Consider the following 57,671-nt stretch of genomic DNA (forward strand, 5'->3'; position numbering starts at 1 on the left):
CGGCGGCTGGACCGAGTTCCAGTTTGCCGAGCGCCGGATGCCGACGCTGGATGAGATCAACGAAGCGGCCCCTGACACACCGGTCTTCGTGCTGCACCTTTATGACCGCGCCCTGCTCAACCGCGCCGCACTGAAAGTGGTTGGCTACACCAGAGAGACGCCGAACCCGCCGGGTGGTGAAATCCAGCGCGACAGTAACGGTAATCCCACCGGCCTGTTGATCGCCCGTCCCAATGCGATGATCCTCTACGCCACCCTGGCGAAAGGCCCGAAGCTGCCGCTGGAACAGCAGATCAACTCCACTCGTCAGTTTATGCGCGAGCTGAACCGTCTGGGCCTGACCAGCGCGATTGATGCCGGCGGCGGCTTCCAGAACTATCCCGAAGATTACGAGGTGATTGCTGAGCTGCATCAGAAAAAACAGATGACGCTGCGCATCGCCTATAACCTCTTCACACAACGTCCGGGTCATGAACTGGAAGATTTTGAGAAGTGGACGGACATGCTGACGCCGGGTCAGGGCAGCGACTATTTCCGTCACAACGGCGCAGGCGAAATGCTGGTCTTCTCAGCTGCTGACTTCGAAGATTTCCTGGAGCCGCGTCCTGACCTGGCACCCGGTATGGAAGATGAACTGGAGCGCGTGGTGCGTCATCTGGTGGAGCATCGCTGGCCATTCCGTCTGCATGCGACCTATGACGAGTCGATCAGCCGGATGCTGGATGTGTTCGAGAAGGTCAACCGCGATATTCCGTTCAATGGTCTGCACTGGTTCTTTGACCACGCGGAAACGATCACCCAGCGCAATATCGATCGTATTAAAGAGCTGGGCGGTGGTATTGCGGTGCAGCATCGCATGGCGTTCCAGGGTGAATACTTTGCTGAGCGCTACGGCATTGAAGCGACCCGCCACACCCCGCCGGTACAGAAAATGCTGGAGACCGGCGTTCCGGTCGGACTTGGCACCGATGCAACCCGCGTCGCCAGCTACAACCCCTGGACTGCGCTCTACTGGCTGGTTTCCGGCCGCACCGTGGGCGGCATGCAGATGTATGACGTCAGTGCCCGCCTTGACCGTGAAACGGCGCTGATGCTCTGGACCCAGGGCAGCGCCTGGTTCTCCAGTGAACAGGGTAAAAAAGGCCAGATCAAAATCGGGCAACTGGCAGATCTTGCCGTGCTGAGCAAGGACTTCTTCAGCGTGCCGGAAGAAGAAATCAAAGACATTGAGTCAGTGCTGACCGTGGTGGATGGCAATATTGTCTATGCCGCCGGTTCGTTCAGCGCGGATGCACCGCCCGCGATTCCGGTCCTGCCTGAGTGGTCGCCAGTGGTCAACGTGCCGGGTCACTATCGTAGCGCCCCGCCGGTTGCGCAGAATCGTGCAGGCCTGATGCCCGCCGTCCACCACTGCAGCGGTCCGTGCGGGGTTCATCAGCACTCGCATGAGATCGCCCGGCGTTCCAGTGTGCCAGTCGCCGAAGATAACGCCTTCTGGGGCGCGCTCGGCTGCAGCTGCTTTGCGTTTTAATCATGAATAACGCTATGGCTCTGTCGCCCCGTATCAATGCGGGGCTGTTCTTCCTGCGCCTGACCGGCAGCCTGCTGCTGTTGCAGGTGCATGGGCTGCCGAAAATGCTGCATTTCAGCGAAGAACTGACGCGTATCGAAGATCCGTTCGGGCTGGGACCGATGATGAGCCTGCTGCCGGCAATCGCCGCGGAAGTCATCTGCCCGATTTTTATTATCATCGGCTGGGGAACCCGGATTGCCTGTCTGCCAGTCATCGCGGTGCTGCTGGTGGCGATGCTGGTGGTTCACCCTGGCTGGTCTCTGGCTGAAGGCCAGTTCGGCTGGCTGCTGCTGATTATCTTTACCACACTGGCGCTGACCGGGCCTGGTGACTGGCGAATCGGCGCGGCAAAACATCATAAGGTGCGACATGGCGCAGGTTAATGATATCCACCAGCTCGATCAGGAACCGCCTGAGACAACTTCAGGTGAGGTTTCACCGCTACAGCCGCTGCGCCAGCCGGTGTTCCGCATGCTCTGGATCGCCACCGTGGTCTCCAATATCGGATCCTGGATGAACGACGTGGGCGTGAACTGGAGCATGCTGACGCTGAGTGCCGACCCGCTGGCCGTGGCGCTGGTGCAGGCGGCCAGCAGCCTGCCGATGTTTCTGTTCGCGCTGCCCTCAGGCGTGATGGCGGATATCGTTGACCGCCGCAAATATCTGCTGTTTTCCCAGCTCTGGACCTTTATCGCCGCGGCCGGGCTGACGGTGCTGGCCTGGACCGGCAATGTGACACCTGAAGTGCTGCTGGGCGCTGCCTTTTTGCTGAGCGCAGGTGCCGCCATGAGTTCGCCGCCCTTTCAGGCGATCGTGCCGGATCTGGTGACTAAACAGGAACTTGGTCCAGCCATTGCTCTTAACTCGCTCGGCATTAATATCAGTCGCGCCATCGGTCCGGCGCTGGGCGGCCTGATCCTTTCATTCACCGGACCCTGGATGGTTTTCCTGCTCAATGCGTTGTCCGTGCTGGGCGTTGCCTGGGTGCTCTGGCGCTGGAAAGCGGAGCCGAGCGTGCAGCGCCTCCCGCCGGAGCACTTCTTCCCGGCGGTGCGTGCCGGTCTGCGCTATGTGCATGCGGCACCGGTGTTGCGTAACGTGCTGGTGAGGACCTTCGCGTTCTTTCTATTTGGCAGCGCAGGCTGGGCGTTGCTGCCACTGGTGGCGCGTCGTGAACTCGGCCTCGGACCTGGCGGCTACGGCATTATGCTGGCCTGCATCGGTGTCGGCGCGATAACCGGTGCCGTCCTGCTGCCGCATCTGCGTCGTCGCATGAGTGCCGATCGTCTGATGGTGCTCGCCAGTCTGATCTTTGCCCTGACTATGCTGGCGCTGGCCTTTGTGCGGCACTTCTGGCTGCTGAATGCGTTTGAGTTCTTCACCGGCTTTGCCTGGATCGCGGTGCTCTCGACGCTGAATCTCGGCGCACAGCGTAGCGCTGCGAAATGGGTAAAAGCGCGTGCGCTGGCGGTTTATCTGACGGTGTTCTTTGGTTCGATGACCGCAGGCAGCGCCCTCTGGGGACAGCTCGCGTCTCACTTCAGCATTCCGTTGTCACTCTGTATCGCTGCACTAGGTATGGTGCTGGCCAGCAGTACCGTCTGGCGCTGGCGGCTCGATCAGGATCCCGATCTCAATCTCGATATGATTGGTGACGGCGTCAATGCGCCTGCGCTGGATATTCGTCACGAACGCGGGCCGGTTATGGTGAATTACGAATACCGGATTACTATTGATGATGCACACGCTTTTATCCTCTGCATGCAGGATATGCGGCGGGTCAGACGCCGGGGTGGCGCCATCAACTGGTCACTGTATGAAGATATTCTGCAGCCCGGCATTTTCGTTGAAACGTTCGTGGTCGGTTCCTGGGTCGAACATCTGCGTCAGAAAGAGCGCTACACCATCAACGACAAAAAAATAGAGCGGCGGGTTTTTGCTTTTCATCAAGGCGAGAACTCACCCGAGGTTCGCTATCTGGTGGCACCAGTATAACTGGCGCACTACCAACATCTCATCCATCATGTCATACAGAGGGCAATACTATGAGCACCTTTAAAACGACCGACGGCACACAGATTTACTTCAAAGACTGGGGAACCGGTAAGCCTGTATTATTCAGCCACGGCTGGCCGCTGGATGCCGACATGTGGGACAGCCAGATGAATTTCCTGGCCGGTAACGGCTATCGGGTGATTGCGTTTGACCGTCGTGGCTTTGGTCGTTCCGATCAGCCCTGGACCGGTAACGACTACGATACCTTCGCCTCGGATATTAATGACCTGGTCACCCATCTTGACCTGCAAAACGTCACGCTGGTGGGCTTCTCCATGGGTGGCGGCGACGTTACGCGCTACATCGGCAGTTACGGCACCGATCGTGTCGCGGCGCTGGTGCTGCTCGGTGCCGTTACGCCTATCTTTGGCAAAACGGCAGACTACCCGCAAGGTGTCGATATGTCGGTGTTCGAGGGGATTCGTGATGGCCTGCTCAAAGATCGCGCGCAGTTTATCAAAGAGTTTGCCACGCCGTTCTACGGCACCAACGCCGGACAGACCGTTTCAGATGGCGTGATGACGCAGACGCTGAATATCGCACTGCTGGCCTCGCTAAAAAGTACCGTGGACTGCGTTACCGCGTTTGCGGAAACCGATTTCCGTGCCGACGTAGCGAAAGTTAATGTGCCAACGCTGGTGATTCATGGCAGCAACGACCAGATTGTGCCGTTTGAATCCACCGGTAAAGTAGCGGCGGAGATGATTGAGGGTGCTGAACTCAAGGTCTATGACAATGCGCCGCATGGTTTCGCGGTGACGCATCAGGATCAGCTGAATCAGGATCTGCTGGCGTTTCTTAACGCGCAGTGATGAAAAAAAACTGCGCGGTGAAAGCCGCGCAGTTTTCGTTCTAACGGGTTGGATGATTCACTTCATTCGGACGCAGATCGAATAACAGCACTTCCGCTCCGTCACCGTGACTGAACGACAGCGTTTTTTCATCACGCACCCGCGCGCCGTCTCCGGCATTAAACTGCAGGCCATTGACCCGGACACTGCCCCGCGCCACATGAATATAGGCGTAGCGATCGTCCGGCAGCGTGAGCGTCTGCTGCTCATCGCCCTGGAACAGTCCCGCATAGATGCGAATATCCTGACGCACCCGTAAAGCGCCGTTTTCACCCTCTGGCGAGATAATCAGTCGCAGATTACCGCGTTTATCCGCTTCGCTGACGGAGATCTGCTGGTAGCCTGGCGGCGTGTTCTTCTCAGCAGGCACCACCCAAATCTGCAGGAAATGCACGCCCTCAGTATCTGAGTGGTTGAACTCACTGTGTGTCACCCCACTGCCCGCACTCATCAGCTGCACATCGCCGGGAACAATCACCGAGCCGGTGCCCATTGAGTCTTTGTGCTCCAGCGCGCCTTCCAGCACATAAGAGATGATTTCCATATTGCTGTGCGGATGAGCGCCAAAACCACGCCCTTTAGCGACACGGTCATCATTGATTACCAGCAGATCGGAGAAGCCCGCCTGTTTTGGGTCCCAGTAGTTTGCAAAAGAGAAGGTGTGACGTGAATTCAGCCAGCCGTGATCGCCCACGCCGCGTTGCTCTGACAATCTTTGCTCAATCATATTCTGCCCCTTCGTTGATTCGGGAAGTGCGAATGCCCTTCGATGGAAACAGGATATAAGTAAACCAGATAGTCACACAATGGCGCGCATTGGCAATTACTGTCGCTTTTTAGTGGACAATAGAAGCGTCGTTTAATGGGGATAGGCTGGCGGGTTACGCTTTCAGCCGCTGCCCCGCAACACCAGCTCGCCCTGCATGATCACGCATTGTGAAGGGGCATCGGGCCGGGCAATTTTCTGCAACACCAGTTCACAGGCCCGACGACCTATCTCGTTTGAGGGCTGCGCCAGGGTGGTCAGTGGCGGCGAGACCATTTCACCCAGTTCGCTGCCGTCAAACCCTACTACGGCGATATCGTCAGGTATCCGTAACCCCGCCTGCTGAATTGCCGTCATGGCACCAGCAGCAAGCGTATCAGACACGGCAAACACCGCATCAGGAACGGTTTCGTCCGCCAGCAACTGCTCCATCGCCGCTTTTCCGGCGCTGAAGCTTAACTCACTGGCACAGGCAATCGCCTGCCAGGTCAGGTGCTGTTCTTTGAGCTGGCGGGTGTAGCCCTGCTGACGCAGACGGGCATATCGGTAGCGGAGGTCGTGATTGATTAACGCGATGCGCTGACGTCCCCGCGCCGCAAGGTACTGCACCACTGACTGCGCAGCGACATCATCGTCAATACCGACGCAGGAGATCTGGCCGGTGTCATCGTGTTCGGCGCACTGAACCCAGGGGGCCGCGCCAATAAGCTGGCTCAGCTCCGGCAGCTTGCTGAAGGCATCCATCGTAATGATGCCATCTACCATTTTGCCGGAGAGCAGTTGCAGGCTGGATCGCGAACGTTCTATCTCTGCGCCCGAGTTGCACAGCAGGATGCGATAGCCATTTTTCTCGGCGTGCGCCTCGATGCCTTTAACTACCTCGGCGCAGAACGGGTTGGAGATATCTGAAACCAGTACCAGAATCATTGAGCTGCGCGCCGTGCGAAGCTGGCGTGCCAGCATATTAGGCTGATAATGACTTTCTTCAATGGCTGCCAGGACTTTCTGGCGATTAGCTGGTTTTACGCTGTCGCTGTTATTCAGCACCCGGGAAACCGTGGCAACTGAAACACCCGCCATCCGGGCGATTTTCTGAACAGACATAAAGATCCCTCTGGTTTAATTCGTGTAAAGCTGACTCACCGCCCATCCGCTGAATCCAGACCGCACCTCAGACATCGCGATCCAGCCCGAGCTGGTGGCGTATCGATGGGGCGTTCTCTGCTAAAGCAAAATCATCAAACGCGCGGTCAGCCACGGGAATAATATTGCGACGGATAAACGCTGCCCCTTCACGTGCCCCGGTTTCGCCCTCTTTCAGGCAGCACTCCCACTCCAGTACCGCCCAGCCGTCATAGTCATACTGTGCCAGCTTACTGAAGATACGATTGAAGTCTATCTGGCCATCACCCGGCGAGCGAAAGCGTCCGGCACGTGCCAGCCAGGGCTGATACCCGCCATAGACGCCGCTGCGTCCGTTAAGCTGGTATTCAGCATCCTTAACGTGAAAGGCTTTGATACGCGGATGGTAGAGGTCGATGAACTGCAGATAGTCGATGTGTTGCAGCAGCAGATGGCTGGGGTCAAACAGAATATTGCAACGCGGATGGTGATTCACCTCCGCCAGAAAACGCTCAAACGTGACACCGTCATGCAGGTCTTCGCCGGGATGAATCTCATAGCAGAGGTCAACGCCGTGCTGGTCAAACACATCCAGTACCGGCAGCCAGCGCCGGGCAAGCTCGGTAAATGCCTCGTCGAACAGCGCTTCATGGTGCGGCGGCCAGGGATAGAACCAGGGCCAGGCGAGCGAGCCGGAAAAAGTCGCGTGTGCGCGCAGACCGAGTTTTTCCGAGGCCGCCGCCGCCCGCTTCAGGGTCGCGATCGCCCACCCGGTGCGCCGGGCGGGATCGCCCCGCAGTGTTGCTGGCGCAAAATTATCAAATGCGCGGTCGTATGCCGGGTTCACCGCCACCAGCTGCCCTTCAAGATGCGTAGACAGCTCGCTGATCTCCAGCCCAAAACCGGCCAGCATGCCCCGGACATCATCGCAATAGGTCTGGCTGACCGCTGCCTGTTCAAGGTCGAAAATAGCGGGCTGGTGACAGGGGATCTGCAGCGCCCGGTATCCCAACCCGGCGGCCCACTCCGCCAGACCCGCCAGCGAATTAAATGGCGGCTGCGAGGTGATAAACTGCGACAGGAAAATGCCTGGGCCTTTAACTCTTTTCATCAGTAGCTCCTGTTAAGCGCTACCGCCTAATCACGGTATTTAAACGAGAAGAAGAAGATAATCGCGATCAGCGCGGCGGCAATGGCGGGGATCCACCAGAACATCGCCCAGCTCTGCGCGCTGGCGTGACCTGCAACCAAATGATTGTAAAGCGCGCCGGAGATTTGCGACCCCAGCAGCATACCAATGCCGTAGGTGAACATGACCACCATGCTCTGCGCCTGCCCTTTCACCTTTTCACCGGCAATCCGATCGGTGTAGATGAAGCCCACCACAAAGAAGAAGTCATAGCAGATGCCATGTAGCAGAATGCCGAGGTAGATCAGCGTGCGCGTCTCATCACTCATGCCCAGCGCAAACAGGGCATAGCGGACAAACCACGCCGTCATTCCAATCAGCAGCATGTACTTCACACCCAGGCGACGAAACAGCAGTGGGATGATCAGCATGAAGGCGATTTCAGACATCTGGCCCAGCGACATCAGCGTGCTGACTTCGCGGATACCGGCATCGGCCAGCCAGGAGGCGGTAAAGGCGTAGTAGGTGCCAAGCGGAATGGAGATCAGGGTGGCACACAGCGCAAAAACCATGAAATGACGCAGGCGCAGCAAGGCGAAGGCATCAGCGCAGAAGAGATCGCGGACTTTTAACGGCATACCTTTAGCCGGTGCCGGTGTGTGGGGCAGCGTCAGGCTATAAATGGCCAGCAGGGCCGAACAGAGTGCCGCCAGCTGGAACACCGCCACGCTGTCTGCAATGCCGGTCACGCCGATAAAGATGCCCGCGACGATCCAGCCGATGGTGCCGAAGACCCTGACAACAGGGAAACTCTTCTCACTGCTGGCAAGGCTGTGAAAGGCAATGTTATTCGAGAGTGCCAGCGTCGGCATAAAGCAGAGCGTGTAGCCAAATAACAATGCGATCAGCAACGCGCCATTCTCTGCAATCAGTGCCTGCGGTACGAACCAGAGAATTGCTGCGCCCGCCAGATTCATCACGGCCATCACTTTCTGCGAGGGAAAGAAGCGATCCACAAGCATACCGAGCACAAACGGCGAAAGTATCGACGCGATAGGCCCGGCTGAAAACGCATCTCCAATCAGCAACGGCATATTGTGACGGGTCATCACCAGCCCCAGCGTTACCGACCAGCTGCCCCAGATAAAGAATTGCATAAACATCATCAGAGAAAGGCGCGGCACCAGCAGCCTGTGCTGCATCCGCTGACCTGCACTCACCTGCACCGTTGCAATCATGAGAACCTCACGAATAAGTAATCGATTACTTTCTGCCGGATTTAAAAGTAATCGATTACAACCGTATATTCTTTCGCCGCGATCACAAATTTGTAACAGTACGTTATCATCCTTTCGTTATTCAGCATTCTGATGTGACATCAGCTCAGGTCGTGATATCCGCTACCCGCGCTTTACGAAAACGGTAGCGCTCATAAAGCACTGAATAGAGGCCGCCGCACACCACCAGAACCGCACCGATGACCGTGGTGGTAGTTGGCAGGTTACCCAGTAACAGATATCCCACCGCGACAGACCAGATCAGCGTGGTGTAATCGAACGGTGCCAGCAGGGAGGCTTCGGCGTAACGCAGGCTCAGGGTCATCAGAATCTGCGTGATTCCGCCCAACAGCCCGCAGCCTATCAGTAGCGCCACCTGATTACCGTGCGGCACTTTCCAGCCCCCCGGTAGCGTGACGAGCGACGTTAACGCTGTGGTGACGGCAAACCAGAAGGCAATGGCACCCGGCTTCTCTTTGCCGTTAAGAAACCGAATCTGGACCAGCGCGCAGGCGGTACAAAAAGCAGCCATCAGCGCCAGCAGAATGCCCGCCGACGCGGAGAGCGAGAATGCTGCCGACTGCGTCAGCGAAAGATGCCCGGAGAACATCACCAGAATGCCGCTGAAACCGGTAAAGACCGCCACCCAGCGATGGTGCCGCACTTTTTCATGCAGCAGCAGCGCCGCCAGCAGCACGGTAAACAGCGGCGCTGCATAGTTAATCGCGGTGGCGTCGGTCAGGGAAATGTAGAGCAGCGACAGATAGCTGAAATAGAGACCGCCAGTTCCGGCCAGCCCGCGCACAAAATGCCCGCGAATATTACGGGTGCGGATGCCCTCCCGCACGCTGCCCTGAACGCGCAGCCAGATGAGCAGCGGGACCAGTGCCAGCACAGAGCGGAAAAAGATCACTTCGCCGACCGGGATTGCGCCATCCAGTCCTTTTACACAGGCCAGCATCAGCGTGGAGCTTAACGCAGCTGTGATCTTCATCGCTATACCAGCGGACGCGTTCATTCAGTTTAAGCTCTCAGTGGGGAAAATAAGCAGTAAAATCAGCAGACTCAGACAACATACTGGCATAATGCTGTGCAGCAATCTGCCGTGATTGGGCCACAGACGGCATATTATCTTTTTTTGCCGCAGCCTCACGGCATAAAGAGGCATGTGGCTCTGTACCCATGCTGGTAGACTCTGCGTTCTGCCCTGTTTTACGGGCCGCTTCTCATAAGGAATGGGAGTTACTGATGTCCACGCTGCGCTTACTGTTATCTGAATCTAATGATCCCTGGTTTAATCTGGCGGTCGAAGAGTGCATTTTCCGGCAGATGCCCGCCACCCAGCGGGTGCTGTTCCTGTGGCGGAATGCGGAAACGGTGGTCATTGGACGGGCGCAGAATCCGTGGAAAGAGTGTAACACCCGCCGCATGGCGGAAGACGGTATCCGTCTGGCGCGTCGCAGCAGCGGCGGTGGCGCAGTGTTTCACGACCTCGGCAACTGCTGTTTTACCTTTATGGCGGGCAAGCCGGAGTACGATAAAAGCGTTTCAACTGCCATTATCCTGCGCGCACTGAACGCGCTGGGTGTGCCGACGGAGGCGTCCGGTCGTAACGATTTAGTGATGAACACCGCTGACGGACCGCGCAAAATCTCCGGATCTGCCTATCGTGAAACACCCGATCGCGGTTTTCATCACGGCACTATTTTGATGGATGCCGATCTTTCCCGGCTGGCAGATTACCTTAATCCTGATGTGAAGAAACTGCAGGCCAAAGGGATTACGTCAGTGCGCGCCAGGGTTGCCAATCTGACGGAGTTAACGCCGGGTATCAGCTATCAGGCGAACTGCTCCGCGGTGACGGACGCATTTTTTGAACATTTCGGCGAGCAGTGTGAGCCGGAGAGGATCTCTCCCGATGCCCTGCCCGACCTGCCTGGATTCACTGAGCAGTTCGCAAAGCAGAGTAGCTGGGCGTGGAATTTCGGTCAGGCACCTGACTTCTCGCATCTGCTGGACCAGCGATTTGTCTGGGGCGGTGTGGAGATTCACTTCGATGTCGAACGCGGCGTGATCAGCCGCTGTCAGATTTTTAGCGACAGCCTCAATCCCGCGCCGCTCGAAGCGCTGGCCCAGCGGATGCAGAACGTCACTTACCGGCCCGATGCACTGGAGGAAGTTCTGAATCAGCTGATAGCCGATTTCCCGGCACAACAGGCGGAGCTGACAGAATTGCAGCAATGGCTGATCGCAAGCGTGAGGTGAACAGGCTCAATCTGATGCTGGCCCGCGCGAAACGCTGTCGCGTGCAAAAACATCGTGAAAGTTTCAGCCAGACATAAACGCAAAAAACCCGCACAAGGCGGGTTTTTATTATCAATTCAGGCTTATCTGCTCAGGCTATTGCCGTCATCGCGATTGTAAGCGTCATTGATAACAGAGGCTTACATAGGAACTACGTTTGCCGCTGAAGGACCTTTAGCGCCGTTTTCAATCGTGAATTCGACCTGCTGGCCTTCGTCCAGGGTTTTATAATCGTTGCTCTGGATTGCAGAGAAATGTACGAATACATCTTTGCTGCCATCCTGAGGAGAGATAAAACCGAAGCCTTTACCCGCGTCAAACCATTTTACTAAACCAGTCATTTTATCAGACATTGATATTTCCTTAATTTATGAGCCACAAGTGGCGAAGATGGCCTGTCTTCCAGAAGGTTACTTACCAGGATTTTAGGAGGAGACTCACGAAGAAGGGGTATCTTGAGATATCGCTTGCACTGAGGACTGCTTTACTAAAACTGCTTTGATAAGGTCTGTGTTCCAAACCGAGGTCGCCATTAAGCCATCCATTAACGACTTTAGCAAACATTATTTTAATTTAATTTTAACATCCAGACGTCCGGAGCGCCCTGATTGATTTTTGAAGCCTTTTCAATTTTCAGGGCTGTCGGATGGATAATGATTTCTGAATGGTCAGATTAATTAAAAACGAAGTGATTAGCGTTTCAGAAAAATAATACGGCAGGTCCGGGCAAATGTTGCGCAGCGGCCATGTCTGCCGCTGCGCCCTGCACTATTTGGTCAGGCTGGCTGAACCTGCTGACGGGCAGCATGGCGCGCCGTCATCACAAACACCATCAAACCGGCCACACCCAGCGCCACGCCGACCCAGGCCGTGGAGATCCAGCCATAGCCCAGCGATACCGTCAGGCCACCGAGATAAGCGCCCATCGCGTTGGCGATATTCAGCGCCGAATGGTTCATTGCAGCCGCCAGCGTTTGTGAATCATTGGCGACATCCATCAGGCGAATCTGTAACGACGGCAGCAGCACCGCGCAGGTGCCAATCAGGAAGGTCGCCAGCAGTCCGGTGGCCACATGCTGAACCAGTACCGGGAAGGCCAGCATCACCAGCACGTTCCATAACAGCGTCCAGCCAATAATGTTGAGCACCGAACCCTCAGCCAGACGGCCACCGACCAGGTTACCGATGATCATTCCCAGTCCAAACGCCACCATCGCCCATGGGATCAGCGAAGGAGAGATGCCAGCAATATTAATCAGCGTCGGGGCGATATAGCTGAAGATCGCGAACATGCCGCCAAAGCCGACCGCGCCCACCAGCAGGGTCAGCAGCACCTGCGGGTTTTTCAGCGCACCCAGTTCGCGCAGCGGATGTGCATCCGCATCGCCTGGCGTGTAAGGCACATAGCGACCAATCAGCAGGCAGGTCAGGAGACCAATCGCGCCCACAAAGGTGAACACCACGTGCCAGCTGAATAGCTGCCCAATCCATGAGCCCAGCGGCACGCCAATCAGCGTCGCGACCGTCAGTCCCAGCATCAGGGACGCCAGCGCACGACCGCGCCGTTCAAGCGGCACCAGTGAAGCCGCCACCAGCGATGCCACGCCAAAGTAAGCCCCGTGCGGCAGGCCGGTCAGAAAGCGCGCCACCAGCAGGCCGTGATAGCTGTCGGCCATCGCACTGGCGACATTGCCGATGCTGAACAGCGCCATCAGGATCAGCAGTAGCGATTTACGCGCCATCCGGGCCGCCAGAACGGCAATAAACGGTGCGCCCACCACCACACCCAGCGCGTAACTGGCGATGGCGTTACCCGCCTGCGGTTCGGTGATCGCCAGAGAGCGTGAAACATCAGGCAGCAGGCCCATCATGATGAACTCACCGGTTCCGATACCAAAGCCGCCCAGCCCAGAGCGAGTAATGCCCAGCGGACAAAACCGGCATCGTCGGTTTTATGATTTTTTCTTAACAAAATGGATTCCCAATGGCCTGAACTGAAAAGCTGACGTGAGCCGGCGGGAGAAAGCATAACGTGTTCCCGTCCGGATGAAGCGGTTTGACTATAGAAAGTCATGCCGCGCTAAGCAACCCATTTTGTGATCTGACGCACAGTTAAGTCTGCGCCAGCGGCACGCTTGCACTGTGCAGTTCTGGAGCGAATCGTTATGTGCCCGCTCACAATGCGGAAAGGCCATGCAGGCTTAAGTCGGTTATGTCTGCTTAACTGACCGGTTAACGCGTCTTTATTTAACAGGTTACTGAACAGGAATCAGCAGATATCGCGTGACCAGATGTTATGGCGCTTTCTATGCCAGTCAGCACGGTCTGAGCTGCGTGGCACTGAGAATCGGAGCGTTTGAAGCAAAACTGGATAATTGCCTGCACACAGCGCGGGATTATAGCGCCTGGCTGAGTCCGGATGATGCTGTCCGATTGATGACCGGGGCAGTCGAGGCAGAGAACATCACCTTCTTTATTGGCTACGGCATTTCCGATAACCGTTTCAAGCGCTTCGATCTGACGCAGACGCGCGAGGTGCTGGGCTACACGCCCTCGGATAACGCGTTCAGAACCTTTACACCGGGTGAACTGGATTATTAACCCAGCTCTCGCGGTCATTGCGGTGCCGGGTTTTGGCGCTTGATCTCAACAACCGCCGGGCAGTCCGGCGGTTGCTTCAGCTCTGTGCCTGAGATCGGCAAAATCAGTGCATGCCGGTATTTACCCGACGGCCAATGTCTTTGAGCTGGGAATATTTCTCCAGCAGCTGAGGAGCATCATCCAGGCTCATGGCAAACATCCACATATAGGTCATTACCGAATAGATATGACCCGCATCGGTGCCGCCACGGCCCGACATGACTGCGATGGTGACTGCGAACAACAGTGCCGCCACGCTACCGATGGCCAGATAACCGCACGCTTCCCGATCCGAGAGGCGGATCCGCAGACTGGCCAGCACGCCATAGTGCCGGCCCAGTGACGCGGCGTTCGCGTTGCTGACAAAGCTTACTTCTCTCTCCAGCCGGTTGTTAAGACGGCCAAACAGCGCATCGTTCTTGCGGGTAAACCCCGGCAGGAAACAGGCGAAGAACAGCAGGATCCCCAGACAGGCTGCGCCGGTCCAGAACTCGATAGCCAGCAGCATTACTGACGCACCGGTCATTGATGCCAGCGAAGTAATCAGCACAGGCAGATGCTTCTCGAAAAAGTCGACAAACTCGCGAGACAGCGCCACCCGCGCAGCAATCGTCGACGCGCTCTGTTTTTCGCTGCGCTGTGCCACAATCACCGGCACGGCCAGCTCAGCATAGATGCGGGCAAAGGTACGGGTATCGACACTGCGCCGCGCTGCACCGATGGCCCACATGGTAAAGACCATCGCCGCATAGAGCACCGCATGCCAGGTCCTGCCGGAGAGTATGGCGTTGATAGCGAAGCCCGCCAGCAGCGGATAAAGCAGGTACATGACGTTTTCCGCCACTACCAGCAGCAGCGTGAGGAATAGCTTGCGGCTATGGCGGCGGCCAAGCATTTTTAATGTCAGAATAGCGCTGCGGGGAGCCGCAACGGGCAGGATCGTTTTTGAGGAAGACATAGTTTCTGTTTCTGATAGAGTCACTCTTGAGCGGTTGCTCAAGTACGAAAAACAGTCTATTTGAGCGGTTGCTCAAAGTCAACGTGGCAGTGATAGAGAGAATAATGAAAGAGTCGGCCGAGGTACTGAGAACCAAAATCCTGGATGCAGCGATAGTGCTGTTTGTTGAGAAAGGGATCGAAAAAGTGACCACCCGTGAACTCACCGAGTCGGTAGGTATTTCACGCAGTCATATTTACCACTACTTCAGCAACTGGCAGACACTCTGCCTGGCGGCGCTGGAACGCTTTATGCGGGTTGATTTTGAAAATTTTGCCGACACACTGGCCTTGCTCACACCGCGTCAGCGGCTGAATACCCTGTTTGAAAGCCATCTGCCGAGTGCACCGGATGCTACCTGGCAGCTCTATGCCTCTTTCTGGCAGATGGCTGCGCACAATGACGCATATGCTGCACTGGCTGAAGAGATGACTGAAGTGTGGCAGGCACTGATGGAGGGGATTATCCGTGACGGCGTCACCGACGGCACACTACGGTGTGATGATGTTCCCCGCACCGCCAGGCAAATTAGCGCTATGCTGAACGGTTATGCGGATTTACTGACGATAAATCCTTCAGAATCTAAAGCTCGCGAAGCTATGGCAGACCTCAACCAGTTTGTTGAATTTGCCCTGGGGCCATGCCGTTAATCCCGGTTAATACGGTTTACCTTTCGCCATACATTAATTAAATGTTAAAGAAAGGTTTATTATTTTAATTAGCGTGCAGTTTTAAGCGGCTATAAATGCGAGTTCGTCAGTTAAGCTGACTTATGCTTTTTACGTCTGAAAAGCTCCCTTTTTGATAGCGTTTTTTGCCGGAAACAGCTGTTTACACAGATTATTATCATTGACTTAGCGCCTGGTGAAACGGGTAAGCTGGTGTTTTTACGCCATTTATTAGAAAGTCGTTAACGTAGCGGCAATAATGCATGCGGTCATAAACCCACCAACTGATTGATTCCTATAACAAAGAATCCGTTATCTTCCGATAAAATTAATCATTGAGTCGGACCTGAAAAACACCTATATTGGCCGCGCTTTACACATAGCCACCCATTTTAATTCATTTATTCAACTGTGACGCTACGCCCGTCCCGGTTGTAGGAGAGATATGATGACGGATAAAGTCCGTATTGATAGTTTGAATGCACAGAACTTAAACGCAACCAACGAAACCTATTTAGCCCGTCAGGCTGAATTTGAATCAAACGTTCGAAGTTATCCTCGCAAATTGCCGTTCGCGATTGCGAAAGCTCAGGGTGTCTGGATCACCGACGTCGAGAATAATCAGTATCTCGACTGTCTTGCCGGTGCCGGAACGCTGGCGTTGGGTCATAACCATCCAGACGTTCTGCAGAGCATTCAACATGTCATTACCAGCGGCTTGCCGTTACATACTCTCGATTTAACTACGCCGTTAAAGGATGAGTTCTCTGAGTACCTGCTCTCGTTATTACCGGGTCAGGGCAAAGAGTACTGCCTGCAGTTTACCGGCCCGTCCGGCGCAGATGCCGTTGAAGCGGCGCTGAAACTGGCGAAAAAGCACACCGGTCGTTCCGGTATCATCAGCTTCTCAGGTGCCTATCACGGTATGACCCACGGCGCGCTGTCAGTCACCGGCAACCTGTCACCGAAAGAAGCCGTAGACGGCATGATGCCGGAAGTGCAGTTCATGCCTTATCCGCATCTTTATCGCTGCCCGCTGGGCATTGGCGGTGAAGCAGGCGTGAAAGCGCTGACCTACTACTTCGAAAACCTGATTAATGACGTTGAAAGCGGCGTTCGCAAACCTGCGGCGGTGATTCTGGAAGCGGTTCAGGGTGAAGGCGGGGTTAACCCGGCACCGGCTGAGTGGCTGCAGCGCATCCGCAAAGTGACCAAAGAGCACGGCATTCTGCTGATCATCGACGAAGTCCAGGCGGGTATTGCCCGTACCGGTAAATTCTTCGCCTTTGAGCACGCGGGTATTGAGCCAGACGTCATCGTGATGTCTAAAGCGGTCGGCGGCGGTCTGCCACTGGCGGTACTGGGCATTAAGAAAGAGTTCGACGCCTGGTCTCCTGGTCACCACACCGGCACCTTCCGTGGCAACCAGCTGGCAATGGCGACCGGCCTGACCACGCTGAAGCTGCTGAAAGACAATAACATCGCTGACAAAGTCGCGGCACAGGGCGAATGGCTGAAAGGCAAACTGGGCGAGCTGCAGCAGCGTTACCCGGTTATTGGCAACGTGCGTGGTCTGGGTCTGATGATCGGCATTGAGCTGGTAAAACCCGATGAGCCTGCTGACCATATGGGCAGCTTCCCGGCCGACGGCGAACTGTCTGCACTGGTACAGAAAAAATGTTTTGAGAACGGCCTGATTCTGGAGCGTGGCGGACGTCACGGCAGCGTTTTACGTCTGCTGCCTTCCCTGCTGATCACAGATGCAGAACTGGACGTGTTCCTGGATAAATTTGAAAACGCCCTGCTGTCCGCTGGCGTGAAAGCAGTTTAAGTGGAGTGAATGCAATGTCCCGGTTAAACCCGATTCTGGCGGCCTCAGCACAGAGTACCGAGGCCTACCAGCAGGCGATTGCCCAGAGTAGCGCGGCCGTCGTTAAGTGGCTGGAACAACCTGAGATGTATCAGGGAAAAACCGTCGCAGAGCTGCGCGAGCGCATCACGCTGGACTTCAATCCTCAGGGCCTGGGTAACCAGGCCGCGATTGAACGCGCCATTGAGTATTTCCTCAAAGACAGCCTGTCGGTGCATCATCCGCAGTGTGTGGCGCACCTGCACTGTCCAAGCCTGGTCATCAGCCAGGCGGCGGAAGTGCTGATCAACGCCACCAACCAGAGCATGGATTCATGGGACCAGGCACCGTCTGCCACCCTGATTGAGATGAAGCTGATTGAGTGGCTGCGCACCCAGGTGGGTTATCAGCCTGGCGATGCGGGCGTCTTCACCAGCGGCGGTACCCAGAGTAACCTGATGGGTCTGATGCTGGCGCGTGACGCCTGGTTTGCGCGTCAGGGTCATTCTGTTCAGCAGGATGGTTTAACCGGCGATCTGAAGAAGATTAAAGTCTTCTGCTCAGAGAACGCGCACTTCTCCGTACAGAAGAATATGGCTCTGCTAGGTCTGGGCTATCAGTCCGTTACACAGGTCAAATGTGATCGGTTTGCCCGCATGGACATGGATGACCTGCGTCAGAAACTGGCCGCATCCAAAGCTAACGGCGAAAACATTCTGGCGATCGTTGCCACGGCAGGAACGACCGATGCCGGTGCAATCGATCCGCTGCGTGAAATCGCGGCGCTGGCGGCGGAAGAGAACATCTGGGTGCACGTCGATGCGGCCTGGGGCGGCGCGCTGCTGCTGTCAGAGAAGTATCGTGACTATCTGGATGGCATTGAGCTGGTCGACTCCATTACGCTGGACTTCCACAAGCAGTTCTTCCAGACCATCAGCTGTGGTGCCTTCCTGCTGAAGGAAGCGCGTCACTATGAGCTGATGCGCTACCAGGCGGCCTACCTGAACTCGGAGTTTGATGAAGCACAGGGCGTGCCGAATCTGGTCTCCAAATCGCTGCAGACGACCCGTCGTTTTGATGCACTGAAACTGTGGATGGGGCTGGAAGCGCTGGGTCAGAAGCAGTACGCCGAAATTATCGATCACGGTGTGACACTGGCACAGCAGGTAGCACAGTATGTTGAAGAGCAGTCTGCTCTGGAGCTGGTGATGAAACCGCAGCTGGCCAGCGTGCTGTTCCGCTATCGTCCGGCGCATCTGGCGCACCTCAGCAGCGCGGATATCGCCCTGCTGAACCAGCGCATCGGAGATGCCCTGCTGGAGTCAGGCCGCGCTAACGTCGGCGTGACCGAGCACGATGGCGTTACCTGTCTGAAGATGACCCTGCTGAACCCAACGGTAACGCTGGAAGATATTAAGGTGTTGCTGACGCTGGTGGAAAAAACGGCACAGCAGCTGGTGTAATTCATCACATCGTTTCACACCACAGAGGCGCCTTCGGGCGCCTTTTTTTCTGCCGCTCTTTTTGCTTTCAGTATCATGATGACCTGTTCATCCCTGACCCTCCGATCCGTTACCTGGCCTCTTCATCACTGGTCTTGCACTGACCGATCCATTCGGTGCAAAAATCGAGATATGTCAGAGTCATGGCGTGGATGTCTGGCATGATGCTCTATCCGAGTCACGCGTCGATGCGCTGGGTCGCATGCAGGATCACATTCAAAACACGAAGCGGCTGAAATGCTTATTGATGAGCAGGTTGATGAGGGTTTTAATTAATGCGCTTCCCGATCCCGGAATAGTCAGCCGTAAAAACAGCACCGTATTAGAATCATTTATAGAAAATTGCCTGCACCGGGATCAGCTCGTCACCGCCAGCCAGCCAGCCAGCCAGATTCTGGTCTCCTGCTTGTTGCTTTTAGCAATGCCATCACGGCGTACCCCTGTATGTTCAATTTTAACGGATCAAACGCGCGCGCAAGAGAAACCGGCGGATTTAATGAACCTGTTTATCCCGCGTTTAATATTGAACCCGCATAACATTTTTATTTCATGTGATATTGAGAAACCGCATCGCGATCAAAAAATAACGTTTATCTTTCAGCCATAATTGACCAATATTCAAATTAACTCTTTGATTAACTCCAAATATCGGCTATTCGCCTGGGTTAGTTCATTCAACAGGAGTAATGACTTATGCTGCTGCGTAAATTAATTATCATTATTATGGGCCTGGTTATGGCGGCTGTGATTATTATTGCCGATAACCATGCTGATAAAGTCCGCTCGCGCGATCAGGTTTTCAGTTTATCGTCATCGCAGGATCGCTAATCTGTTCTGAATAACCAACGCCTGCACCCTTGCGGGCGGTAACGCTAACAGGCTGCCGGATGCACAGGCAGCCTGTCGGATTACTCTCTGCCGCTCTATTCCCCATCCAGAACTTAGCGCGACGGCGGCTCATCCAGCAGCCGCAGATGATCATTTTTATTCAGCGTCATCAACGCAACAATACTGACCAGCGCAGTCACCATCACATACCAGGCGGGAATATCAGGGTTACCGGTCTCTTTAATCAGGCTGGTAATAATCAATCCGGCGCAGCCGGAAAAGACCGCGTTGGAGAGCGAATAGGCCAGGCCCAGCCCGGTGTAACGCACGCGTGTCGGAAACATCTCAGCCAGCATTGCGGGCCCCGGCCCCGCCAGCAACCCGACCACGCCACCAGCAATAAAGACTACCAGCGCCTTCAGCAGCAGTCCGGAACTCTCTGCCTGCAAAACGTTGAGCAGCGGCAGAGAGAGCACCAGCAGCAACACCGCTGCTGAGACCATCACGGCGCGGCGGCCAATCCTGTCGCTCAGCATTCCGGCCGGGATGATGGTGGCGGCAAAACCGAGGTTCGATATCACGGCAATCAGCAGAGCCTGGTTAAAGCCGGTGTGCAGTGATGCCTGCAGATAAGTCGGCATAATCACCAGCCAGGTGTAACCTGCCGCCGACCACACCATCAGCCGGCAGATACCGAGCAGAATCGTTTTCAGCGTATCACCCAGGCTGGCGTTCACTTTTGCCTAGGGCTGTGCCTGCTGCTGAACAAATGCGGGCGTCTCTTCCATCTGCACCCGCAGCCAGAGTGCCAGCGCCCCCAGCGGCAGTGCGATAAAGAATGGGATGCGCCAGCCCCAGCTCAGCATCTGCTCTGGCGTCAGCAGCACTGAGAGCAACGCCACTATGCCCGCGCCTGCCAGTAATCCCAGCGCCACGGTAAAGGATTGCCACGCGCCATACAGGCCGCGCTTTCCGCGTGGTGCAAACTCGGTCATCAGCGACACCGCCCCACCATACTCGCCTCCTGCGAACAGGCCCTGCAGGATACGCAGGCCGGTAACGAGCAGCGGTGCCAGGATACCCAGTTGAGCATAGGTCGGAACCAGACCGATGGCGGCTGTCGCCAGCGTCATCATAATCAATACAAAAATCAGCGTGGGTTTTCGCCCGATGCGATCCCCCATCCGGCCAAAAACAATCGCACCCAATGGACGGAAGAAAAAAGCGATGGCAAACGACGCGTAGGTCAGCAGCAGCCCGGTCAGCGCGGAGTCGCCTTCCAGCCGGAAAAAGTTCTGCGCAATCACGGTGGCAAGAAAGCCATAGACCGCAAACTCATACCATTCAATGAAATTACCGACCGAACCGGCAAGCAGAGCACGTTTTCGGCTGGCGGAGGAGAGCAGATTATCAGCAGGGACAGGCATAACAGGCGATCCTTTTTAAAGCCTCATCAGCCGCTTATGATTACCACAATCGCTGCTCATCTGCGCAAACTTCTGCCCGTCGCGTTACTTCAGGCACATAAATCTGCGGTTGCACACCCCCACACGCTCTTTTTCACCTTCAGTTCTTGCACAACCGCTTTGCGAGCGTCAGGATGTGCGGCATTAAATGAATCAGGCGGATAGATGATGAACGCACACACCTCAAAAGATCCTCTGCATGGCGTCACGCTGGAGATGCAGATAAACAGTCTGGTCGCACAGTATGGCTGGGCAGAGATGGCAAAACGGATCAACATTAACTGCTTTAAAAGCGATCCCAGCCTTAAATCGAGCCTGAAGTTTTTACGCCGTACGCCCTGGGCGCGCGGGGAAGTGGAAGCGCTCTATCTGGCCTCGTTAAACGCGCAACCGGCAGCACGTGACGAACCGGCTGAAGAAACCGAACAGGCACCCGCTGAAGATCCCTGGAGCAAGTGGCGCGTTAACACGCCGGAGTAACACTGACAACGAAGCAATAAAAAACCCGCACAGGCTAACCTGGGCGGTTTTTTTTACATCAGGCTGCTGTTACAGCGCCATGTCGTGTTTCGCTGAAGGCGCAGCCTGCTGCGGCTGTGCTGCCGGCGCGTCTGCGGTTTTGCCTTCCATGTTGATCACGGGCGGCGTGGTCAGCTGCAGGGTCGCTGCGGTCTCATTCCAGACCTGCTGCAGCAACGGCACGTTGTCATTCAGTTTCTGACCGTAGCCTGGGATCATTTTGTGGATCTTCGCCTGCCATTCCGGTGATTTGAACTCTTCCGGGAACAGTTTCTGCATAACGCTCAGAGAGATTGGCGCTGCGGTTGATGCACCAGGAGAAGCACCCAGCAGAGCCGCCACGGTTTTCTGCTGATCGGTCACAATTTCTGTTCCCAGCTTCAGCACGCCACCTTTGTCAGCATCTTTCTTGATAATCTGTACACGCTGACCGGCCTGAATCAGTTTCCAGTCCTCTTTCTTCGCGTCCGGGTAGTACTCTTTCAGCGACTCGAAGCGATCTTCATCACTCAGCATCACCTGTCCGATCAGGTATTTCACCAGGTCGAAGTTATCCATACCCACATCGGTCATTGGCACGATGTTATGGGTAGTGGTGGTGCTCAGCAAATCAAACAGCGAGCCGTTTTTCAGGAACTTGGTTGAGAAGGTCGCAAACGGTCCAAACAGCACGACGCGTTTGCCATCCAGATAACGGGTATCCAGATGCGGAACGGACATCGGCGGTGCACCGGTTGACGCCTGGCCATAAACTTTTGCCAGATGACGATCGGCAATGGCACTGTTTTCGGTAACCAGGAATGAACCACCGACCGGGAAGCCTGCATAGTTATCTGCTTCCGGGATGCCGGTCTTCTGCAGTAATTTCAGCGCACCGCCGCCTGCACCGATGAAGACATATTTCGCGTCAACCGCACGTTCACTGCCGTTTTTGGCATCTTTAATCGTGACGTGCCAGGAGTTGTCGCCGTTACGTTTGAAATCGGTAACTTCAGAGGAGGTTTCCAGACGGAAGTTGTCATTCTTCTTCAGGCTGCCGATCAGCTGACGGGTAATTTCACCGTAGTTAACGTCGGTACCCACTGGTGTCCAGGTGGCAGCCACTTTCTGCTGTGGATCACGACCTTCCATCACCAGCGGTGCCCACTGCGCGATCTGTTTGTGATCGGTAGAGAACTTCATGCCCTGGAACAGCGCCGTTTTCTGCAGTGCCGCATAGCGCTTGGTCAGGAAGTCGACGTTGTCGCCCCAGACAAAACTCATGTGTGGCGTTGAGTTGATGAAAGAGCGCGGGTCGTGCAGTACGCCCTCTTTAATCTGAGCGCTCCAGAACTGGCGAGACACCATAAACGCTTCATTGATTTCCAGCGCTTTGGACACGTCAATCGAACCATCTTTACGCTCAGGCGTATAGTTCAGCTCCATGTTGGCAGAGTGACCGGTACCGGCGTTATTCCAGCCGTTAGAGGATTCCAGCGCCACGCCATCCAGCTTCTCGACCATGATCTGTTTCCAGCCAGGCTGCAGCTCTTCCAGCATGGTGCCCATGGAGGCACTCATAATGCCGCCGCCAATCAACAGGACATCGGTTTTCTCTGGTGAGGTCTCAGCGTGGAGGGCTGAAGAAACTAACAAGGCCGCGAGGGAAAGAGTGGGAATAACTTTCTTTGAATTCATCATTTTAATCTACAGCTCGGACGGTACTGGTTAAAAAAAGTCCTTAAAGTTTAAAATAATGTTATTTGTGAGTTAATGTGAAAATAGTTATAAAATTAAAAATAGCAATTTAGCCTTAATTTAATTACAAAAGGCTTACTGAATTGCTCACATATTTTAACCACACATTAAGGGTGTCCTTTGAATTATACAATCCCCTAACCCAAATATTGTTATTGCTCTGTTGCCCGTGCGCAGACCGCTAAAACTGTACTGAAGCGGTGAGTTAGCGTATGTTTCAAGCCGATTCCCTACCCGTGCTGAACAGCGATGACAAGCCAACCACAGAACCGACATGCCGTGACTAAACAACCCATGAAACTCAGTACCCTGACCACCCTGATGATGACTGCGGTGATCGTTACCGTGCTGCTCGCTGTCCATCTGCTCTATTTCGTTCAGATTGATAACTTTGCACAGTCGCATCTTAAAGATAAAGCGATGGCAGTGGCGCGTACGCTGGCAGACAGCCCGGAAGTGCAGCGCGGGTTATTGTTGCCAGACGGCAGCAGCCAGATTCAGCCGCTGGCGGAAGCTGCGCGCAAACGCAACGGCCTGCTGTTTGTGGTGGTGACGGATATGCGCGGTATTCGCTTTTCACATCCGAATGCCGCGGTGATCGGCAAACATTTTGTCGGCAATGACATCTATCCCACGCTGAGTGGCCGGGAAAATGTGGCGGTCAATCATGGCGTGCTGGTGGAAGCACTGCGGGTCTTTACGCCGGTTTATAACGCGCAGCATCAGCAGATTGGCGTGGTGGCAATCGGCATTGCGCTGAATGATGTGGCGGCCCAGATAGCGAATAGCCGCTGGAATATCGTCTGGACCGTCCTGTTTGGCGGCGTGGTCGGGTTACTGGGTATGCTCATTCTGGTCAGGCGACTCAAGAAAATACTGCTTGGCCTGGAGCCGCACGAAATCTCCAGCCTGTTTGAACAGCGTCAGGCGATCCTGAATTCCATTAAAGAAGGGGTGATTGCGGTCGATGATCAGTCACGCGTCAGCCTGATTAACCACGCGGCTCAGCAGCTGCTGCATGAGACCACCCGCAGGATGCCGTTAAACGGTGATCGGATTGCTGAGGAGAGCGTCATGCATCGTCATCAGCAGGATGCGCTGCATGCGGGCAAAGCCTGGCACGATCAGGAGCTGACGCTGGGTAATCGTATCCTGATTAGCAACACCGTTCCGGTGCGAAGTCGTGACCGCATTATCGGCGCGGTAACCACCTTCAGGGATAAGACCGAAATCAGCCAGCTGATGCAGCGTCTGGACGGCATGGTAAACTATGTGGATGCTTTACGTGAGCGGTCCCATGAGTTCATGAACAAGCTGCATGTGATTCTGGGCCTGCTGCATATGAAAAATTATGCACAGATGGAAGAGTACATACTGAAAACCGCTAACGCCTATCAGACGGAGATCGGTTCGCTGCTGCAAAAGATCAAATCGCCGATCATTGCCGGCTTCCTGCTTAGCAAAATCAACCGGGTAACCGATGAAGGTCATCAGTTGATTATCGATGAGGCGAGTTTTCTGCCTGACTGCGGCAGCGAGGAGCAGAGCGCAGTTCTGATTACCGTGCTGGGCAATTTAATTGAAAATGCCCTTGAGGCGCTGGACCCGGAAACCGAAGGGGAAATTCACCTCATGCTGCATTATCAGAATGGCTGGCTGGCCTGCGAAGTAAGTGATGACGGGCCAGGTATAGACAGCTCGCAGCTCAGCGCCATTTTTGAGCGCGGCGTCTCGTCAAAAGGTGACGATCGCGGTGTCGGACTGTTTCTGGTTAAGCAGCAGACCGAAAGCCTGGGCGGCAATGTCAGTGTCGAGTCGGAACCCGGTGTATTTACCCAATTTTTAGTGCAACTTCCGTGGGAGAGAGGAATGATTACCCAATGATCAATGTGTTAGTTGTCGATGATGACGCCATGGTAGCCGAGCTGAATCGCTGTTATATCGGGCAGATCCCAGGTTTTACCTGCTGCGGCACGGCCTCAACCTTACAGCAGGCCAAAGAGCGGCTGGCCGAGGCTGAACCACAGGTTGATCTGATCCTGCTCGACATCTATATGCAGCAGGAAAACGGTCTTGATCTGCTGCCAGAGCTGCGCAGCGCAGGACGCCCGGTTGACGTGATTATTATCTCATCAGCGGCAGATGCCGCCACGATCAAGACTTCGCTCAACTATGGCGTGGTGGATTACCTGATCAAGCCTTTCCAGTTTGCCCGCTTTGAAGAGGCGCTGACCGGCTGGCGGCAGAAAAAATCGCTGATGGATAATCATCAGTTCTATCAGCAGTCGGACGTTGATCAGCTGTTGCATGGTAATCCGCCTGGTGCCAGCGAACAGAAACGCCTGCCGAAAGGGTTAACGCCGCAGACGCTGCGTACGCTGTGCCTGTGGATCGACGCCCATCCCGGCACTGAGTTCTCTACCGACGAACTGGCGACCGAAGTGAATATCTCACGCGTTTCGTGCCGTAAATACCTGATCTGGCTGGCGCAGATTAATATTCTGTTCACCAGCATTCATTATGGGGTCACGGGCCGTCCGGTTTACCGTTATCGTCTGCAGCCGGAGTATCACACCTTACTCAAACAATACTGTCAGTGAACCAGCCGGTAGTCCGTGTCGAGTAACTGAAACGAAAAGTGACGTTGTGACGAGCAGATGATCTGCCTGTCACGGGTCACAAAGATAGCTTCAATGCCCGGTTTGTCGGCAAGGCAGGCGATACCCTTTTCTACGCCCAGTCCGTACAGCAGCGTCGTGTAGATGTCGCCATCCAGCGAGCGATCGGAAATCACGGTCACGCTCAGCAGCTCGTTATCCAGCGGATAACCGGTCTGTGGATCAAGGATGTGGTGATAACAGACCTCATCCAGCTCGAAATAGCGCTCATAGATACCGGACGTCACGACCGAGCGATTGTTGACACCGATGACACCGATCAGCGCATCGGCTTCACCAAACGGCTTCTTCAGACCGATTGCCCAGCCTGGAGCTTCTGGCGGTGCGCCCACCGTCTGGACGTTGCCGCCCAGATTAATCAACGCACTGCTGACCTGCTGCTGGCGCAAAAAAGCCTGGACTACGTCGGCGATATAGCCCTTGGCGATGGCACCCAGGTCAATCTCCATTCCTGAACGTGCCAGCATCACGCTGCGGGTGGCAGCATCAAGGATGACGTCCTGCGGATTAATCAGCGTCATGCGCGCCTGAAGATCGGCTTCTGATGGAACGCTGTGGCCCTGAAAACCAATTTTCCAGCACTTCACCAGCGGACCGATAGCCAGATTAAACAGGCTGTCAGGCAAAAGGCTCACCGCATGCGCACAGGCGATCAAATCAAACACCGGCTGACTGACGACCACCGCATGCTCCCCTGCCGCGTGGTTAATCGCCATAACTTCCGATGCCGCGCGATTGACGGTGAAGAGATTCTCCTGTTGTTTGATCAGGCGAAAAACCTGCCTGGCCAGCGTCTGGTTGTCTTCGAAGAGTTTGAGCAGGATGGGCGAACCCATTAATACAGCGGAGTAAGCATAGACACGCGCATCAGTTAACATAGGCGACTCTGCTTTAAAAGGAAAAACCGGCACCCGCAGGATGCGGATGCCGGAGACTGCCGTTAACGTCGGGCGTAGGCAGCGGCGTTACCGCCAGCCAGGATACCGAAGATGATGATATCTGCAACGGCGTTACCGCCAATACGGTTCGCGCCATGAATGCCGCCAACCACCTCGCCACACGCCCAGGCACCGTTAATTACCTGTTTCTGGCTGTCCAGCACCGCGGTGGTGGTATCGATGGTGACGCCGCCCATAGTGTGGTGCACGCCCGGAGCGACACGAATCGCGTAGAATGGCGCTTCGCTCAGCGGATGACGCAGCGCAGTCTGGCGACCGAAGTCTTCGTCTTTCTGCATCATCACAAAGTTGTTGTAACGCGCCAGCGTCGCTTCCAGCGTGTGATGCTCACTCATGTTAAGTTTCACCGCCAGTTCCGCCACGGTTGGCGCGCTGACCACAAAGCCCTTGGCGATGTACTCGTCAGCCGCTTTGTTGTTCATACGCACCTGCTCGTCAAACACAATCCAGGCACTCTTCTCTGGCAGCGCAATAATCTGCGCCGAGACTTTATCGCGGGTCTCCATTTCGTTGTAGAAACGCTTGCCAGCCTGACTGACCAGGATAGCACCGCCGCCGCGAATCGATTCAGAGACCAGATAAGAGGTGGTCTGCTCAACCGTTGGGTGAATCTGGATTTCCTTCATATCCACGGTATCGGCACCAATTTTCTGCAACATCGCAATGCCGCTACCGGTCGCGCCTGCGTGGTTGGTAGTCACGAAGCCATCCAGTTCAGGACGGTATTTCACCACCAGCTCACGGTTCGCACTGAAGCCACCGGTTGCCACAATCACGCTTTTAGCGTTCAGAATACGGCTGTCGTTATATTCATCGACTACTTTCACGCCCGCGACTGCGCCATTCTCATAGAGGATCTCGGCAACTGAGGTTTCCAGCAGAACTTCGATGTTGCGGCTGTTGATGTTTTTTACCAGGCCGCTAATCAGGAAGCCACCCACCGCTGAGCGGTCAGCCGGACGGTGCGTACGGTCGATGCTCATTCCGCCGGTAATGGTGATGTCGTTAAGCTCAATGCCTTTACCGGCCAGCCACTCAATCGCCTCAGGCGCCAGGTCAACAAACTCGCGCAGCAATACCGGGTTGTTTTTGAACTGTCCGCCTTTGAGCGTCTCTTCATAGAACAGCTCTTTGCTGTCTTCGATGCCTTTAAGTTTCTGGAAACGGGTTTCAGCCGCGTTCATGCCCACAGATGCTTTGATGGTGTTGCCGCCAATGGTCGGCATCTTCTCGATGATAACCACACGTGCGCCTTCATCGTGCGCCTGAATCGCGGCCGCCAGACCGGCACCGCCGCTGCCCACAACCACCACATCGTAGTTCTGCGGTGCGTTAGGGTTACCACCCTCTTCAATCACATGCTCTTTGCTGGAGGTAGTCAGCGCACGGGAAACCGCTTTTTTCAGCGCTTCACTCTGGGTGGTCGCGCCGGTAATCGCATCAACGTGGGGACTGTTAGCCACCAGAATGCGGTTACGCAGGCTTTCAAAGGTGGTGGTGAAGTCCACATCCAGCGTGTCGTCCGGCACCAGCGAAATGTCGGTAATACGGTCGGTATCCAGTGTGACGTTGATTTTTAGCTTCAGCGCTTCGGCTTCCACTTTCTCCTGGTAAACACCCGCTTTGTATTTACGGCCCGATTCGCTCATGTCGCGGATCATCGCGTCAACCAGCGAGAAGCGCCACAGCGGTTCCGGGATCTGCAGCTCTTCGCGTTTATTGCTGTCGATGTAGAGTTCGAGATGTTCGTTATTGATGATGCGGTCAGCCCAGTTCGGATAGGCGATACAGGCTTTACCAATCGCTACCAGATCGTAGCCTTTTTCCAGCGCCAGCTCGGCGTCGGCTTTATTCACCACGCCGCCGACACCAATCACCGGCACTTTTGCCAGCACAGGCGAGCGCATCGCAACGAACTTCTCGATCAGCGGCGTCGGGTCCTGCGTATCGACAATCGACGGGCGCAGCAACTGCCCCACAGAGAAGTGGACATAATCGAGTCCGCGTGCGGCCAGTTTTTCCAGCAGATAGAGGGTGTCGTCAAAGCGGATGCCGGGCACTTCAATCTCTTCCGGCGAGAAGCGATAGCCAATGATGAACGAGTTATGGGCGAAGCGCTCCGCCATCTTGTGGGTGATTTCCAGCACCTCCAGTGGGAAGCGCGCGCGGTTATCGCGGCTGCCGCCCCACTTGTCATCGCGCTGGTTGGAATTCGGAGAATAGAACTGCTGAATCAGATAGGTGTTAGCACCATGAATTTCGACGCCGTCGAAACCGGCCTTGATAGCACGGTTCACCGCATCACCAAATTTGGTGATCATGGTTTCGACTTCTTCAGCGCTTAGCGCCAGGGGTTTAGTTGCCCCTTCACGCGGTGCGGCAATGGCGCTCGGCGCAACCGGGGTTTTCCCGCCGATCAGTTCCGGCTCGACCATGCGGCCACCGTGATAGATCTGCAGAATGGCCGTTGAGCCTTCAGATTTAATCGCATCCGCGATGCGTTTCAGACCGGGGATTTTGTTGTCGCTGTCTATAGCAATGGCACCCGGAAACGCCGGGCCGCGGTTATCAATAAAGCAGCACTCAACGATCACAGTTCCGATGCTGCCTGCACGTGCGCGGTAATACTCGACCAGTTCGCTGGTGACCGTTCCGTCATAAAAGCCGGTACAGGTGGTCATGGGGGCCATCACCAGTCGGTTTTTTAATACAGCGCCGCCAGGCAGGGTAAGTGGATTAAGGATGGGGGTGAGAGATTTCATTGCGATAAACTCCAAGATTTAAAAGTCTGGAAATTTTTTAGCGGACGCAAATTATCGCTTAATTAAGTGGTCCGATGTCATGTGTCTAATATACCTTTTTCTTTGCTTACATAAGCGATAAATTTACTTTTTTAACTTTTAAACGATTCAGAGGTTTTATTTGCTGAATTCAGGGAGTAAAGCTATATTAATTGTTAACTATAGGTAACTAAAAATCAACCATTGATTCACATAAATAATTTACCCTTCATGATCATGGTGTTAAGATGAAAAACTCGGCTGAGGTCTTCCTGGGATTTGTCGATCAGCTTCACAAAACTGTCAGAATGTCGATGTCAGAAATATAAATAAAAAATAAATGTTAAAAACGGGGAATAATGAATAAATTTCTTTGATCTGGATCAAAATCTATATTTGCAAAAATCGCATCATATTTACATGGATTTAAAAATGCTGCTCAATAGTCCAGCAGCAGATTAAAAAAAATCAGTGCATCGCGGTTTATTCACACTATTAAGAATAAATAAGAAAGTCATCAGTGAAGGTCCGGGGCGCAAATCGCATTCTTCTCAACGTGCAGATAAAATACTATGAAACCACTCTCAGCTGTAACTGAACCCCCTAAAGCCGCTCCTGCGGCTCCGGGTAAAAAGAAAGCTATCATGCTGGCTCTGCCAGTCATCGTTGCCGTGCTGCTGTTGCTGGTGCCAACACCGGCCGGTCTTGAACCCTATGCCTGGCACTTCTTCGCCATCTTTGTCGGCGTGATTGTCGGCTTGATCTTTGAACCGCTGCCCGGTGCCGTTATCGGTCTGACCGGCGTCGTGGCCATTGCGCTGTTCAGTCAGTTTGTCCTCTTCAGCCCGGCGGAACTGGCTAACCCAAAATTCAAAGTCGCCAGTGAGTCCTTTAAGTGGGCAGTCAGCGGTTTCGGTAACTCCACGGTCTGGCTCATCTTCGGTGCCTTTATGTTCGCCGCCGGCTATGATAAGACGCAGTTTGGTCGTCGTCTGGCTCTGATTCTGGTGAAATATCTGGGTCGCCGCAGCCTGACGCTGGGTTATGCCATTACCTTCGCTGACCTGCTTCTGGCACCGTTTACTCCCTCCAATACCGCGCGCAGTGGCGGTACTATCTATCCGATTATCGCTAACCTGCCTCCGCTTTACGGTTCTAAACCCAACGACCCGAGCGCCCGTAAGATCGGTTCGTACCTGATGTGGGTCGCCATCACCGCAGCCTGTATTACCAGCTCAATGTTCCTCTCTGCCCTGGCACCTAACCTGCTGGCACTGGCGCTGGTGAAAAGCATCATCGGTTTTGATATTTCATGGGGTATGTGGTTCCTGGCCTTCCTGCCGCTGGGCGTGCTGCTGATTCTGACCATGCCGCTGCTGGCTTACTGGTTCTATCCCCCTGAAGTCAAAATCAACGATGAAGTGCCGAAATGGGCTATCGCTGAACTGGAGAAACTGGGCCGCCTGACCCGTAACGAAATCCTGCTGCTGGTGTTTGTGGTCTGTGCCCTGCTGATGTGGATCTTCGCCACCTCGTGGATTGAGCCTGCGATGGCTGCGCTGCTGGTGGTGGTACTGATGCTGTGGACCGGCGTCCTGAACTGGAACGACATTACCAGCAACAAACCGGCCTGGAACACCTTTGCCTGGTTCGCAACGCTGGTGGCGCTGGCTGATGGCCTGGCTCGCGTTGGCTTTATCGCCTGGTTAGGTAAAGAAGGTGGCATGCTGCTTCAGGGTTATGACCCGCAGATTTCAGCCGTGGTGCTGTTGATCGCCTTCTTCCTGCTCCACTACCTGTTTGCCAGTACCACGGCACATACCACTGCCCTGTTACCGGCCATGCTGACCATCGCAGCGTCAATCCCAGGCATCAATATGCCAGTCTTCTGTCTGATGCTGTGTACCTCTCTGGGTGTGATGGGCATCATCACTCCATACGGTACTGGCCCAAGCCCGATTTATTACGGCAGCGGTTATCTGCCGACAAAAGATTACTGGCGTCTGGGTACCATCTTCGGTGCCATCTTCCTGGTTTCTATGATGGTGATTGCTTATCCGTGGATGGTGTGGATGTTCTGACGGATACAACATGCAGATCAACGCGTTATAAGATACCATTCCTTCACTTCCCCGCCGCACCCGCGGCGGGAAAGCATAATAAACAATGAATTCGCCTATGATGTTGCGCCCCGCAGCCTGCCCGCGGAGGTTCAGCCGGTCATTAAGTGAGAAAAAATGTCGAACAAACCTTTTGTCTATCAGAACCCTTTTCCGCTGTCCCACGAAGATACTGAATACTATTTGCTGACTCGCGAGCATGTCTCGGTCGCTGAGTTTGAGGGTCAGGAGATCCTTAAAGTCGATCCGCAGGCGCTGACCCTGCTGAGCCAGCAGGCGTTTCACGACGCCTCTTTCATGCTGCGTCCGGCCCATCAGCAGCAGGTAGCCTCCATCCTTCATGACCCGGAAGCCAGCGACAATGACAAATATGTCGCCCTGCAGTTTTTAAGAAACTCTGAAATTGCTGCCAAAGGCGTGCTGCCGACCTGTCAGGATACCGGCACCGCGATCATCATGGGCAAAAAGGGCCAGCGCGTCTGGACCGGTGGCGGCGATGAAGCCGCGCTGTCACAGGGTATCTACAACACCTACATCGAAGACAACCTGCGCTATTCGCAGAATGCCGCGCTGGATATGTACAAAGAGGTGAACACCGGCACTAACCTGCCGGCGCAGATCGACCTCTACAGCGTCGATGGCGATGAGTATAAATTCCTCTGTATCGCCAAAGGTGGCGGCTCCGCTAACAAAACCTATCTCTATCAGGAAACCAAAGCGCTGCTCAGCCCCGGCAAGCTGAAAAATTACCTGGTAGATAAGATGCGCACCCTCGGCACCGCAGCCTGCCCGCCTTATCATATTGCGTTTGTTATCGGCGGCACCTCGGCTGAAAGCACCCTGAAAACCGTTAAGCTCGCCTCGACGCACTATTACGACGGCTTACCAACTGAAGGCAACGAGCACGGTCAGGCTTTCCGCGACGTTCAGCTTGAGCAGGAACTGCTGGAAGCGGCGCAGCAACTCGGCCTTGGCGCGCAGTTTGGCGGCAAATATTTCGCGCACGACATCCGCGTGGTGCGTCTGCCGCGTCACGGCGCCTCCTGTCCGATCGGCATGGGCGTCTCCTGCTCGGCTGACCGTAATATCAAAGCGAAAATTAACCGCGAAGGTATCTGGATTGAGAAACTGGAAGCCAACCCAGGCCGCCTGATCCCGGAAGCACTGCGTCAGCAGGGCGAAGGTGAAGTGTTGCAGGTTGATCTCAACCGCCCAATGGAGCAGATTCTGGCGCAGCTTTCTGCGTATCCCGTCTCTACCCGCCTGTCACTGACCGGCACCATTATCGTGGCACGCGACATTGCTCATGCCAAACTCAAAGAGCGCATCGATAACGGCGAAGGATTACCGCAGTACATTAAAGATCATCCGGTCTATTACGCCGGTCCGGCCAAAACGCCTGAAGGTTATGCGTCCGGTTCACTCGGCCCGACCACCGCAGGCCGCATGGACTCCTACGTCGATCTGCTACAGGCTCACGGCGGCAGCAAGATCATGCTGGCAAAAGGCAACCGCAGCCAGCAGGTGACGGATGCCTGTCATAAACATGGCGGCTTCTATCTGGGCAGCATCGGTGGCCCGGCCGCGGTGCTGGCGCAGCAGAGCATCAAGAGTCTGGAATGCGTTGAGTATCCTGAGCTGGGAATGGAAGCGATCTGGAAAATCGAGGTCGAGAACTTCCCTGCGTTTATCCTGGTCGATGACAAAGGTAATGACTTCTTCCAGCATATTGAGCGCGCGCACTGCGCAAAATGCGTGAAGTAGAAACTGCGTCAGATAAGAAAAAAGCCCCGGTTTCGGGGCTTTTTTTATGAGCAAAATCAGGCCACTGAGCTGTCAGAGATCCTGCACATACTGCCCATCGTGGTGACATGTCTGAAGCTCAAACTTGATTGTCAGTCCAGACAAACTGGCACTATCCCCTCCATTCAGCACCCATGATACCTTGCCATTATACCTCGCAGGCTATAATCTAATCATAGCTCGCAGGTTATAGATGGAGATGGATTAATGACATGGGAAGTCATCACAAGAACGCTGTTTGATGTCTGGTATGAAAAGCAAACCGACGATGTTCAGGAAGAGATTGCAGCCTACTTCCTGATCCTTGAAGAGACTGGCCCCCAATTAGGGCGTCCGCATGTAGATCAGGTTAAAGCGTCTGAATATAAAAACATGAAAGAGTTGCGTATACAGATTGGCGGACATCCATTTCGCGCATTCTTCGCCTTTGATCCTGAACGCAAGGCGATTGTCCTGTGTGCAGGAGATAAAAAAGGTGAAGATGAAAAACTCTTCTACAAACGTATGACTAAAATTGCAGATGCTGAGTTCACCTCGCATCTGGAATCACCGGAGATTAAACACGATGGCAACGCTTAAAGAAATGATGGCTAAACGCTCCCCGGAGAGCCGTGCGCGTATAGAATCTCGTGCTGCTGAAATCCGTCAGGAGATCACACTTGCCAGACTGCGTGAGGAATTATCTGTTTCGCAGACACATCTGGCTGAAGTTTTAGGCGTCAAACAACCTTCTGTTGCTAAAATAGAAAACGTTGATAACGATCCTAAGCTCTCAACGCTGAGACGCTATATTGCAGGTCTGGGAGGAGAGCTGACTCTTGATGTCACGTTACCCGACGGCAAGCGTATTGCTCTGAGTCTTTAACAGACTCTGCTTCAGGCCACATCCTGACCCCGCTACGGTGGGGTTTATAATGGCTGCCCTCATAAGGTGACAAGCTGAGATTAACGACAGAAATGTCCTTGATTTAGAGAGTTAAAAATAGCCGACGCTAACATTCATTTGCAGTCACTAAATGAAAGCGCCGCTATCAGACCCTGTTAACCGCGCTGCAACCGCTGCAACGCCACATCGATCTGCTGATCACCTTTGGTGAGTTCGATGATCTGATACTTAATCGCCGGATTCTCAATCAGCCCGACCAGCGTCGCTGCCACATCTTCGCGCGGAACCTCACCATAGGGGATCGCCAGATCTGCATGCACCCGGCCCGTACCAGCTTCATCGGTCAGCGTTCCCGGCCGCAGGATCACCCACTCCAGCTTGCTCGCCACCAGCTCCGCATCCGCCAGGCGTTTCACCCGCATGTAGTTCTCAAATCCCTCTGATGGCGTTTTACCGCGGCCCGCATCCGGAAAAGCGGATACCAGCATAAAGCGCGACACGCCAGCCTGCTCTGCGGCGGCAACCGCCAGCTTCAGCCCTTCACCGTCGATGGCATTGGTCAGCGCGATCCCGGCACCGCCCGCACCCGCTGTAAAGACCGCCACGTCGTGACCGGTCATCAGCTCTGCCAGCGCGGTTACGCTCAGCTGTTGAATATCGCCCGCGACAGGCTTCGCGCCTGCGGCCTGCAGGATCTCAGCCTGTTCCGGCTTGCGATGCAATGCCGTGACAGTGTGACCTTTGCTGCTTAGCTGTCGGGTAAGCTTTTGGCCCACCTTGCCCGCCGCACCGATAATGAAACATGTCGCCATAGGATCCACTCCTCCCTTCACTGATCAGGTGTCACAGTATAGCTATCTGCCAGAAACGAAACAGGCGCCTGATGCAGCGCCTGCTGGGTTTATTCCGGAATCACTTTTTCCGCTTTCAGCTTATCAAACAGCTGCGTAAAGGAGTCCAGCGTACTGCGGTAGCCGGTAAAGCCCGCTTTACGGCTCTTACTCATGTCGGTAAAAGCTTCCATTGGGCGGCCCAGGTCGGCATCGGTATGCCACCACGACGCCAGCTTAGTGACATCGGCCTCACGCAGCTGATGCTGTTCTGCAATCGCCTGCCATGCGCTCTCAGCTTCCTGCATGCGATTTTCCAGCGGCATCATCTGCGCCGGGTAATCTGCGGCTTCGATACCGAAGTAGTCAGCCAGTTTTGGCCACATCCAGTTCCAGCGGAACACATCGCCATTGACCGCGTTGAAATCCTGATTCGCGGCATTCGGTGACGTTGCCGCCCAATGCAGTTGCTCAGCCAGCAGACCCGCATCAGTCATATCTGCTATCCCGTTCCACTGCTCCGGCGAACCCGGGAAGATAAACGGCCAGCCCTTCTCTTTGCACAATGTTGCATAAACCGCCAGCGTCTGCCCCATGTTCATCGCGTTGCCTACGGCATAGCCGATGATGGTATGCGGACGGTGCACGCTCCAGCGATAGTCATACTTCTCTGCGCCCGCGAACACTTCATCTTCCTGCGCATAGTAGAAGTTATCGACCGGCTGACGCCCCTGCTCTTCACGGAACGGCGTAACCGGCACGGCACCTTTGCCGTACGCTTCAAACGGACCAAGGTAGTGTTTCAGTCCGGTCACCAGCGCGACGTGCGAACCTTTGAGACGATCGCCCAGTGCTTCAATCACGTTGCGAACCATGCCGCCGTTAACGCGGATGTTCTCTTTCTCATTTTCCTGACGCGCCCAGACGCTGAAGAACAGCGCATCCGGTTTAACCTCTTTCAGTGCGTCACGGACAGCGTCTGCATCGGTCAGATCGGCTGTCAGGCTGGTTGCGCCTTCAGGTACGGCACCACGTCCGCGTGACAGGCCACTGACCTGCCAGCCTTCCTGCTGTAATTTATCTGCCAGTGCGCGACCAATAACGCCGCTGATGCCCACAATCAAAGCGTGCTTTTTCATTTGATTTCTCCTCGTTTTGCGTAATGCTAAGCCTAATAGAGAATTCAGTTCTTATCTCTGGCATTAATTCACAGCATTCTCAACCTGAGTTCACTAATCCATGCACGATCATCGCCTCAAAGATATTCTGCCGTTTGTCGCCAGCGTGGAGTGTGGCAGCTTCACCGCCGCGGCTGAACGTCTGCACGTGACCGGCTCGGCGGTCAGCAAAAGCGTCAGCCGTCTGGAGACGCGCTTAGGCTCGCGGCTGCTGGAGCGCACCACACGTAGCCTGAATCTGACCGACGCGGGCAGCGCCTATTATCAGACCTGTCTGCGGGTTCTGGAGGATCTGGCCGAAGCCGAAGCGGTACTGGCGGCTCAGCGCACCATTCCTTCCGGCCGGCTGCGCCTGGCGGTGCCCACCACCTATGGCCGCCTCAACGTCATGCCGCTGCTGATGCCCTTCTGCCAGCAAAATCCGGAGCTGGCACTGAGCCTGAGTTTGTCCGATCGCTTTGTTGACCTGTTTGAGGAAGGCGTGGATGTGGCGGTTCGGATTGGCGGTGCGCCCGACCTTCCCGCGTCGCTGGGCTGGCGTAACATGGGTCGCGAGAAGATGCAGTTCTGCGCCTCTCCCGCTTATCTGACCCGCGAGGGGCGTCCGGAGAATGAGTCAGCGTTGCTGAACCATCCCGCCATTCTTTATGAGCGCGTGGATGGCACAACCAAACCCTGGCTGTTTACTACCGAAGATGGTCAGCCCCACTGGCGCGACGTTTCCTACCGGCTGGCGCTGGGCGACGTCGATGCACAGCTTCAGGCAGTCATTGCCGGGCTGGGTGTCGCGCAGATGCCCTCCTGGCTGATTCAGCGCGCCGTGGCAGCAGGTGAACTGGAGATTATTTTGCCGGCGTTGCAGCCCGACGGTCTGACGCTGAGCGTGGTGTGGCCACGACGCAAACAGTTCCTGCCTAAAGTCGATGCGCTCTTGTCGGCGCTAAGTGTCCTCGCCATTCGCTGACACCGGCCTGTTTCTGATTACTGCGGTCAGGATATTTCATTCTGGCCCTTTTTATTTTCTTTTTACGGACGTGCATTCCTCTCCGTTCTTCCCCGTCTGAAATACCTCAATCTGGTATTAACCCAAATAATCCCCTTAAGTTTAAAGGGTTTATTTTCGATTTGATGGAATCCCATCAAAATAAAAATGGCGGAAGGCTTGAGCTCACATAATGAAAACTAAGTTTCAAATATAATTTAACCCGAAATAAAAATACCAGTAGGGTGATGGCTTCTTCATGTTCTGACGTTTTGTCTTTGTTGTTATTACCAGGAGTATTCATGGAAAAAGAACTTTATATCTCGTCGAACCCGGCCTCCGGTCCGAATAGCGCCACCCGCACCGAGCCTTTTGTGAAGATTATTGCGCTGGTCGCCACCCTGGGTGGATTGCTGTTTGGTTATGACACGGGCGTAGTCTCGGGCGCGCTACTGTTTATGCGTGGCGATTTGCATCTCACCCCTTTTACGACCGGGCTGGTCACCAGCTCCCTGCTGTTTGGTGCCGCCTTTGGCGCGCTGGCGGCCGGTCACCTGGCAGATGGCCTGGGCAGACGTCGCATCATCATTGCGCTGGCACTGATTTTCGCCTTTGGCGCTGTCGGCTCCGCCCTGGCACCGGATGTCACCTGGATGATCGCCTCACGCCTGTTCCTGGGCTTTGCCGTGGGCGGTGCCGCAGCCACCGTGCCAGTCTATATCGCAGAGATCGCCCCTGCCAATAAACGCGGCCAGCTGGTCACCCTGCAGGAGCTGATGATCGTCAGCGGTCAGCTGCTGGCATACATCTCAAACGCCACCTTTAACGATATCTGGGGCGGTGAAAATACCTGGCGCTGGATGCTGGCGCTGTCGATCGTTCCCGCCGTTCTGCTCTGGATCGGCATGATATTTATGCCTGAAACCCCGCGCTGGCATGTGATGAAAGGCCGCAGTCAGGCTGCGCGTGAGGTGCTGGAAAAAACCCGCGCTGCTGAAGATGTGGAGTGGGAACTGGAAGAAATTGAAGAAACCATCGAAGAGAACCGTCAGCAAGGTAAAGGCCGCCTGCGCGACCTCGCGACGCCCTGGCTGATGAAAATCTTCCTGCTGGGCGTGGGTATCGCCGCGATTCAGCAGCTGACCGGCGTCAATACCATCATGTATTACGCGCCCACCATGCTGACCGCCGCCGGACTCAGCAACGATGCCGCGCTGTTTGCCACCATTGCTAATGGTGTGATTTCGGTGGTGATGACGCTGGTGGGTATCTGGCTAATCGGCAAAACGGGACGTCGCCCGCTGGTTTTAATCGGGCAAATGGGCTGCACCTGCTGCCTGTTCTTTATCGGGCTGGTCTGCTGGCTGATGCCGGAATACATCAATGGCGCGGTCAACCTGCTGCGGGCTTATCTGGTGCTGGCGGGCATGCTGATGTTTCTCTGCTTCCAGCAGGGCGCACTGTCACCGGTCACCTGGCTGTTGCTGTCGGAAATTTTCCCGGCCAGGATGCGCGGCATCTGCATGGGCGGCGCGGTCTTCTCGTTGTGGATTGCGAATTTTGCCATCTCAATGGCCTTCCCGCTGTTATTAGCGGCATTCGGTCTGGCCGGTGCCTTCTTTATATTCGCCCTGATAGGCATCGGCGGTTCTGTATTTGTTGTGAAGCTTATTCCCGAGACCCGGGGAAGAAGTCTTGAGCAGGTCGAGCACTATTTCTATGCGCTCTATAACGGCAAAAAATAACCTTTGCCTGCTCTGTATTAAATAACGGCCCGCGTCATGAGGCATGACGACCCGACCGCCCTTAGCACTGCACCCATAATTTAAGGAAAATGTTATGAGCCTGAATATTCCCAATGCACGCTTTTGCGTCAATCGTAAAATAGCGCCCAGCCTGAGTATCCCGCAGTTTTTTAAACTGGTCAGCCAGCTCGGCATTCACAACGTCGAATTGCGCAATGATATGCCCAGCGGACGCGTCACCGACGATCTCAGCGGTGATGAGGTAAAAGCGCTGGCACGCGAGTCAGGCATCCGGATTGTCACCATCAATGCGCTCTACCCGTTTAACCAACTGAATGAAGAGGTGCTGCAACGCGCCCGCCAGCTGTTAAGCGATGCGCAGGCTGTCGGCGCAGAATCACTGGTGCTCTGCCCGCTTAATGACGGTACGCCCATCAGCGCCGCCGACACTATTAGCGCGCTGAAAACGCTGGCCCCGCTGTTCGCAGACGCAGGCATTCAGGGGCTGGTTGAGCCGCTCGGCTTTCCACAAAGCTCACTGCGTTCAGCAACCCAGGCGCAGACGCTAATCCGCGAAGCGGGCGTGCCATTCCGCTTGCTGATCGACACCTTCCATCATCATCTGTTTGAGGATGCGGAGCAGACCTTTGAGCAGGAAATCGACATTCAGCAAATCGGTCTGGTTCACCTCTCCGGCGTCACCGATCCGCGCCCGGTCAGCGAACTCACCGACGAAGAGCGCATCATGCTCACCGCAGATGACAGATTGCGCAGCAAACAACAGGTAGAGCGGCTGGAGAAGATGGGCTACACCGGCCTTTATGCCTTTGAGCCGTTCTCATCCGTGATGAGCAGCTGGCAGGAAGCGGACATCAGCCGCGAAATTCGCAACAGCATCCAGCTGTTAAATCACTCAGCGTAAGGTAATCATCATGACAATTAACATTGGTGTTATCGGCACCGGCGCAATAGGCCGCGAACATATCCGCCGTTGCAGCACCGTTTTACAGAATGCACGCGTGGTGGCACTCAACGACATCAACCGCGATAACTGCCAGCAGATTGTTGACGAACTGACGCCGGAAGCGCGCATTTATGACAATGCGATTGATCTGATCAACGACCCGCAGGTTAACGCGGTGCTGGTTACTTCCTGGGGTCCGACGCACGAAGCCTTTGTGCTGGCCTGTATCGAGGCGGGTAAAGCGGTGTTCTGTGAAAAACCGCTGGCCGTTACCGCACAGGGCTGCATGAATATTGTGGAAGCAGAGATCAACGCAGGGCGGCAGCTGGTGCAGGTCGGCTTTATGCGCCCTTATGACAGCGGCTATCGTGCACTGAAAGCGGTGATCGACAGCGGCGAAATTGGTGAGCCTTTAATGCTGCACTGCGCGCACCGCAATCCGGAAGTGGGCGACAGCTACACCACCGATATGGCGATCACTGACACATTGATCCATGAACTGGACGTGCTGCGCTGGCTGCTGAATGATGACTATGCCAGCGTTCAGGTGATCTTCCCGCGCAAAACCCGTAAGGCGTCGTCCCACCTGCGCGATCCGCAAATCGTGCTGCTGGAGACCACCAAAGGCGCACGCATTGATGTCGAAATTTTCGTGAACTGTGAATATGGTTACGACATACAGTGTGAAGTAGTGGGTGAAAGCGGCATTGCCCGCCTGCCGGAACCGGTTTCGGTGCAACTGCGCAGCGCGGCAAAGCTCTCAACGACCATTCTGACGGACTGGAAAAAGCGCTTTATTGATGCCTATGACGTGGAGTTGCAGGCCTTTATCAACAACGTCATCAGCGGTGAGATGACCGGTCCCTCCGCGTGGGATGGCTATGCCGCTGCCGTAGCCGCCGATGCCTGCGTCGCGGCGCAAACGTCAGGCGGGATCGTGCCGGTTACTATGCCAGCCAGACCCGCCTTTTATCGCTGACAGGCAAAATGCACGGTGGATCCCACCGTGCACTCCGCTATCCCGGCCCCCTTTTCAGCGACGCTACCCGCTATGGATAAGCAGGCGATCCGCTATGTTAAAGGCGGGCCGTAAAATTACGCGACCGCTGAAAATTACGGCGCGGTGATGACAATGGCCACGCGCCGGTTCTGCGCACGCCCCTGCGCACTATTGTTGCTGGCAACTGGTGCACTCATGCCCAATCCACGCGTCACAACATTTTCACGCGGTATTGCCGCCCCTTCCGCCCACTGAGCCGCGACCGCGTTCGCTCTTTTCAACGACAGCTGCTGGTTATAATCCGTCTTGCCGTAATTGTCGGTGTGCCCATCTATGCGGACATGCTCAATACCGGTCGACGCCAGACTTTTCGCCATCCCCTGAATGGTGAGCTTACTGGAGGGTGTCAGCTCTGATTCATTTACACCAAACAGGATCTTATCAGATAAGCCTAATCCCCAGCCTTCCATGTTCTGCGTGAATCCGGCGCTTTTCATCGCTGCGATTTGCGCGTCGCTAAAACGCGCTTTTGACTGACAACCGACCAGCGCCAGCGTAACCAATAGCAGGGAAAGGTTTTTTTTCATATTCACGCCCTATTTTTTCGCTTGTTTTTATACATATTCATATCAGCACGTTCGAGAATCGATTCAACCGTATCACCAGGCTGTGACCAGGCGTAGCCAATGGTCACCGAGGTCGTAACAGGCATATTATCTGTAATAAGAATGTGTTCCCTGAGAGCGTTATGAATGCCCTGCATGAGCTGCTGTAATTGCGCCTCACTCGTCCGGCTGCTGACCAGCATGGCAAATTCATCGCCCCCTAATCGCGCGACGACATCCTGTTCAGACGCCAGCGATAAAAGACGCGATCCTATCGCTTTTAATACCTCATCTCCGGCGGCATGGCCCCAGTTATCATTGATGCTCTTGAAGCGATCGCCATCCAGAAACAGCAGCGCAAAACGCTCGTGATTGTCTGGCTGATCAAGACGCTGTGTCAGGCGAGCAGAGAAGGCGCTGCGGTTGGCAAGACCGGTCAGCGGATCGGACAGTGCTTTAGCTGCCAGCGAGCGATTGTCACGCATCAGCGACGCCTTCAGTGATTGCATTTCCATCAGCAGGGAATTGAGGTCATCTGAAAAGAGCTGAAATTCTCTGATTGGGCCACCCGGAATACGCAGGGAAAAATCACCTGAATGAATCACATAGTGAATTGAACTGGTAATGGTGCGGAGCGACGCAATGATACCCCGATGCAGAAATTCACTCAGCATGAGTGAAATAATCAGCACGCAGAGCATCCCAACGGAGAGGATCATAAATGAGTATTGGAGGAAACTCACCGCGCCGGTTACGGTGCCTTCCAGTATTAGCGTGCCAACAGCCGCGTCAGCATGAAGAATATCAACGTTAAGCGGTTTGTGATAAATCCACTCACGCAGCAACCGCGAAAACCATCCCGTCTGTTCCCGCTGTGCAATCCACTGGACCAGAACCATCTGATCCCGTGTAACCAGCTTCGCAGAAGCGTACATGCCTTCATTGCCAAGCCGTTCGATTTTATTACGCGCATCGTAGCTGTCGGCAAAAACGGTTGCCGCGGTGAGCGTAGTACTTAGGGTCGAGCCGATTAATTCGAGGTTTCGTTTCTCATAATTTTTAATAAAAAGCAGCGACGTCGATGAGAGCAACAGCCAGCACAACAGTAATATCACCGCCGAATTGATGGTGCTTATTTTGCGCAGTTTATTGCGGATGGATGATTTATCGTGCTTTAGTTTATCGAATTTCATTTCATTCACTTCCCTCGCGGGAGAGCAAAAGTACTTCCGGATTCACTCTGACACCGCTTCTGGCAAGTGAATCGAGATTAACGGAAAAGTGCGTATGGTCAGGTTGAAAAATCAGGCAAAAAGCGGCACCCAGCGTGCACTCCGCATTGTTCTCTGCAAGGGTAAGCACCGCTCTTCCTTTAAACTTCTCAATAATGTCCACCTGCTGCTGCGGTGTCTGATCGCCAAAATAAATGGCATCGCATCGATGCATCGCAGAATCACCTGCGCCCGCAAGATAGACAACGGTGAATGTCGCTGCCGCAGCAGCGCTGTTTTCCGGCAAAGAAAGATGGCGTGCTGAAGTAAAAACACATAATTCAGGCGGCTTATTTAAATTTTGCCAGTGGGCGAAACTGATGATGCCGCTGACGATACGATTAGCTTTATCATCCTTTATTCCGGCCAGCGCAATAGTGGGATGAAGACACAGCAGAATAAATAGTGTCAGGGCGATCTGGCAGATGCGGCGCAGCAGAAGCAGCACATCTACGTTGTGATGAAGGTGATATTTATCGGTCATAATGCGTTCCGGTAATACTACGCACGGCAGGAGAGCTGAATAAGCGCGCAAATATTAACATAGCGCGGGTTACGCTTGCACACAGAATTTTCTTAGCTATAGATCATTCTGCTTATACTTTCAGACAGGCTCATTCACGGAATATTCGTTGGTCGTAACGGCTTTTGATAGCGAAGGCCGAGAGAGGATTAACTTACTTCACCGGCTTTTTCTGGTGGGTGATTACGTCTCTCTTTTAGTGAAGCAATCCGCTCAGCTGTTCGTTTTAAGGCGCAGACTGAATTAAGACGCCTGTAATAACGTGATGCTGATAATGCATCGCCAGCGATATTCCGCAATTAACCTGTCCACCCAATACCCTCAGACATACCCCATCATTTTCAGCAGCGACTGCACCTGATTCATCGCTTCGCTGCGATGTGACACGCCCAGTTTCTGATAGAGATTGCGGATATGGGTTTTGATCGTGGTAGACGCCACCGCCAGCTCACCGGCAATCTGATCGTTGCTGTAGCCCGAATAGATTAACCCCAGCACCTGCCATTCGCGCTGCGTCAGCGGGCTGGTGCGGATCAGCTCCGGCACGTCAGGATGGTTAAGCAACCGGCTGACAAAGCCTTCATCGAAATGGGCGAACTTGTGACGGTGATATTTGTTGATCTCCAGCAGAATGCGGCGGGCGCGGTGGCTGTCCAGCTCATTCAGGGTATTAAGCTGTATCAGCTGCCGCAGCTGCTGCGCCATCATCTCGCCTTCAATGACAAAATGGCTGATAAAGCCGGTGCTGCGCGCCAGTTTCAGTGCTTCAATCAGCACGCGCTGTGCCTCCGCTTTGCGGTCGGTCTGCCAGTAGATCTGATTGAGCAGCAGCAGATTACGGTTTAAGTCGCTCATCAGGCGCAGGCCGCGGGCATTTTCATTCAGCTCCTCCAGCACCACTTCAGCCTGACTGACATCACCCAGCAGAATCTGCGCGCGGGCAATGTTCCGCCACTGTCCCTGCAGAAAATGGTTGTTGGCGAAGGCGGGCTTGGGCGTCTGCCGCATCCAGTCGCGGGCATTCTGGCTTTCGCCCGTCATCTGCCAGTAAATCACCCGGACTTTATCGGCATTGGCGATCCAGTCGCTGTGCCAGTTACCATTATTCAGCAGGTTTTCCAGACGGTTCAGATAGCTGCGGGCGTTGTCCAGATTGCCGCGCGCCAGCGAGCACTGCACCAGCAATCCCAGACACTGGATTTGCTGCTGCGGCTGGTAACCGTTCAGCACCTTGATGCCTTCGCGCGCCGCCTGCTCCGCCTCTTCCAGTCGTCCCCAGGCCCACAGCAGCTGGGCACGTATGCGCAGCAGAAACTCATGCAGCGGGAACTGCGCCAGATGCTGCTCTTCCACCAGCACAAAGGCGCGGCTCTGGATCTCATAAGCAGCCTGCAAAAAGCCCTGCGCAAACAGAATTTCGCTCTGCTGAATCAGGCTCCAGAGCGCGTAGTGCCACACTTCATCGCGACGCGCCATCTGTTCCGTCTGTCGCATCAGCTTAAGTGAATCGTCCAGTTCGCCTTTGCAGTGCATCACCTCGCCATGCACCGAGGTTGCCACAATGCGGCTGTAGTGACGGCTGGCTGGCAGGGTATCAAGCGCCACTTTCGCCAGCCGCTCCGCTTCATCAGTATTGCCATCGTTGATCGCCACCTGAGCGCGCAACGCATTAAATTCACCGCGCAGTGCCGCGTCAATCTCGCAGTGACTGGCCTGCTCAAAACGCGCCAGCAGGCTGTCGACTTCTGAGAAGCGATGCTGAGTCTGCATCAGCCAAGCCTGTAATAGCACCAGCATCGGGTTGTCGAGCATCATCTCCCACGGCAGCGCTTTCAGGGAGTTCTCCAGCAGCGGCAGCTCACTTTGATTAAACAGCGTCCAGGCGTGCTTCAGCAGCACGTCCCGCAGCATGGTCGCGTCGCCCGAGGCAAGCGCATGGTGAATCGCTTCGCCCGGGAAGCCCTGCGCCATCCAGCTTTCGGCTGCGGCCCGATGCAGCGCAGGCAGCTCCGCCGCCAGTTCCCACTGACAGCGCTGACGCAGGAAGTTGCCAAACAGCGGATGGTAGCTGAACCAGCAGCCGGAATCGTCCATACGCTGCAGAAACAGACCCTGGCGCTCGATCTCCTCCAGCCGCATCTGACCGTTCTCTTCGCGGGTCACGCAGGCGATCAGTTCATCATTCATTGAGCGCAGCAGCGCGGTTTTTAGTAAGAAATGGCGGGTCGGCAGATCGACGTTATCCAGCACTTCTTCCACCAGATAGTCGGCGAGATGGCTGGCATTAATGCCGGAGAGACGCCGGGCGGAATGCTGAGCCGAACTGGCTCCCTGACGTGCCGACAAAACAATTAACTGCAGCGCCGTCGCCCAGCCTGCGACATCATCACAGAGGCGACTACTCTCTTCGCTTTCCAGCGGGGCCGCCAGACGGCAGTCAAAAAACTGGCGCGCTTCCTGATGGGTGAACGCCAGCTGCTGACTGCCCAGCTCGATCAGTTGCTCTCGCACCCGCAGGTTCGCGATACCGAGCTGCGGCAGGTTACGTGACATCAGAATCAGGGTCAGATTTTCAGGCTGATGACGCAGGAAAAAGCGCATCGCGTCGTGAATGACCGGATTGGTGATTAGATGGTAGTCATCAACGATCAGCCACAGCGGCTGCTGCCACTCCACCAGCTCGATAAAGAGCTGGGAAAACAGCGCATTGAGATTCACATATTGCCGCTTCTGCGCCAGCAGCTCACTGCGGGGACAGCCGCCGTGCGTCGCCTGTTGCAGTGCCGCGATCAGGTAATCGGCGAAGCGTTCCGGCTGATTATCGCCCTCATCCAGAGAAACCCAGCCCAGGTCGCTTTTCCCCGCCGCCCACTGCGATACCAGTGTGGTTTTACCGTAGCCCGCAGGACTGGTCACCAGCACCAGCCGATAGTTACCGGCAGCGGTGAGCTTTTGCAGCAATCTCTCGCGGATCACGGTGCCTTCAAGACGCACCGGGCGACTGAGTTTGGCGGGTATTAACATGGGCGCGCGTTTCTCCATTTGTCGAGCGCATCATTATTTTACGCTTCGTAATTATTCCTTACACAGGTTCAGCATTTCGTCAGATGAATGCAAGCAAACCCATTAATTAAACTTTACAAAAGCGTGCGCAATCACACTCCTGTGATGATTTCGGATTAGCCTCATCCTCTCCACCCTCCCTATCCTCCTGCCCTAATTCTTTTCAGGAGGATGAGCAATGATTTTCGCCCGGGCAGACTGTCGCCACATTGACCCATTTTCGTTTTTACAGGACATCAATCATGACACAGCCCGATTTCAATCCGACTCAGTTCAACGCTGCCCTGAACCGTCAGTGGCAACGTTTTGGCCTGCGCGATGCGCAGGAGATGACCCACGCACAGTGGTGGCAGGCACTCAGCGGGGCGCTGGCCGATATGCTGGCCGCACAACCCGCTCGTCCGGCCCCGACAGACCTCCGCCATGTTAACTACCTGTCGATGGAGTTTCTGATCGGTCGCCTGACTGGCAACAACCTGCTGAACCTGGGCTGGTATGACGCGGTTAATGACGCACTGTCGGCCTGGAACATTTCACTGACCGACGTGCTGGAAAACGAAACGGATCCGGCGCTGGGCAACGGCGGCCTCGGTCGTCTGGCGGCCTGCTTCCTGGATTCCATGGCGAACGTGGGTCAGCCTGCGACGGGCTACGGTCTGAACTATCAGTACGGTCTGTTCCGCCAGCGCTTCGAACAGGGCGCACAGGTTGAAGGCCCGGATGACTGGCAGCGCGATCGCTACCCGTGGTTTAACCACAACGCCGTGCTGAATGTGCGGGTCGGGCTGGGCGGTAAAGTGGTGACCGTTGACGCGAATCCGCAATGGCAACCGGCGTTTGAACTGGTTGGTGAAGCCTGGGATCTGCCGGTGGTGGGTTTTGAGAATGGCATCAGTCAGCCACTGCGTCTGTGGCAGGCGAAACATGCGCAGCCATTTAATCTGGGTCGTTTCAACGATGGCGACTTTCTGCGCGCGGAGCAACAGGGTATTGATGCAGAAAAACTGACCAAAGTCCTTTACCCCAATGACAATCATCAGAACGGTAAAAAACTGCGTCTGATGCAGCAATATTTCCAGTGCGCCTGCGCGCTGGCTGACATTCTGCGTCGTCATCATCTGGCCGGACGCCACATCGAAACCCTGGCCGATCACGAAGTGATCCAGCTTAACGACACCCATCCGACGCTGGCAATCCCGGAACTCATGCGTCTGCTGCTGGATGAGCATCGGCTGAGCTGGGATCGCGCCTGGCAGATTACGCAACACACCTTCGCCTATACCAACCACACCCTGATGCCAGAAGCGCTGGAGTGCTGGGATGTAAGGCTGGTGCGCAGCCTGCTGCCACGCCATATGATGATTATTAACACTCTGAACGCGCAACTGAAAACGGCTGTCACGGCGCGCTGGCCGGATGATGACGCGAAATGGGCGAAACTGGCGCTGGTGCATAATAACCAACTGCGGATGGCCAATCTTTGCGTCACCAGCGGCTTTGCTGTTAACGGCGTGGCGGCGCTGCACTCGAAACTGGTCGTACAGGATCTCTTCCCGGAGTATCACCAGCTGTGGCCGGAGAAGTTCCATAATGTCACTAACGGCATTACGCCGCGCCGCTGGATCAATCAGTGCAACCCGGCACTGAGTGCGCTGATCACCCGAACGCTCAACAAGCCGTGGCTGAACGATCTCGATGCCCTGCAGGGACTGGAAGCCTTTGCGGATGACGCCGCGTTCCGCGCGGAATATCGTGCCATCAAGCAGCAGAACAAACAGGCGCTGGTCGGCTGGATAAAAAACCGCACCGGTATCGAAATTGACCCGACCGCGTTATTTGATGTGCAGATTAAGCGCCTGCATGAGTACAAACGTCAGCATCTCAGCCTGCTGCACATCATTGCGCTGTGGCAAACGCTGGTCACCGATCCACAGGCGAACCGTGCGCCGCGCGTGGTGCTGTTTGGTGCCAAAGCCGCGCCGGGCTATGCGCTGGCAAAAAATATCATCTACGCCATCAACAAAGTGGCTGAGGTGATTAATCAGGATCCGCGTATTGGTGACCGCCTGAAGGTGGTGTTTATTCCCGATTACAACGTCTCCGTTGCTGAGCGGCTGATTCCCGCCGCCGATCTCTCTGAGCAGATCTCTACCGCCGGAAAAGAGGCCTCCGGCACCGGTAACATGAAGCTGGCGCTTAACGGTGCGCTGACCATCGGCACACTGGATGGCGCGAACGTTGAGATCGCTGAGCAGGTCGGCAGCGAGAACATCTTTATCTTCGGGCATACCGTGGAACAGGTGAAAGCATTAAAAGCAGAGGGCTATGCCCCGGCCCAGTGGCGCAAAAAAGATGCGCAGCTCAATCGGGTTTTACAGGCGCTGGAAGAGGGCACCTTCAGTCAGGGCGACCTCCACGCGTTTGACGCGATGCTGCACAGCCTCGGTCCGGAAGGGGGCGATCCTTATCTGGTGCTGGCTGACTTCCAGCCCTACCTGGACGCGCAGGCGCAGGTTGAACTGCTGTGGAGCGATCAGGAGGCCTGGACGCGTGCCACCATCCTGAATACCGCGCGCTGTGGCATGTTCAGTTCCGATCGCGCAATCCGCGATTACCAGCAGCGCATCTGGCAAGCGAAACGCTAAGGAACGCCATGAAAGTTTTGGACGATTTTTCGCTGGCAGGCATCGCCGCTGAGTATATCAATGCGCACGGTAAGCCACAGGCGATCCCGGCCCTGACCCGCCAGCGTTTGCTGGCGGTGATGCAGCCTCCCCATCCACTCAGCACGCCGCTGCCACCAGCAGTGATTTTTCGCAGCGGCGAGTTACTCAGCCTCTCGCCGTTGCTGAGCGACGATGCCCACTGGCATCTCATCAGCGAGGCGGGTGAGATCAGCTCCGGTCGCTGCCAGCCCGCCCAGCCGCTGCATCTGCCGCCGCTGCCCGAAGGCTATCATCAGCTGACGCTGCAACAGGGCGCGCAGCAGTGGTCATGCCGGGTAATTATTACCCCCGCCCGCTGTTATGAACCCCCTCAACTGCTGGCGGGGGAGTCCTTGTGGGGAGCCTGCGTGCAGCTCTATACCCTGCGCTCGGCAGAGAACTGGGGCATTGGCGACTTTGGCGATCTGCGCCGAATGTTGCCAGAAGTGTCCGCACGCGGCGGCGCGTTTATCGGTCTTAATCCTGTCCATGCGCTGTTTCCCTCGAGTCCGGAGAGCGCCAGTCCTTACAGCCCGTCGTCACGGCGCTGGCTTAATGTGTTGTACATCGATGTAAACGCGGTCGCTGATTTCCAGTTGAGCACGCCCGCTCAGGCCTGGTGGCAACGGCCGGAGACGCAGCAGGCGCTGGAGCAGGCTCGGGCGGCCGAATGGGTCGATTATGCGGCGGTAACCCGGCTGAAGATTCAGGCACTGAGCCTGGCATGGCCGCAGTTTATCCAGCGCGACGCCGCCGATTCTGAGGTGCAGGCGTTTAATGCGTTTATCCGGGAAGGCGGCGAGAGCCTGCTGTACCAGGCGCTGTTTGATGCGCTGCATGCGGATCAGATGGCGCAGGATAGCGGGCGCTGGGGTTGGCCGGTGTGGCCGGAGGCGTTACAGCATCCCGCCAGTCCAGCAGTACAGACGTTTTTAAATCAGCATCAGGATCAGGTGCGTTTCTGGCTCTGGCTGCAGTGGCTGGCCGCGCAGCAGCTTGCCGATTGCTGGAACGTCTGTCAGCAGCAGCAGATGCCGATTGGCCTTTACCGCGATCTGGCAGTAGGCGTCGCCCAGGGTGGCGCAGAGACCTGGAGCGACCGCGATCTTTACTGCATGGCGGCCAGCATCGGTGCCCCGCCTGATATTCTCGGCCCGCGCGGTCAGGACTGGGGATTGCCGCCCATGGATCCGCAGGTAATGCGTCAGCGCGCGTGGGAGCCGTGGATCGCCCTGCTACGCGCCAGTATGCGTCACTGCGGTGCGCTGCGTATCGATCATGTGATGGCGCTGATGCGGCTGTGGTGGATCCCGGCTGGCGAAAGCGCGATGCATGGGGCTTATGTGCACTATCCCATCGACGATCTGCTGGCGATTCTGGCGCTGGAAAGCCAGCGTCATCGCTGCATGGTGATTGGCGAAGATCTCGGCACCGTGCCGGAAGCGATTGTCGATAAGCTGCGGGATGGCGGCGTTTACTCCTATAAAGTGCTCTGGTTCGAACAGACCTCCGACGCCGGTTTTCGTCCGCCCGCCAGCTGGCCACGTCAGGCGATGGCTGTCGCCACCACGCACGATCTCCCGACGCTGCGCGGCTGGTGGCAAAGTGACGATCTGACGACCGGCGCGCAACTCGGTCTTTATCCGGACAAAGTGGTGCTGGCCGGGCTGTATCAGGATCGACGCCGGGCGAAACAGGCGCTGCTGAACAGTCTGCATCGGGTCGGTGCGCTGCCGAAACGTGCCGGACGCGATGCACGCCGCACCGGGATGAGTAAAGCACTGAACCGGGCGATGCAGCGCTATCTGGCGGACAGCCACAGCGCCCTGCTGGGTCTGCAACCGGAGGACTGGCTGGATATGGCCGCGCCGGTCAACATTCCCGGCACCCGCGACGAATACCCGAACTGGCGACGCAAGCTGAGCGTGACTGTTGAGGCACTGTTCAGCGATGAGGAAACTGACGAGTTGTTAAGGGATTTGACGGCGCGCCGCAGGCGGTGGCTGCGGGGTTAAGGCTGGAGTTAAGATTAAAAGAGCAAACCCCGAAAACTTCGGGGTTTGTGCATTTGATAGCAAATCCTGTCGTCATCATTTACGGACGAAAACCTGCTCCCGGATTATTACGTTTAGGCGTAGAAAATTTCAAACATGCAGGGCTGACAACAAAAATGGCTCTTACGGAGACAAAAACGATAATCGCCGCAATACAGCAGCAATGACCTCAGTCGTAGCTTCACCAGTAGCGGCAGATACCGTTAATTCTTCGAGTTCATTATCTTCATCACGTATAGCTATGCCGTTACGATTCAAAAAAACCATCGTGACGAAAAATGCAGTTCGCTTATTATCATCATTAAAAATGTGTCCCCGGGATATAGCGATGAGGTAGATGGCGGCTAATACAAAAATATCTTCCACACCTTCATAATAGAGCTGGTTCTGTACCCTATAAATGATAGCTTCTGCTCTCTGGGGTTCTGGCATACCCTTGATACCTGGCAGAACAATCAGCAAACGATCATGAAAAGCTATCACCTCCTGAGCGCTAACCCATTTCATCGGTCAGCCAGTGCCTTCACCGTACGTGAATGTCGCCCCATAATGTCGGCAAATTCGGCATCCAGTTTTGCTTCCTGCCAGGCATTAAAATCGTCGCGACTGATAAGTACAGCAGAAGCACCATCGCGCCGGGTTATTTCTACAGGCTCACCGGCCGTTGCTGTGTCCATGACTTCAGCAATGTTTTGTCGGGCCTCAGTGGTGGTGTAACTACGCATATAGCCTCCTGAAATCAGATAATGAAATGTAAATCAGTAACGTACAACTCGCAACTTCAGAGCATTATGTTTGCTCACCCGTGTTTATACAGATTGCTCAGCCAGACAACACCAGGGCAAGGGTGCGTGTCGCAACAAAAAAAGGTGCGCCAGAGCGCACCAGATGGGACAACATCAATAGCGTCGGGGCAGCATCACCCCTTGCCTTTAACACTACTGATAAAGGTTTGCCGTGCAGAGGTGGAACCCAGCCGCTCGGCTTCATCCAGCAGTTTCAGCGCCTTGTCGATGTTGCCGCTGTTCACTGCCTGGGTGATCTTCTGATTAAAGTAATGCTCGGTGTCGCTCATGATCGGTTCAGCACGGGCTTTTGGCGCGGGCGCGGCGGCAGGAGCAGGCGCTGCGCTGTAGGCCGTTGCCGCCGGTGCACTGTTACCCACCGTGACCGGGCCTGGCCCGGATGAGCCAAACAGCGGCCCGACCAGAATCGAGGAGCCGGAACTGGTCTGCATCTTCAGCTTTATGGTGCCTTCGCGGCTGTGGCTGGCAACAGGATCGGGGATATCCGGTACGGCATGACCGGTGCCCTGGGCGTAGGCTTTGGCCGGATCGAGCAGCGTGGTGGTCTGCGTCAGGTCGTTGTCAGTGGTGAAGACCAGCAGGTAAATCTTTTGCTGGCCCAGCGCCGGCGTGAGTTTCATCACGCCTTCCAGCCGATCCGCCGTCATCACACCCGGCTTCTGATAGGTAAAGTAGCGGCTGGGAAACCAGGCCGCCGGACGCAGATTTTCATCCAGCACCAGCACGTTAGGCGCAAAAACCTGACCGTTCTGCACAAGGCTGCTCAGCGTCAGCGTCAGTTCGCCAATCGTGGCGGGCAGACTGTAGGCCGCGACCGGCCCGGCAATGTGTGGCGCGTTCAGCGTCTGGCCGCTGTTCGAAAGTGTAGTGGTCTGGGTCTGAGAGGCCGCCAGCGGTTGCCAGCTCAGGCGTTGTAGCGATTCAGGTGCGACGACGGGTGCAGCGGAGAGATCCTGCGGCACCAGATTAACATCGGCCAGGGCAGGCAGAGCGTGCCCTGTCAGCAGCGCCGCACTCAGGCAGAGTGCGGCCAGTTTTTTCATTTTCATTATGCGTACCTTATTACAGGTCGCAGTGTGAACCAGGCAATGGCACACCACGACCAAAGAGATCCCTCAGGCGCGAGGCCGCGCCTGTCAGAAAAGGTTTACCACCAGATTTCCATCTGCGCGCCGAAGGTGACTTCGTCGTTATTACCGCGACTGTTGGTCAGGATGCCGTTGCCGGTAGAGTCAGCCGAGGCGAAGGTGGTGAGATCGCCGGCGCTGTCTTTGTTATAGCCCCACTTCTCATCCCATTTGGCGTAGGTAGCGAACAGACGCAGCGCCGGACGTGACCAGATGCTGTCACCCGCCTGCCACTGCTGTGCCAGCGTCACTTTGTACTGACCATTGCGCTCGCCAGCCTGCTGCGATTTCACGTTGTCATAGCCCAGTTCCAGCAACGTACTCATGATCGGCGTCCATTTGTACATCGGGCGCACACCAACGGTGTACCACTCGGTGCCGCGGTTGTTGTCCAGATCGATGTTCTGATACATGGCGACGTACATCAGGTCCCAGCGTTCTGCCAGGGAGATCGCGCCGTGATCGAGAATACGGTACATGTCACCGTTGTTATTCAGACTGGTGCCCTGCGGCACGCCTTTGCCCTGCGAGGTCAGCGCATCGGTTGCGTATTGCAGCACAAACTTGTTGTAGCCTTTCAGCATGCTCTGGGTATGTTCAGCCGTGAACATCCAGCCATCTTTCGACGCGCCATCTTCCAGACGGTAGTCGTCACGGGCATTGGCACGACCGTAATCGACACCCAGTTCCAGCACGCCATCCGGGTTAGTTTCCAGACCGGCCAGACGCACATCAAACACGTCGTTGGCAGTACTGGTGGCAAAGTCACGGATACGATCGCTTGAGAAGGTATAAGAGCCGCCCGCTTCAGACGAACGGGTTGCTGCGAAAGAGAGCTTACCGAAGCCGAGATCAACATCTTCAAGACCCGCGCCCGGACCGGAGATATCCCAGTAGTAGAAGTCGATCATGTGAACGTCGTGACGCTGGTAGAAACGCTTACCGGCCCAGATGGTGGAACCTGGCAGCGCGTCAATCAGGTTTTTACCTTTGACGTTGGCTTCGCGGAAGGCGGGTGATGTCGCTTCCCAGTCATTCTGCTGCGCCACGGAGTAAGCCACGTTGGTGTCGAAATAGAAGCTTTTGTCGCCCTCTTTCCACACTTCCTGGCCTAATTTCAGTTCGGCGTAGGTTTCACACTCGTTACCCAGACGGTACTTACTTTGAGCGCCGGTCGCCTGGAAACATTGCTGTTCGCCACCGCTGCCGGTCCAGCCAATGCCGGAACGGGCGTAACCGGTAAAATCAACCGCCATCGTCGGGGCGGAGAGGGTTCCCACCGCGACGGCAACGGCAATGGGAAGTTTGCGCAGAGTTAACATTTTCTATCTCCTGAGGTCATTGCTTTTATTGTTTTTGGCAGGGCTATACACCCGGCTCCTGATACAGCCTGCGGCACGCGCTCCCGTCCTCACGGAACAGGTGACAACGCTCGGGCGGCAGGCCAATACCAAGGATGGCGCCCTCTTTTACCAGCACGACGTCCTCCTGGCGGTAGACCAGGTTCTGACGGATAGCGGGAATCTCGATGTGAATCTGTGTTTCATGCCCCAGCTGTTCCACCACCTGCACTTCCCCTTCCAGGGTAACGTCGGCGATATCGCTGGAGAGCAGATGTTCGGGGCGAATGCCCAGTGACATATTGCTGCCAACCTGAACCCCGGCGCTGTCCACCGGCAGCCAGACCAGCTGCTGATTCGGCAGCCGCACCTGCACCTGATCGATGGCGGTGGCGGTCACTTTGACCGGCAGGAAATTCATTTTGGGTGAGCCAATAAATCCGGCGACAAAGCGGTTGGCGGGATAGTGATACAACTCAAGCGGCCTGCCGACCTGCGCAATGCGCCCGGCATCCAGCACCACAATCTTGTCAGCCAGTGTCATCGCTTCGATCTGATCGTGGGTGACGTAAATCATGGTGCGCTTCAGGCGCTTATGCAGACGGGAGATCTCAATGCGCATCTGAACACGTAGCGCCGCGTCGAGGTTCGACAGCGGTTCATCCAGCAGGAAGACGCGCGGCTCCGCCACCAGCGTGCGACCTATCGCCACGCGCTGACGCTGTCCGCCAGAGAGGGCTTTGGGACGGCGATCGAGCAGGTGCGCCAGTTGCAGAATCTCTGCCACCTGATTGACGCGCTGATGGATCTCCGCTTTTTTCACCCCGGCCAGCTTCAGGCCAAACGACATATTCTCCGCCACCGACAGATGGGGATAGAGCGCATAAGACTGAAACACCATGCCGATGCCACGTTCGGCAGGCGGCACCTCATTCATGCGCCGGTCGCCGATTAACAGTTCGCCGCTGGTGATGGTTTCCAGCCCGGCAATCATGCGCAGCAGCGTCGATTTGCCACAGCCCGACGGGCCGACGAAAACAACAAATTCCCCTTCACGAATAGTGAGATCGATATCTTTCGACACCACCGTATCGCCCCAGGCTTTTGTGACATTGCGTAGCACAACGCTCGCCATGATCCCTTCCCTCTTAGCTGCACATTCGTGTCTGCCGGGCGGCAGACGGGTTCCGGGGCTCACTATGCGAGAGGAAACAAGGCGTAACATCCTCCGCCGCAGGGCAATCTGCTGGGGGAGGAGGCGGGAGGAGGAGAAACGCGGGCTGACGCGGCAGGCCGCGCGCTGCCGCGCTTTTTTGTGATCGCTGACGCAGACCTGCAGGATTTTTTGCCGCTTCAGCTCGCGCTTAAGGCGCTTTTTGCCAGTGCGATCACAGCGATTACGCAAGGGGCGTAGAGCGCAGGAGGATGAGATGCCGGTGTGGATACGCACAATGATGCCGACAGAGCATTCACCACTTCCGCTAACAGGATGGATTTATGACGATGAAAACCGGAGCACGAATTCTGGCCCTTTCTGCCCTCTCTGCCGTGCTCTTTTCGGCAAGCGCCATGGCAAAAATCGAGGAAGGTAAACTGGTCATCTGGATTAACGGTGACAAGGGATATAACGGCCTTGCCGAAGTGGGTAAGAAGTTTGAGCAGGAGACCGGTATCAAAGTTACGGTCGAACATCCTGACAAAATGGAAGAGAAGTATCCGCAGGTCGCGGCGACCGGCGATGGCCCCGACATTATCTTCTGGGCGCATGACCGTTTTGGCGGCTACGCGCAGTCGGGCCTGCTGGCTGAGGTGACACCGGATGCCAGCTTCCGCGACAAGATCTTCCCGTTCACCTGGGACGCGGTGCGCTTCGACGGCAAGCTGATCGGCTATCCGATTTCAGTGGAGTCGCTGTCATTGATCTACAACAAAAAGCTTCTGCCGACGCCGCCAAAAACCTGGGAAGAGATTGCTGACCTTGATAAGCAACTGCGCGCCAAAGGCAAAAGCGCCATGATGTTTAACCTGCAGGAGCCCTACTTCACCTGGCCGCTGCTGGCTGCTGGCGGGGCTTATGCCTTTAAGCTGACCGACGGACACTATGACGTGAAGGATGTCGGCGTCGATAACGCCGGAGCGAAAGCGGGCATGCAGTTCCTGGTCGATCAGGTTAAAGCGAAAACCCTGAATGCAGATACCGATTACTCCATTGCCGAAGCCGCCTTCAACAAGGGCGAAACCGCCATGACCATCAATGGTCCGTGGGCGTGGGGCAACCTGGATAAGAGCGGCATCGACTATGGCGTCACAGAACTGCCGACGCTGAACGGGAAACCGTCTAAAGCCTTTGTCGGGGTACTGAGCGCCGGGATCAATGCCGCCAGTCCTAACAAAGAGCTGGCAAAGGAATTCCTGGAGAACTATTTGCTGACCGATTCCGGACTGGAAACGGTCAACAAAGACAAGCCGCTGGGTGCCGTGGCGCTGAAATCTTACCAGCAGACGCTGGAGAAAGATCCGCGTATCGCCGCCACCATGAGCAACGCGAAACAGGGCGACATCATGCCGAACATCCCGCAGATGGCAGCCTTCTGGTACGCGATGCGCACCGCGACCCTGAACGCGCTGGGCGGTCGTCAGAGCGTTGACGCCGCACTGAAAGATGCCCAGGCCCGTCTGAAGAAGTAATTCTTCCCTTTACAGCCGGGGCAACCCGGCTTGAGTGATCGTTAAGGAAAACCGCATCATGTCAGGAAAACCGAAAACGCGCAGTCTGCTGCTAAAAAGCGTTCTCCTCGGGCTCTGCTGTCTGCTGGTCGGCTATCTGCTGGTGCTGATGTACGCGCAGGGCGAATATCTGTTTGCGCTGCTGACGCTGATCCTCAGCGCGACCGGACTGTGGATTTTTGCCAACCGTCGCGCCTATGCGTGGCGCTATGTCTATCCTGGCGTCGCCGGAATGGCGCTGT

General features: G+C 55.4%; 48 protein-coding genes and 1 pseudogene (2 of these 49 cut by a window edge). 25 read left to right on the forward strand and 24 right to left on the reverse strand.

All coding sequences use genetic code 11. From position 1 onward, the window contains the following. The 4 genes in view from F3I20_RS07375 to F3I20_RS07390 are tightly spaced (at most 50 nt apart) and all read left to right on the forward strand, a layout consistent with a single transcriptional unit that may run on beyond the window. Positions 1-1,531 carry the 3' portion of an amidohydrolase gene (locus F3I20_RS07375; protein WP_150037335.1) on the forward strand. Its footprint begins 347 nt before the window's first position, so 1,531 of the gene's 1,878 nt are visible here — the last part of the coding sequence; its start codon lies beyond the left edge, outside the window; it ends in the stop codon at positions 1,529-1,531. A 2-nt stretch (positions 1,532-1,533) separates the two neighbouring features. Continuing rightward, positions 1,534-1,956: a DoxX family protein gene (locus F3I20_RS07380; protein WP_150011465.1), complete on the forward strand. Its 423-nt coding sequence runs from the start codon at positions 1,534-1,536 to the stop codon at positions 1,954-1,956. Then, positions 1,943-3,568, forward strand: coding sequence for an MFS transporter (locus tag F3I20_RS07385; protein WP_150037334.1), 1,626 nt, complete (start codon positions 1,943-1,945; stop codon positions 3,566-3,568). The genes F3I20_RS07380 and F3I20_RS07385 overlap by 14 nt, the downstream gene beginning before the upstream one ends. Before the next feature lie 50 nt (positions 3,569-3,618). Further along, positions 3,619-4,440 (forward strand): alpha/beta fold hydrolase, encoded by an 822-nt coding sequence (locus tag F3I20_RS07390; RefSeq protein ID WP_150037333.1) that lies wholly within the window; start codon positions 3,619-3,621, stop codon positions 4,438-4,440. A 40-nt stretch (positions 4,441-4,480) separates the two neighbouring features. On the opposite strand, the gene F3I20_RS07395 is transcribed toward F3I20_RS07390, so the two are convergent. The 5 genes from F3I20_RS07395 to F3I20_RS07415 all read right to left on the reverse strand — a co-directional run bounded on the left by F3I20_RS07395 (position 4,481) and on the right by F3I20_RS07415 (position 9,791). After that, positions 4,481-5,206, reverse strand: a complete 726-nt coding sequence (locus tag F3I20_RS07395; RefSeq protein ID WP_150037332.1) for a pirin family protein — start codon at positions 5,204-5,206, stop codon at positions 4,481-4,483. A 162-nt stretch (positions 5,207-5,368) separates the two neighbouring features. Further along, entirely contained in the window at positions 5,369-6,349 is a 981-nt protein-coding gene (locus tag F3I20_RS07400) for a LacI family DNA-binding transcriptional regulator (RefSeq protein WP_150011457.1), read from the reverse strand. 67 nt (positions 6,350-6,416) lie between these two features. Next, positions 6,417-7,478: a sugar phosphate isomerase/epimerase family protein gene (locus tag F3I20_RS07405; protein ID WP_150037331.1), complete on the reverse strand. Its 1,062-nt coding sequence runs from the start codon at positions 7,476-7,478 to the stop codon at positions 6,417-6,419. A 26-nt stretch (positions 7,479-7,504) separates the two neighbouring features. Further along, on the reverse strand, positions 7,505-8,734 hold the full coding sequence (locus F3I20_RS07410) for an MFS transporter (RefSeq protein WP_150037330.1): 1,230 nt from the start codon (positions 8,732-8,734) through the stop codon (positions 7,505-7,507). A gap of 145 nt (positions 8,735-8,879) precedes the next feature. Further along, on the reverse strand, positions 8,880-9,791 hold the full coding sequence (locus tag F3I20_RS07415) for a DMT family transporter (protein WP_150037329.1): 912 nt from the start codon (positions 9,789-9,791) through the stop codon (positions 8,880-8,882). 230 nt (positions 9,792-10,021) lie between these two features. On the opposite strand from F3I20_RS07415, the gene lplA reads away from it, so the two are divergent. After that, complete coding sequence (gene lplA, locus F3I20_RS07420) at positions 10,022-11,038, forward strand: lipoate--protein ligase (protein WP_150037328.1); 1,017 nt, start codon at positions 10,022-10,024, stop codon at positions 11,036-11,038. A gap of 179 nt (positions 11,039-11,217) precedes the next feature. Here the strand turns inward: lplA and cspE are convergent, their stop codons facing one another. The 3 genes from cspE to F3I20_RS24135 form a co-directional block, all read right to left on the reverse strand. Continuing rightward, complete coding sequence (gene cspE, locus F3I20_RS07425; protein ID WP_150011447.1) at positions 11,218-11,430, reverse strand: transcription antiterminator/RNA stability regulator CspE; 213 nt, start codon at positions 11,428-11,430, stop codon at positions 11,218-11,220. A gap of 423 nt (positions 11,431-11,853) precedes the next feature. Further along, positions 11,854-12,948, reverse strand: coding sequence for an MFS transporter (locus F3I20_RS07430; RefSeq protein ID WP_255471542.1), 1,095 nt, complete (start codon positions 12,946-12,948; stop codon positions 11,854-11,856). Continuing rightward, positions 12,945-13,106 (reverse strand): hypothetical protein, encoded by a 162-nt coding sequence (locus tag F3I20_RS24135; RefSeq protein WP_223813088.1) that lies wholly within the window; start codon positions 13,104-13,106, stop codon positions 12,945-12,947. Before F3I20_RS24135 ends, F3I20_RS07430 begins: the two co-directional genes overlap by 4 nt. A 254-nt stretch (positions 13,107-13,360) precedes the next feature. On the opposite strand from F3I20_RS24135, the gene F3I20_RS07435 reads away from it, so the two are divergent. Continuing rightward, positions 13,361-13,678: a hypothetical protein gene (locus tag F3I20_RS07435; protein ID WP_223811717.1), complete on the forward strand. Its 318-nt coding sequence runs from the start codon at positions 13,361-13,363 to the stop codon at positions 13,676-13,678. Between the two features lie 103 nt (positions 13,679-13,781). On the opposite strand, the gene F3I20_RS07440 is transcribed toward F3I20_RS07435, so the two are convergent. Next, positions 13,782-14,675 carry an ABC transporter six-transmembrane domain-containing protein gene (locus F3I20_RS07440; protein WP_150011443.1) on the reverse strand — a complete coding sequence of 298 codons (894 nt, stop codon included), beginning with the start codon at positions 14,673-14,675 and terminating at the stop codon, positions 13,782-13,784. Positions 14,676-14,779: 104 nt separating this feature from the next. On the opposite strand from F3I20_RS07440, the gene F3I20_RS07445 reads away from it, so the two are divergent. The 4 genes from F3I20_RS07445 to F3I20_RS07460 all read left to right on the forward strand — a co-directional run bounded on the left by F3I20_RS07445 (position 14,780) and on the right by F3I20_RS07460 (position 19,340). Then, positions 14,780-15,364 (forward strand): TetR/AcrR family transcriptional regulator, encoded by a 585-nt coding sequence (locus F3I20_RS07445; protein ID WP_150037327.1) that lies wholly within the window; start codon positions 14,780-14,782, stop codon positions 15,362-15,364. Between the two features lie 463 nt (positions 15,365-15,827). Continuing rightward, positions 15,828-17,213: a diaminobutyrate--2-oxoglutarate transaminase gene (locus F3I20_RS07450; protein WP_150011439.1), complete on the forward strand. Its 1,386-nt coding sequence runs from the start codon at positions 15,828-15,830 to the stop codon at positions 17,211-17,213. 14 nt (positions 17,214-17,227) lie between these two features. After that, positions 17,228-18,694, forward strand: a complete 1,467-nt coding sequence (locus F3I20_RS07455) for a pyridoxal phosphate-dependent decarboxylase family protein (RefSeq protein WP_150011437.1) — start codon at positions 17,228-17,230, stop codon at positions 18,692-18,694. A gap of 187 nt (positions 18,695-18,881) precedes the next feature. Further along, the gene (locus tag F3I20_RS07460) at positions 18,882-19,340 is read left to right on the forward strand and encodes a hypothetical protein (protein WP_150053486.1); all 459 of its coding nucleotides are present in this window, start codon (positions 18,882-18,884) and stop codon (positions 19,338-19,340) included. 334 nt (positions 19,341-19,674) lie between these two features. Here F3I20_RS07460 and F3I20_RS07465 read toward each other — a convergent pair. Continuing rightward, positions 19,675-20,988: pseudogene (locus tag F3I20_RS07465) on the reverse strand (MFS transporter). A gap of 207 nt (positions 20,989-21,195) precedes the next feature. On the opposite strand from F3I20_RS07465, the gene F3I20_RS07470 reads away from it, so the two are divergent. Further along, positions 21,196-21,507: a VF530 family protein gene (locus F3I20_RS07470; RefSeq protein ID WP_150037457.1), complete on the forward strand. Its 312-nt coding sequence runs from the start codon at positions 21,196-21,198 to the stop codon at positions 21,505-21,507. Between the two features lie 69 nt (positions 21,508-21,576). Here the strand turns inward: F3I20_RS07470 and mqo are convergent, their stop codons facing one another. Further along, the gene (gene mqo / locus F3I20_RS07475) at positions 21,577-23,226 is read right to left on the reverse strand and encodes a malate dehydrogenase (quinone) (RefSeq protein WP_150011431.1); all 1,650 of its coding nucleotides are present in this window, start codon (positions 23,224-23,226) and stop codon (positions 21,577-21,579) included. Positions 23,227-23,532: 306 nt separating this feature from the next. Between mqo and F3I20_RS07480 the strand changes: the two genes are divergently transcribed. Both F3I20_RS07480 and dcuR read left to right on the forward strand, forming a co-directional pair. Beyond that, a complete protein-coding gene (locus tag F3I20_RS07480) occupies positions 23,533-25,167 on the forward strand; it encodes a sensor histidine kinase (RefSeq protein WP_150037325.1) in 1,635 nt (544 codons plus the stop codon). After that, on the forward strand, positions 25,164-25,883 hold the full coding sequence (gene dcuR / locus F3I20_RS07485) for a two-component system response regulator DcuR (RefSeq protein ID WP_033735650.1): 720 nt from the start codon (positions 25,164-25,166) through the stop codon (positions 25,881-25,883). Before F3I20_RS07480 ends, dcuR begins: the two co-directional genes overlap by 4 nt. Here the strand turns inward: dcuR and F3I20_RS07490 are convergent. After that, positions 25,877-26,839 carry an FAD:protein FMN transferase gene (locus tag F3I20_RS07490; protein WP_150037324.1) on the reverse strand — a complete coding sequence of 321 codons (963 nt, stop codon included), beginning with the start codon at positions 26,837-26,839 and terminating at the stop codon, positions 25,877-25,879. The genes dcuR and F3I20_RS07490 overlap by 7 nt on opposite strands. 62 nt (positions 26,840-26,901) lie before the next feature. After that, complete coding sequence (locus F3I20_RS07495) at positions 26,902-29,682, reverse strand: flavocytochrome c (protein ID WP_150037323.1); 2,781 nt, start codon at positions 29,680-29,682, stop codon at positions 26,902-26,904. A gap of 590 nt (positions 29,683-30,272) precedes the next feature. Between F3I20_RS07495 and F3I20_RS07500 the strand changes: the two genes are divergently transcribed. The 4 genes from F3I20_RS07500 to F3I20_RS07515 all read left to right on the forward strand — a co-directional run bounded on the left by F3I20_RS07500 (position 30,273) and on the right by F3I20_RS07515 (position 34,488). Then, positions 30,273-31,781, forward strand: a complete 1,509-nt coding sequence (locus F3I20_RS07500) for an anion permease (RefSeq protein WP_150011423.1) — start codon at positions 30,273-30,275, stop codon at positions 31,779-31,781. Positions 31,782-31,937: 156 nt separating this feature from the next. Continuing rightward, positions 31,938-33,584 (forward strand): class I fumarate hydratase FumA, encoded by a 1,647-nt coding sequence (fumA, locus tag F3I20_RS07505; protein WP_135910840.1) that lies wholly within the window; start codon positions 31,938-31,940, stop codon positions 33,582-33,584. A 246-nt stretch (positions 33,585-33,830) separates the two neighbouring features. Further along, complete coding sequence (locus F3I20_RS07510; RefSeq protein WP_150011421.1) at positions 33,831-34,202, forward strand: type II toxin-antitoxin system RelE/ParE family toxin; 372 nt, start codon at positions 33,831-33,833, stop codon at positions 34,200-34,202. Further along, positions 34,189-34,488, forward strand: a complete 300-nt coding sequence (locus F3I20_RS07515; RefSeq protein ID WP_061060828.1) for a helix-turn-helix domain-containing protein — start codon at positions 34,189-34,191, stop codon at positions 34,486-34,488. Before F3I20_RS07510 ends, F3I20_RS07515 begins: the two co-directional genes overlap by 14 nt. A gap of 176 nt (positions 34,489-34,664) precedes the next feature. Here F3I20_RS07515 and F3I20_RS07520 read toward each other — a convergent pair whose 3' ends face one another. Then, positions 34,665-35,321, reverse strand: coding sequence for an SDR family oxidoreductase (locus tag F3I20_RS07520; protein ID WP_150011419.1), 657 nt, complete (start codon positions 35,319-35,321; stop codon positions 34,665-34,667). Positions 35,322-35,410: 89 nt separating this feature from the next. After that, positions 35,411-36,478 carry an SDR family oxidoreductase gene (locus tag F3I20_RS07525; protein ID WP_150011417.1) on the reverse strand — a complete coding sequence of 356 codons (1,068 nt, stop codon included), beginning with the start codon at positions 36,476-36,478 and terminating at the stop codon, positions 35,411-35,413. Positions 36,479-36,578: 100 nt separating this feature from the next. Here F3I20_RS07525 and F3I20_RS07530 point away from each other — a divergent pair, with 100 nt between their 5' ends. From F3I20_RS07530 to iolG, 4 genes are all read left to right on the forward strand, one after another. Next, positions 36,579-37,481 carry a LysR family transcriptional regulator gene (locus F3I20_RS07530; RefSeq protein ID WP_150011415.1) on the forward strand — a complete coding sequence of 301 codons (903 nt, stop codon included), beginning with the start codon at positions 36,579-36,581 and terminating at the stop codon, positions 37,479-37,481. A gap of 320 nt (positions 37,482-37,801) precedes the next feature. Further along, the gene (locus F3I20_RS07535) at positions 37,802-39,244 is read left to right on the forward strand and encodes a sugar porter family MFS transporter (RefSeq protein WP_150011413.1); all 1,443 of its coding nucleotides are present in this window, start codon (positions 37,802-37,804) and stop codon (positions 39,242-39,244) included. A 94-nt stretch (positions 39,245-39,338) separates the two neighbouring features. Next, positions 39,339-40,166, forward strand: a complete 828-nt coding sequence (locus F3I20_RS07540) for a TIM barrel protein (RefSeq protein WP_150011411.1) — start codon at positions 39,339-39,341, stop codon at positions 40,164-40,166. 10 nt (positions 40,167-40,176) lie between these two features. Beyond that, a complete protein-coding gene (gene iolG / locus F3I20_RS07545; protein ID WP_150011409.1) occupies positions 40,177-41,187 on the forward strand; it encodes a bifunctional inositol 2-dehydrogenase/D-chiro-inositol 1-dehydrogenase in 1,011 nt (336 codons plus the stop codon). A gap of 134 nt (positions 41,188-41,321) precedes the next feature. Here the strand turns inward: iolG and yfiB are convergent, their stop codons facing one another. The 4 genes from yfiB to malT form a co-directional block, all read right to left on the reverse strand. Then, the gene (gene yfiB, locus F3I20_RS07550) at positions 41,322-41,795 is read right to left on the reverse strand and encodes an outer membrane lipoprotein YfiB (RefSeq protein ID WP_150011407.1); all 474 of its coding nucleotides are present in this window, start codon (positions 41,793-41,795) and stop codon (positions 41,322-41,324) included. 2 nt (positions 41,796-41,797) lie between these two features. Further along, positions 41,798-43,006 (reverse strand): diguanylate cyclase DgcN/YfiN, encoded by a 1,209-nt coding sequence (gene dgcN, locus F3I20_RS07555; protein WP_150011405.1) that lies wholly within the window; start codon positions 43,004-43,006, stop codon positions 41,798-41,800. A gap of 1 nt (position 43,007) precedes the next feature. Further along, positions 43,008-43,568 (reverse strand): regulatory sequestration protein YfiR, encoded by a 561-nt coding sequence (gene yfiR / locus F3I20_RS07560; RefSeq protein WP_150037322.1) that lies wholly within the window; start codon positions 43,566-43,568, stop codon positions 43,008-43,010. Between the two features lie 360 nt (positions 43,569-43,928). Further along, positions 43,929-46,631 carry an HTH-type transcriptional regulator MalT gene (gene malT / locus F3I20_RS07565; protein ID WP_150011401.1) on the reverse strand — a complete coding sequence of 901 codons (2,703 nt, stop codon included), beginning with the start codon at positions 46,629-46,631 and terminating at the stop codon, positions 43,929-43,931. A 281-nt stretch (positions 46,632-46,912) separates the two neighbouring features. Here malT and malP point away from each other — a divergent pair, with 281 nt between their 5' ends. Both malP and malQ read left to right on the forward strand, forming a co-directional pair. Then, positions 46,913-49,315: a maltodextrin phosphorylase gene (gene malP / locus F3I20_RS07570; RefSeq protein WP_150037321.1), complete on the forward strand. Its 2,403-nt coding sequence runs from the start codon at positions 46,913-46,915 to the stop codon at positions 49,313-49,315. A gap of 8 nt (positions 49,316-49,323) precedes the next feature. Continuing rightward, the gene (malQ, locus tag F3I20_RS07575; protein WP_150037320.1) at positions 49,324-51,390 is read left to right on the forward strand and encodes a 4-alpha-glucanotransferase; all 2,067 of its coding nucleotides are present in this window, start codon (positions 49,324-49,326) and stop codon (positions 51,388-51,390) included. Positions 51,391-51,552: 162 nt separating this feature from the next. On the opposite strand, the gene F3I20_RS07580 is transcribed toward malQ, so the two are convergent. The 5 genes from F3I20_RS07580 to malK all read right to left on the reverse strand — a co-directional run bounded on the left by F3I20_RS07580 (position 51,553) and on the right by malK (position 55,837). Further along, positions 51,553-51,936 carry a type II toxin-antitoxin system death-on-curing family toxin gene (locus F3I20_RS07580; RefSeq protein WP_150011395.1) on the reverse strand — a complete coding sequence of 128 codons (384 nt, stop codon included), beginning with the start codon at positions 51,934-51,936 and terminating at the stop codon, positions 51,553-51,555. Then, positions 51,933-52,154, reverse strand: a complete 222-nt coding sequence (locus F3I20_RS07585) for a type II toxin-antitoxin system Phd/YefM family antitoxin (RefSeq protein ID WP_150011393.1) — start codon at positions 52,152-52,154, stop codon at positions 51,933-51,935. The genes F3I20_RS07580 and F3I20_RS07585 overlap by 4 nt, the downstream gene beginning before the upstream one ends. Positions 52,155-52,348: 194 nt before the next feature. After that, positions 52,349-53,284 (reverse strand): maltose operon protein MalM, encoded by a 936-nt coding sequence (gene malM, locus F3I20_RS07590; protein WP_150015483.1) that lies wholly within the window; start codon positions 53,282-53,284, stop codon positions 52,349-52,351. 98 nt (positions 53,285-53,382) lie between these two features. Further along, positions 53,383-54,684: a maltoporin gene (locus F3I20_RS07595; protein WP_150015484.1), complete on the reverse strand. Its 1,302-nt coding sequence runs from the start codon at positions 54,682-54,684 to the stop codon at positions 53,383-53,385. A gap of 43 nt (positions 54,685-54,727) precedes the next feature. Then, entirely contained in the window at positions 54,728-55,837 is a 1,110-nt protein-coding gene (gene malK / locus F3I20_RS07600) for a maltose/maltodextrin ABC transporter ATP-binding protein MalK (RefSeq protein WP_150015485.1), read from the reverse strand. 362 nt (positions 55,838-56,199) lie between these two features. Between malK and malE the strand changes: the two genes are divergently transcribed. After that, positions 56,200-57,390 (forward strand): maltose/maltodextrin ABC transporter substrate-binding protein MalE, encoded by a 1,191-nt coding sequence (malE, locus tag F3I20_RS07605; protein ID WP_150037319.1) that lies wholly within the window; start codon positions 56,200-56,202, stop codon positions 57,388-57,390. Positions 57,391-57,448: 58 nt separating this feature from the next. Then, positions 57,449-57,671: the 5' end (the start) of a maltose ABC transporter permease MalF gene (gene malF, locus F3I20_RS07610; RefSeq protein ID WP_150037318.1), read on the forward strand. The gene runs 1,304 nt beyond the window's last position; the window shows 223 of its 1,527 coding nt (coding positions 1-223); the start codon lies at positions 57,449-57,451; its stop codon lies beyond the right edge, outside the window.

The organism is Candidatus Pantoea gossypiicola (genome assembly GCF_008632075.1).
In the GTDB taxonomy this organism is placed as follows: domain Bacteria; phylum Pseudomonadota; class Gammaproteobacteria; order Enterobacterales; family Enterobacteriaceae; genus Pantoea; species Pantoea gossypiicola.

Bases quoted from the DNA above. Each gene is read 5' to 3' on its own strand.
- F3I20_RS07530 (WP_150011415.1), top strand. From the start codon at position 36,579: ATGCACGATCATCGCCTCAAAGATATTCTGCCGTTTGTCGCCAGCGTG.
- F3I20_RS07400 (WP_150011457.1), bottom strand. From the start codon at position 6,349: ATGTCTGTTCAGAAAATCGCCCGGATGGCGGGTGTTTCAGTTGCCACG.
- malP (WP_150037321.1), top strand. From the start codon at position 46,913: ATGACACAGCCCGATTTCAATCCGACTCAGTTCAACGCTGCCCTGAAC.
- F3I20_RS07415 (WP_150037329.1), bottom strand. From the start codon at position 9,791: ATGAACGCGTCCGCTGGTATAGCGATGAAGATCACAGCTGCGTTAAGC.
- yfiR (WP_150037322.1), bottom strand. From the start codon at position 43,568: ATGACCGATAAATATCACCTTCATCACAACGTAGATGTGCTGCTTCTG.
- F3I20_RS07540 (WP_150011411.1), top strand. From the start codon at position 39,339: ATGAGCCTGAATATTCCCAATGCACGCTTTTGCGTCAATCGTAAAATA.
- cspE (WP_150011447.1), bottom strand. From the start codon at position 11,430: ATGTCTGATAAAATGACTGGTTTAGTAAAATGGTTTGACGCGGGTAAA.
- F3I20_RS07535 (WP_150011413.1), top strand. From the start codon at position 37,802: ATGGAAAAAGAACTTTATATCTCGTCGAACCCGGCCTCCGGTCCGAAT.
- F3I20_RS07515 (WP_061060828.1), top strand. From the start codon at position 34,189: ATGGCAACGCTTAAAGAAATGATGGCTAAACGCTCCCCGGAGAGCCGT.
- F3I20_RS07430 (WP_255471542.1), bottom strand. From the start codon at position 12,948: ATGATGGGCCTGCTGCCTGATGTTTCACGCTCTCTGGCGATCACCGAA.
- iolG (WP_150011409.1), top strand. From the start codon at position 40,177: ATGACAATTAACATTGGTGTTATCGGCACCGGCGCAATAGGCCGCGAA.
- lplA (WP_150037328.1), top strand. From the start codon at position 10,022: ATGTCCACGCTGCGCTTACTGTTATCTGAATCTAATGATCCCTGGTTT.
- F3I20_RS07380 (WP_150011465.1), top strand. From the start codon at position 1,534: ATGAATAACGCTATGGCTCTGTCGCCCCGTATCAATGCGGGGCTGTTC.
- F3I20_RS07580 (WP_150011395.1), bottom strand. From the start codon at position 51,936: ATGAAATGGGTTAGCGCTCAGGAGGTGATAGCTTTTCATGATCGTTTG.
- fumA (WP_135910840.1), top strand. From the start codon at position 31,938: ATGTCGAACAAACCTTTTGTCTATCAGAACCCTTTTCCGCTGTCCCAC.
- F3I20_RS07490 (WP_150037324.1), bottom strand. From the start codon at position 26,839: ATGTTAACTGATGCGCGTGTCTATGCTTACTCCGCTGTATTAATGGGT.
- F3I20_RS07500 (WP_150011423.1), top strand. From the start codon at position 30,273: ATGAAACCACTCTCAGCTGTAACTGAACCCCCTAAAGCCGCTCCTGCG.
- F3I20_RS07495 (WP_150037323.1), bottom strand. From the start codon at position 29,682: ATGAAATCTCTCACCCCCATCCTTAATCCACTTACCCTGCCTGGCGGC.
- F3I20_RS07455 (WP_150011437.1), top strand. From the start codon at position 17,228: ATGTCCCGGTTAAACCCGATTCTGGCGGCCTCAGCACAGAGTACCGAG.
- F3I20_RS07585 (WP_150011393.1), bottom strand. From the start codon at position 52,154: ATGCGTAGTTACACCACCACTGAGGCCCGACAAAACATTGCTGAAGTC.
- yfiB (WP_150011407.1), bottom strand. From the start codon at position 41,795: ATGAAAAAAAACCTTTCCCTGCTATTGGTTACGCTGGCGCTGGTCGGT.
- F3I20_RS07595 (WP_150015484.1), bottom strand. From the start codon at position 54,684: ATGTTAACTCTGCGCAAACTTCCCATTGCCGTTGCCGTCGCGGTGGGA.
- F3I20_RS07405 (WP_150037331.1), bottom strand. From the start codon at position 7,478: ATGAAAAGAGTTAAAGGCCCAGGCATTTTCCTGTCGCAGTTTATCACC.
- dcuR (WP_033735650.1), top strand. From the start codon at position 25,164: ATGATCAATGTGTTAGTTGTCGATGATGACGCCATGGTAGCCGAGCTG.
- F3I20_RS24135 (WP_223813088.1), bottom strand. From the start codon at position 13,106: ATGCTTTCTCCCGCCGGCTCACGTCAGCTTTTCAGTTCAGGCCATTGG.
- F3I20_RS07520 (WP_150011419.1), bottom strand. From the start codon at position 35,321: ATGGCGACATGTTTCATTATCGGTGCGGCGGGCAAGGTGGGCCAAAAG.
- F3I20_RS07385 (WP_150037334.1), top strand. From the start codon at position 1,943: ATGGCGCAGGTTAATGATATCCACCAGCTCGATCAGGAACCGCCTGAG.
- F3I20_RS07445 (WP_150037327.1), top strand. From the start codon at position 14,780: ATGAAAGAGTCGGCCGAGGTACTGAGAACCAAAATCCTGGATGCAGCG.
- malM (WP_150015483.1), bottom strand. From the start codon at position 53,284: ATGAAAATGAAAAAACTGGCCGCACTCTGCCTGAGTGCGGCGCTGCTG.
- F3I20_RS07390 (WP_150037333.1), top strand. From the start codon at position 3,619: ATGAGCACCTTTAAAACGACCGACGGCACACAGATTTACTTCAAAGAC.
- dgcN (WP_150011405.1), bottom strand. From the start codon at position 43,006: ATGAAATTCGATAAACTAAAGCACGATAAATCATCCATCCGCAATAAA.
- F3I20_RS07450 (WP_150011439.1), top strand. From the start codon at position 15,828: ATGATGACGGATAAAGTCCGTATTGATAGTTTGAATGCACAGAACTTA.
- malT (WP_150011401.1), bottom strand. From the start codon at position 46,631: ATGTTAATACCCGCCAAACTCAGTCGCCCGGTGCGTCTTGAAGGCACC.
- F3I20_RS07480 (WP_150037325.1), top strand. From the start codon at position 23,533: ATGACAAGCCAACCACAGAACCGACATGCCGTGACTAAACAACCCATG.
- F3I20_RS07510 (WP_150011421.1), top strand. From the start codon at position 33,831: ATGACATGGGAAGTCATCACAAGAACGCTGTTTGATGTCTGGTATGAA.
- F3I20_RS07410 (WP_150037330.1), bottom strand. From the start codon at position 8,734: ATGATTGCAACGGTGCAGGTGAGTGCAGGTCAGCGGATGCAGCACAGG.
- mqo (WP_150011431.1), bottom strand. From the start codon at position 23,226: ATGATGAATTCAAAGAAAGTTATTCCCACTCTTTCCCTCGCGGCCTTG.
- F3I20_RS07525 (WP_150011417.1), bottom strand. From the start codon at position 36,478: ATGAAAAAGCACGCTTTGATTGTGGGCATCAGCGGCGTTATTGGTCGC.
- malK (WP_150015485.1), bottom strand. From the start codon at position 55,837: ATGGCGAGCGTTGTGCTACGCAATGTCACAAAAGCCTGGGGCGATACG.
- F3I20_RS07440 (WP_150011443.1), bottom strand. From the start codon at position 14,675: ATGTCTTCCTCAAAAACGATCCTGCCCGTTGCGGCTCCCCGCAGCGCT.
- F3I20_RS07395 (WP_150037332.1), bottom strand. From the start codon at position 5,206: ATGATTGAGCAAAGATTGTCAGAGCAACGCGGCGTGGGCGATCACGGC.
- malQ (WP_150037320.1), top strand. From the start codon at position 49,324: ATGAAAGTTTTGGACGATTTTTCGCTGGCAGGCATCGCCGCTGAGTAT.
- F3I20_RS07470 (WP_150037457.1), top strand. From the start codon at position 21,196: ATGAACGCACACACCTCAAAAGATCCTCTGCATGGCGTCACGCTGGAG.
- malE (WP_150037319.1), top strand. From the start codon at position 56,200: ATGACGATGAAAACCGGAGCACGAATTCTGGCCCTTTCTGCCCTCTCT.